This is a genomic window from Clostridium algifaecis, assembly GCF_017874415.1.
GTDB lineage: Bacteria > Bacillota > Clostridia > Clostridiales > Clostridiaceae > Clostridium_B > Clostridium_B algifaecis.
Map to the genome: position 1 here is coordinate 1 of NZ_JAGGLM010000014.1, position 57,671 is coordinate 57,671.

Sequence of the window (57,671 nt, forward strand, 5' to 3'; positions counted from 1 at the left end):
TTTAAAGTTAACTTGAAAAACTTTAAAAACTTATTTTAGAAGATTATCTCATAATTTTCTAACACTTTCTATCCACTTTCTTATTTGACGGTTACCTTCAATAATCTTTTTAAGATTTATACCATACTTATTAGATATTTCTAACAAACTTAAATTATTTTTTATGTGTTGATTTATTAAATCATCAATTTTAAATTTATCTACAGATACTAAGTCTATGTTATGTTTTTTATTATAATATTCCTCAATTAAATTAATTGCTTCGTTATCCATTTGAAATATTCTATATATAATATTGTTTAATTGATTTTCGGCTTTATATATCTCACAATTGTTTTCTTCAATTTCATCAACAATTTTAATATAATTATTTAGTACATCTTTATCCACAATAAATTTTTTATATAAACCTCTATTTAGCAAATTAAGATTCATTATCTTTACAACTAATTTATTTATAGTCTCAAGTTCAATTTCACCAATATTAGGTACTGGCAATTCTTTTAACACGACAGGTTTAACTTCTGCAAACAATTTATCATTTTCTTGTACAAGTAATTGATAATATACATTCATTAATTTTGAATTCAAAATTGCACACACATATTCTTCTGTAATTCCAGCATTTTTCTTTAATACAATGTCAATTATACTATTTAATGTGTAATAAGCATTATTATCTACAGTTGCTATTAATTCATCTCCTGTTTGTCTGCATATTACTTTTTTTGACTCAAACAGTTCTGAACTTCTTGGCCAGTGCAATTCATACCATCGCATTATACCTTTTCTTGCTTCGCGTCTAGAACTTAATTGTTCTTTAAAGTTTTCAAGATATTCTATTGTCTTATTACAAGTTACCATGTCTGTTTCACGATTTATATATAAAACATATTTATCTGAATACTCTATCGAATATCTATTTATATTTCCACCGACAAGCAATTTCTTTAATAAAATATTATCGACTTTATCTAATTCATTAGACTTAATAACAAATGCTTTATCGTTACCACTTGCTATTCCAACTGATACATTTTCACAAAAATCTATGAGTCTTTTATGCTTTGACTTAATTTGAAACATTAGATTAATAAACTTTTCATTTATAAGTAGTAACTTGTGGTTATCTACATTTTTGTAAACCTCCTGATTAATATTCATATATAAACTATAATCGTTAATTCTTTTTTCCCTTTCCTCATTGTTCAAACTACTACTTATATCCAATATTTTAACTTCTTCTTCATTCTTATCCTTATCTAAAGTTATAATCATAGTTGGATATGAGTTGTCATCAAATACATTTTCTCCTAAATTTATAAGTCTTTTAATTTGGAAGTTATTTATTAAATGTTTTCTGCATTCTGTATATTCATATTGAGTTAATAATGTACTCGGAATAATATATCCTAATTTAGTTGTAATTTTGTTTGTAGCCCTTGAAATAAAATAGTTATAAACATCAATTGTTCTCATATGCACATCATTATATGTTGACATATAATAATCTCTAAGATGTAAACTATTTACTTCAGATCCATATGGCGGATTTCCAACAATATAATCAAATTTTCCACTCCAAAACTTACATAAATTTAGAATTTCCTCTAACTTTTCTCTATTGATTATTTCTTCTTTCTCTATTCCTGATACATCTTTATAATTTAATTTATAAGTTTCTTTTCTAATAATCTTTTCAATTCTCTCTTCTTCTCCAAATAAGTTTATTTGAGTTGTAACTACAGTTTCAAATTCTTGCTTCAATTGCTCTTCTAAATACATCCAATCATAATCTTTTTCGAACTTTATTAGGCTATCACATTCAATAATATTTAACTCATCAGTAAAATTATCTAAATCCTTTAGAAGTAAGTTTATGGTAGTTAACTGTACAGCAAAACTATCTATATCTGCTCCAAAAATACAATGTTTTAATATGTGGTAGTGAATATGTTCTTTATTCCAATATTCCTTACCTGTTAATTGTATCTCTTTTCCATGTTTCTTTATTATATAGATATCCTCTGCATATTGCTCTTTTAATGTTTCAAGATTACTTAAAAACTTTTCTCTTAAAATATCATAAGCCATTATCAAAAAGTGCCCAGATCCACAAGAAATATCTGCAACAGTTACAAAAGGATTTTCTACTACATCTGCTTCTTCTACAGTATTTTTTAATATATACTTTATTACAAATTCTGGAGTATAAAATTGACCTATGGCCTTACGGGTTTCTCTGTCCATAAATTTTTCGTAAACATCACCTAAAATATTTCCATCTGTATGCTTAAAGTTAAAATTATTAGTATCTAGTTTCTCTATGATATTACTTAACACATTTTCAAAATTTAAAACTAAAGTCTTAGTTTCTTTATCTCCATCCATATATTTCAGATTAAAATCCTCATCTCTTGGATTGAGTACTTCATATTTATCTTCTTTATAAAGCACTATATTGCTATAGGACTGCTTCATATCATTAAAGGCAAATTTAATCAATTCACCTAGCGTATAATTTGTAATTAACCTTCCCCACTTTTGAAGTCCAACTTTAGATAATTTTTCACCAATATGGGGGTCTTTTACTTCCCCTGCTATATAGTCTTCAGCATTTCTCATAAAGCCCTTATCTTCACATATTCTTACAAATAATATCTTGTTTAATAAAGTATAAGAGGCTCTATGACAGAAGTTATCATTCCATGCTTTTTGCTCTTTCCTAGCAACACCATTTTCTTTATATTCATTATCTATAAATACCTTAAATGTTTCATCATGTTTATATTTAAAATCAAATAGTTTTTTATATACCTGAAATAATTCACTGTGAATCTCTTTTAATTCGGAGATTAATTTCACTTTATCAACTGTATTTTCAGTACTCATTTTTTCACTCCTTACATTAACCCTAAAGATTTCATAAGATAGGTTGTAATTTTTGAATCCTCTAAAAATCCTTGTAGATTTTCTCTATCTTCACTTGGATACAATTTATCAAATAAACTTACTGCCGTATTAGGATCTAATGTTCTAAAGTCATACTCTTTTAATATTTCAATATGATTATCTTCTTTTTTATTAAATACGCTACGCTGTAACTTCTCTATATAATTGTCATAAATAGAAGATGTAAATATTCCTCCTAATTCTTTTGTTCTTCTAATATCCTCTGAGGCTATATTAAAAAGCATAAGATAATCCTTACGGTAATTTTTGCTCATTTCATTCCAGTTTCTTATTCCTTCTATACTGAACTTAGGGTTTACAATTTTTTGTAAGTCCTCACTCATTCTTATAAGAATATATTTAAATACTATATGTAACGTAGTCTTTTTCACAAAGTAATCTTTGAATCTTTCTTTACTAAATTTACCTTGATACTCACTTCTTTGCTTTTCTAACGCCCCTATATTAATAGCCCCTTCTAATGCACTTTGAATGTCTTTTTTAAAGCTTAGCATTTCATCTATAAATTTTGATTTATTCTCGTTAATATCCACCTTTTTTCCCCCATTAAAAATTAAATTTTTTAGAATTGTTTATTTTTATAAAAAGCCTTCTTTTTATTGGTTTTTAACATTTTTAGAAATTATACGTATAGATGCGTACTTAGTAGCACCAAGAATCCTACCATCAGAACATAAAACTTATACCCTTCTTTTGGTCGAGTTCCACTTTTCCGCTGCTTCTTGAACTGTTATATATCCGGTCATTTCGCACCTCGTTAATTAAAAATTTTTATATTATTCCAATTATTAGTTTATTCTTTTTAACTAATAATTACAATATATGTTGACAAATTAATTGGTAAATTTTATATTTGCATTATTTTTTGACATTTATATACTTATCTTTCAATATCCTATAAACCTTATATTGTATATTTCATGGAGGGTACAAATTGTCGCTCTCCCCATGACATAGTGAACTTAATGCTGACATGATTGTAATCGTCTTTCTTTTTTTTCCTATTTCATAGAAAATACTAGGGTGACAATTATATTTATTTACAAAATTTGCTTTATTCAAAGGAATGCCCATCGAAACATCTACTATATACTTTTTTTCTTTCTTTGTTTCATTTTGTATAACATCTTTTTCTTTTTCATAATCCTCAAAACTAACTACTTTAATATTCTCTATTTTGCTTATTTCCTCTTTCACTTCAATATCTTTTAGCTTTTCTTCATCTAACTTATTTTCATTAGCATTAGGTTTAATATTATTATTTTCAGGCTTTATTTGAAGTCTATATAGATTAGAACTTTGTCCCCCATTATCCCTATATCTTTCTTCTTTAATAATGAATCCTTCTTCTACAAGAATATTCATGTTTCTTTGTATAGTTCTTTCTGATACTCCGCAGTCATTGGCTATAGTTTTTACAGAAGGAAAGCAGGTTCCTTCTACATTAGCTCTATTTATAAGATAAAACATTATTTGCTTTGCTCTGCTTGGTAGATTTGATTTATATACTTTATCAAGCATTTCTCCTTTTTTCACAATAGCTCCTCCTCTCTTCAAGTTTAGGTAATAAAGTCATTAATTATTTCTTTGTATATATCTTCATTAATCTTTCCATCAAATAGACTTGGTGAATATTTAAGAAAATGTATATTATCCTTACTGTTTTCAAAGCTTTTTTTTATTTTAAAATTCTCTTCATTAGATATTGAAGAAAACAAAATATTATAATTAAAATCTTTTACAGAATTAGTTGTTTCATATGTTTCTATAATTTCATAAGGCTTGCTTCCACTGCATAGAACTTTAATATCACAGCTTTTAAATATTGCTATATTTCCTTTGTACAAGCTGCCTAAATCAAAAATTTGATAGTTTACATCATTAGGAAATTGCTTATTAGGATAGTATTCAACGCCTTTGTATCTATAATAATTTTCTAACTTTAAAAATTGATAATAAGTAGCTATTTCTTTTAAATGACCACTTTCATTAGCTTCTGTATAACTTACCTTAGCTCCAATATTAAATAAAAATCTTGCCATATTAAAAGCAGTTGTAGTTGTACCAACTCTTGATGATACTCCCGCAACTGCTATTTTTATATTTTTATAATTAAATGTATACTGATTTCCATGAATTTCTTTTATATTCCAATCTTCCTCTGTCTTTCCTATATTGCTTAAACATTTTAATATTTCATCTTTAATCTCTTGTATTTCTTTAGAAATTATAACGTTGTAGATTTTTTCTTCTATAAGGTTTGATATTATTTTGTCTTCTCTTTTTAATCCTTCAGCAAAGATTATTATTCTTGAATCATACATGGCTTTAAAGGCTGTTATTGCTTCAATTATTTCATTTTCGGTATCTTTAAGAGCTTTTAAATCAATGGCAAAATAAGAGTAGTGACTTAAATTTCTCATATCATGAATTACAAATTTTTTTAAATAAAATTCTCCTGAAAGCTTTTTAATTACCATACCTTTTTCCTTAGATAAAAAATCAAATAATCCTATATTTTCATTGCTTGATAGATACAAAAGCACTGCTCTCACCCCTTGCCACTTTATAGTCTGCTGGTACGTCTATAGGTTTGTGATTAGGTTTATAAGTAAATAGTAAAATAAACCCTATAACCACAATTACAATATATATAAATAGCTCTATTAATAACTTCTTTTTCAAAGTACTCTACCCCTTTCTATTTATTGTTTACTGATTATCCAAAATGGACCTCCTGCATCTGCTCCTTTATTTGCTTCATTTAATACTATTGATAAATCCCACTTTTCTTCGCTTCTTGTCCTGCTTACTGGATCAGCAACTAAAATCTTTTTATCTGCTGTTACTCCCCTAAGCACAATAAAATGACCATTCCTTGTAAAATGTCCTTCTGCCATAATAGCAATTATAAGTTTACCCGCTGCAAGAGCATCTACTATCTTTTGTGGCTCACTTGAAGTGCAGCCTTCTACTTTAAGTCCAAAGTGTTTTGCTCCATCAGGTATTAAAGTATGGTAAGAACCCACACCTTCGCAGTAATAGCCATTTTCATAAGACCATTGACTCATTTGAACTGGATCAACCTTTTTATCTGTAAGGCTTGACACAACTATAGCAAGAGAAGTCGGACCACAACCACTTCTTCCTATAGCACCTGTTTTTCCATAAGGCTTGTCCTTCCATCTAGAATCAGCCTGATTATAATAAACAACTTCAGTAGAACCATCTTTAAAGGATGTTCCCGAAAAATCTAATCCACTACTTTCTAAATAACTATTGTCATTAGAATTTATTAATTGTTCATATCCATATTGACTTCTTACGTTTTTCACTTGGTTTAACTCATTTCCAAAGAAAATGCTACTCAGCATTTCCAGTGGGTTTGTAAGAATATATACAATAAAAGCCAAAATTAAAAGCACCGAAATAATCGGTGCTAGTGATATAAAAATTATTTTATTTCTGGTTTCATCATCTTTTACAACTTGAATTGCTATTTTAGCAATGGTGGCTGCTGACTTAGGATCTATTGCCATGGTATAATGCCTCCTTTTGAATTTTTCGAGTAAAGAAATAACACCTAATTTATATAGGTGCTATTATATACACTATTATTAATCTCAAATTATAAGGTTTTAACTTCATTATACAAATTAATTAATTCAAGTATATCCATATCCAAAATTGGTTCATACATAAAAGAATTCAAATGTATATTTTCTGGTGTTATAATATTTACTTCTTCTAATACTTTAACTTTATCGCTGTCTCCAAATTGCTTAAATCCACTAAATAATTCTCTAGTTTGGTTTCTAGATAAAGAAATATGATGCATAAATGCTTCAACTGTTCCTGTCTTTGTCGTTTTGCCTTCTCTCCAATTAATATTTCCAGTATAATTATTAATCTCATTAATCATATAAATTTCTGCTTTATGTCTAATCGCAACAGCTAAGATAATCTTATTTTCCAAATCAACTTCAGATTTGGATATTGAATCCGCAATAATATAAATTTCAGGACAAACACTAGATGTTAATTTTATTGTTTCATCAAATCCATCTACCCCTAAATATTCTTTATATACTTTTTTCAGAACATCAAAGGTTATTATATCTGTAAAATTTTTTTCATGAAGTAAATGGGTAAGAAGTATGTAATCTTTATCAATCCCACACAATCCTCCAATATTTCTATCTTCGCTATATTCTATTATATTTCTTGCAAACGGTATAAGTGCCAAAATATTTCTTTTGTTTAGATGCTTTTTCCAATGTTCAAAAGGTTGCTTTTGATATTTTTCCTGTTTTAATTCTATTTTATTATTTACCATTTCTGCACATAATCTATTTTCTCTCTTAATGTTTAAACGCCCTGAGACAGTTCTGAAAAAATCAAAATTATGTGATAAAATTATCAGATGAAATTTATCCTCTTTTGCCATATCATATAAATATTCAACAATAGCATATTTATTTTTATAATCAAAAGAATCAGCTATATCATCTACGATAATTAATTTTTCATTGCCCTCATCACGTATTCTTTCAATGTCAAAAATAATATTAAGCAAATATAATGCTCTCTTTTCTCCTTGACTAAGAACATCTATCTTTTCCAAATAATCTCTATCCATTTCAACAATTTTATCATTGCGTTTAAACGCAAATTCTACTCTTGGAACACTTTCCCCTATAATAGCACCTTTCATATTTGATATTTTCATTTTATATGGAACGGTAAATCTTTCTTCAAATATATTCAATGCTCTTTTCCATGGTGTATCATCCAAATCCACAGTATCAATTTCTTGTTCTAAACTTTTATACTCAGCTACTAGCTCATCAAATTTTGATTTCTCTGCACTGATATAGGACAACCATAAGCATTTTTTTAGTTCATCTAACTTATTTACTTTTAAAAACGTAACTATGTCAGGCGTACTTTCAATTATATCTTTTAAAATAATACCCTTAGAGTCACTCAACATTTTTTCAATCTCTTGAAATACTGGCGTTGCCTTTATTTTCTCCTCTATTTCACCGATTTTTATATTTAAGTCTTCACTATTTCTTATTTCCAAATTATCACCAAGAAACATATGATTATCTTTTACAAAAAATTTATCTTTATCTAATGCTTTCCCAATATCTTTAAGTTTTGGGAGAGTAAACTTACCCTTTTCTAAAAACTCATACTCAGAGTAAATCTCCTCACTTTTTAAAATAAAATCATCTATTTTATCTTGAAATTCTCGTGATGTAATTTTTTTAATAACAGTATCATCAAATATGCTAGAATACTTAATATTAGAACACTCATATTCCATAGTTTCATTTGCTAGTTTCTTAATATTTAATAAAAAACTATTTTCCGAAAAATTAAAATCCTTAATTATAATTGGTTCTAATTCGTATACTTTTTTTCCGCCTACTGTCTTTACCATTTTTAATCCAGAATATTTTTCAAGTGATTTAATAAGTTTTTCCTTTAATTTTAGAACTTTTGAGATTTTATTTTTTATTTCATCATTAACTAACAACGAAGTGATGCTATCAGATTCATATGAATTCTCAAAAGATTTTATTACAAAAATATCATCCTTTTGTATTTCTGCACCATCTTTTGTTACATTTGCTATACCATCCAAACCAAATATTTCATCTTTGATTAAGTTTCTTTGATCATCCTGAATTTTCTTTAAAGTTTTTGAAAATGATGTTTTCATTAATCCATTTCTCGCATATATTGCTATTACATTATCATCTGTAAAATTAAATAAATAATCCATTTTTTCAATTCCAAAGCAATATTCTAAGTTTACATTTATCTTATCCATAACTTCCCCCACTGTCCCTCTTATTTTATATTTGTATAAAGTAATTAATTTGCTTAAATAAGGCTACCTTTCTTTCTAATCCAAGCAATAAACTTCATATTGTGTACCTAATTTACTATAAATTATACCACCAATTTCCACAATTAAATATAAAAATCCATATATTCTCAATTTATCTTACCTTCCTCCAGCCTTACCCATATACTCAAATTTATATTCTGGTATCTCAAATACTATATGAAGCCTTTTAGAACCTATCATAAGTAGTGCATTTCCCCTTTTCTTACTAGCAAGCAGCTCCTCCTCTGCATCTGTTAAATTGTAAAGTTCCTTTGTTTCTTGTAGATTTCTACCATCTGTACCCATTATAATTTTAAAGCAAGGTATATCAAGAAGTGCCTGTCCATACATTTTTATTTGTGGATCAAGAAAATCTACAACTGAATGGCTTATTATAGCAACTCCTGCTTCGTATTTTCTTGCTCTCTTTTCAACATTTCTTAAAAATACTAGACTTTGAGGTACATTGGTATCAATCATAAGGTAAGCTTCATCGCAGATTAACAGTACTCTTTCATTTCTATCTTTGCTCATTTCCTGCCAGCACCAAGTAAGAATATTAAAATATTGAGTCCTTTTAATATTGTCATTAGTATTTTGTAAATCATGGGTATCAAGACATATACACCTTGTATTAGTCTTAATAGAGCTATATCCATTCCAAAGAAAAGAATCACTTCCCATGGCTATATCTTTTAAAAGTAATACGAGATCATCATAAATATTGGCTTCACTTTCTTTTCTTGTTTTTTCTTTTGCTTTTTTATCTATCAAATTATAAAGGTCTAAAAATATAGGAAAATCCTCATTATTTAATTTGTTTATATCTGTATCCCAAGATATGCCAAAGTTATTATATAGCTCAATTAGGCAATCTTTTAGTATAGCTCTCTCCCTATCTGTTAAGGATGGAATGTACAAGCTAAAGAATATTTCTAAATTCTTAATATAAAGAGCCATATCACCCATACCTTGACCTTCATCTTTATAAACTTCATCGTTATCATCTACTGGTGTTGGTCTTATTTGAAGTGGATTTATTCTTCCATTACTGCCTCCACCTGCATTAATCCAATCTCCCTTTAAAGCTTCGCATAGCTCTTTGTATTCTCTTTCTGGATCTACAAATATAATTTTAGTACCTTTCATATATTCAGATAAGGCTATATGTTTAACTGCTGTAGATTTTCCAACTCCTGCTACCCCCATTATAACCATGTTAGTGTTGGTTCTATCATTTCCTCTCTTCCAAGTATCTAGTATAATTAATCCACCACTGGAATCTCTTCCGAAATAATAACCTGTTCCATCATTATAACCGCTCGATGAAAAAGGAAATCCACCTACAAAGGTGGATAAAGGAACTATTCTGCTTACTATCTGCTCTATATTTTCATCTGAAGTATAAAAAGGTGAGCAGTTTTTAAATGCCTGCTCCTGCAAGTTTGACAGGTTTCTTGGTTTACATTTACTCATGGCACAGGTACTTTCAGTTTTTCTGCAAACCTTATTAAAGCTTTCATCTCCTCTTGATATTGGCATAATAGTAATTCCCATAAGTCCAACAGTTTCACCGTTTTGGTCTATTTGCACCATTATCTTTTCTCCATCTAAAGCTGAACGTTCTGCCCTTTTCTGAGCTAGTGGATCTTTAGCACTTTCAGCTGCTCCACGGCTTTGTATTACATTTCTTGAAAGACTTTCAATAAAAGAACTGTTATCAATAGGCTTAAAGGTTATACTGACAATAGTACTTGGTATATTGGTAATTTTAGAAAGCCATCCATAATCAACTTTTTGAGGATATTTAACTATTCCATATACTTTTCCTGTATTTTCACCTATAACTAAGCTATTTCTTTTTATTTCAAGTCCCATTGGAGTTATTATATTTAGCAAGGATTTATTTAATAAAATTTCTTGGTTCAAATTATTTTTATTTTTTATCATTTTCACATCTCCCTTTTCTCTTAAAAAATAGGGATAGTGGCTTCAAACTCACTATCCTCAATATTTGTATAAGCTGGATTATTAATAAGATTACATAGCCTTACTATATCCTGCTGCTTTAAAATTTCACATTGTATATTTCCACTTTCAAGCTTTGACTTAAATTCATAGCATCTTTTAGATATTTCTCTTTCAATATCTTCTTCATACTTTTCCCAAAGCATTATATAAAATTGCCTTTCAACAACTTCTCCAGATAAGGCATAATTACTCATTACAAGCATTTCATTTCTTAGCAAATCCTTTTGCTTTTGATCTGAGCTATTTGAAATAATGCCAGTATACTCATTTATAAGTGGTGAAATATCTACTGGTCTTGATACTGCTAAAAACTTATATGGCTTTTGCTCACTTGAAAGTTCTGCTGTGAGAGTTTTGCATAAAAGCTTTTTTTCTCTTTCTGATAACAAATCAATGCTTATAGGATTAATTTTTATATACATGATAATGTAGCCATCTCGTGTATATAAATATCGTTCTTTAATATCTTTTACATTTACAAACTCATTAGCAGTTTTCTGCTCTTTATTTTCTGTAGTATTTATTTTTTTACTTTTTTTCTTTAAAACTGTTAGTGTTAAACCTCCAAAAATTAAAGAAAGTAGTAGCATAATAATTGGTATAATAGGTTTCATGGTGTACCTCCTATAGCTCCATATCATCTTCATAATCTGGTATATATATTTCCATAAAAGCTGAGTCTTCTACTTGTTCTTGTGAATAATTCTCTAGTTCTCTAAACCTTTCATAGTATTTTGAAATCTGTTCATCTGTTAGAGAAATAGATTCTCCATCTTCATTAAAGCCACAAAGAAAAAACGTACCAGCAATTATATCCCTGCCGATACGTCTGTTTCCTTCAAGACCTCTTATTTTACCTTCTTCATTACAAACTAGGTTTGTATTTTCATCTAAATCTACCATTTCAATTGAACCTCCAACTATCTCCTGCATAGGTTTTAAACCTTCTTCTATTTCTGCAACATAAGGTCTTACTTGAGGTTGAACTATTAATACTCTCATAATTTTTTACATCTCCTTTACTTTTTTAATACTTTCTCTAATATCTAAGCCATCAATTTCATTACCAAGACAAACCCAGCCTTCATGAGTTTCTCGTGCAAAGAGTTCAACTCTTGGTAAATCTCCGCAAAGCTCAATTATTCTTTTCCTTACTTCCTCAGGTTTTTTACTATGCTTTTCAATAGGTAAATCTATAACTGAATGAACTGCTTTTGATATTCTTTTAGGGTGACCTTTAGTTCCAATTAGGCATATTTCCGGATTAGCTCTTGTCCAAAATCCAAGTCCCCAAAACCAATTTGGGCTTTTCTTATTTCTCTTTACCCAGCAAAACCCTAAGGTTTTATAAGTAAATCCCCATCTTTTCATAGTTTCAAGCCCTACAAGTAAGTTAGGAAAAGTAACCCATAAAAATAAAATACAATCTTCCATAGCTAAACTTGCTACGTCAAGATTGTATATATCTTCATGACTCATAGTATTATAATGATTTTCAGCAGATCTTCCTTTACCTTTTTTAGAATATACCTTATAACTCCAAGGTGGATCAGCATAAATTATATTAAACCTCATAGGTTTCACCCTAAAACTGTGGGCCTATATGCCAATCGTCATACAAGCTGCCTTTTATGTTTACATAATCATTCAAATTAATTGAAAGCATACCCTCTGGTGTCCATACATCTATTACTTCTGCATATACAGAATAGGTTCCATCTGGATACCATATTGGAGTAAAATGTACTCTTTGATTATAGGTAGAATATTTATTTTTTCTAAGCTGAAAACTTGAGGAATAACCTGCTGTTATCATTTCTAATACTCTATTATAAGTTTTATAATTAAATTCAGGATAATAAGAAATAACATTTTGAGCACCTGTTATGGATGAGCTTGGAGCATTAGAACTAAGATTAGAATTTACATTTAAGTTTATTCCATATCCTGATTTCATAGTTTTTGAATAGGCTGTAGGGACTTTAGCATCTGGCTGAAGGTTCATATTGGCTGAAAGATAAGCATAGTAACTTATCCATTTATATTTCCAATCTCCTCTATCAACCCAATGACCATTATCAACCCAGTATCCTGTGTTTTTACCTGTACTAACCCAGCTCCAGTTTGCCTGCCATTCCCATTTAGGTTCCCAATAGCAATCCCATTTTCCCCATGTAGCAGAAGTTTTTGGAGCTTTACTTGGAATACTAGAAGCTTTAAAACTTGGATTTTTATCATTAGCAGTAGGATTTGGTGGAGTGTTTTCTTTAAGGTCTACTATTTTGGCTATAATATTTGCTTTATTTGCAGATGCTCCACTTATACTTACATCTATATTTAATGTTTGTGGTGTTTTGGGAGTGTGCCATTTAAACCAAACCTTTTGAGATTCTCCTTCTGGAATATAAATATTACTTACAGTGTAGTTTTGTCCATTTACCCTAAAGGTTACAGATACAGGATTGTCAGGTGTTCTTCTTCTATCTGTATTTACAGTTATTGAAGTAATAACATCTGTGTCACATCTATATTCATAGGAATTACTATCAATATCTACTCCCTTATCCGCCTCACTAAACCTTATGACACCAAGTCCTAAATAGGCTTTTATTTGAGTATTTGATACCTTTTGATTACTCGATCCTGACCAAGCAGCAAAACCTAAATCAGAAGTTTGTAAAAACAAAGCAAGGGGCAAATTCTTATGAGATAAACTTACCATCTTTGCTCTTAAACCTCCTCCAAGTTTTTCATCATATAATGCTGCTTCATGTGCAGTCATTGCCATATACACTCCTTGAAAAGTCATGTAAGCTATAGGTTCAATAAGTATTTTATAATCTCCGCTTATAAGATTTTCATAATTCATACCAGTAAGACTTGCAATTAATTTTAGCGCATATTCAGAGCAAAAGTATTTTTTAGTAGCTTCAATATTTATAGTATAGCTACTTGAACCAATTATCCTTGGCATAGGCTGTGATGGCTTGGAATAGCTATAACCATTCATCTGAGGGGTTAAGCTTGCTCCATTTCTATATTGAATTTTAGATTTTTTACCAAAATGACCCATTGAAGATGGTTGGTTCTTGTTTGAAAAATCTATAGGTGTTGTTACTGGCATTTGATCTCTACACCTAATAACAGTAACTCTTACCCCATCATTCCCTGGATTCCAAAAGTTTTGAGATGATCCATTTCCCATGCCACCACCTCCACCGTCAAAGTTTCCATCGCCTTCAGCAAATACACTTATAGGTACAGAAAAAATTATTAACATTAAACAAAGTAAAAATGCTGTTACTCTTTTCATTCAACTTACACCTCCAAAAAATAGAGAGTATAGCTTCTAACCATACTCTCTAAAAATATTTTTTGTTTTTTAATCCATAGTCCCTACTTGTTTGTTAATATCCCCATCAGATGTTACTGTTTCTCCTTTATTAGCTCCACTATCATCAACCCATCCAAAGCCTGGGAAATAAACTTGCCCTTTGTTGTTTTTTTCTCCTCCCTTAGGACTTGATTCTTTCTGTGGTTTTACTGTTTTTTCGGGATAAGTAGGTACTTTATTTTTATTTGTTATATCCTCTTTAGTCTTAGGTTTTTCCTTTGGTGGTTCTGGTTTTTTAGGTACTGTTTCAGTATTACTACTTACAACATTATTTTGAGAGGATTTTTCTGTACTATCAGCAGCATTAATAACTGGTACTTTAGCTTTTTCTTCATTTTCTGTTTTTATTTCGTCTATCTTAACTTCATCTACCTTATTAATATTTGATAAAACTTTGTCCTCTTTAGGTTTAGGTGTTTTATTTACATAACTTATTAAGCCTGCTCCAAGAGCTATAGCTAAAACAACAAGAAGTGTTACAGTTAAATTTTTCTTTACATTAAATTTAAGTTTTTTCATCCACATTCACTCCCTTAATTTTTTTTCAACATAACGGCTTTTTCTGTCCTTGTTAAAAAATAAACATACTTTTTGTATTTTGTCCAGATGTTTTTTAATTTTTTATTTTCACTTATTCACACGTTGCCCACATCCTCTTCTGTGGATATGTGATTAACTTTAGAACTTAGAAGTATACCCTGCATTGACCTTTAAGTTTATTTGTAGTGGTGGCAGCTTATCCCATCCAAAAGATAAAGGCACTTCAATATGGATAGTAGCTTGAGCTTGAAATTTATTTGAAGTATTAGGATTTAACGGTGCTAATGGTGTATTTATAATATTTATTTTAAGATCTGAAAGCTTATATTCTGTCTCTTTTCCCGTAAATTTAATGTGATATACACCATTTTTCTCTAAACCTAAAAGATTATCAAGATAAGTAAATATATCTCCTGTATCTACTTTACTCTCCCATAAATTAGCTTGGTTTAGATTATAGCCTCCACTATATCCTTCACGTAGCCCATTATATACATCATCATAATTTTGAGCCGCCACAGCTATTACAGAAGTTTGAAGTGCATCCCTTACTCCCTTTGCTATAATTTGAAGCCTCATGTATTCTGATACTGCACTAAATATTATTATCAGTGATAAAACTATTGCACAAGCAAGAGAAAGAGCATTTCCTTTTTTCTCCTTCAATATCATTCTTATGTTTTTTACTTCCAATACACTTCACTCCTCCCCGTAGCTTTAGATTTAAGTTCAATAGGAAAAGAGCCAAAACTAAAGAACCCTATATCCACCGTTTTAGTAACTGTTACAGTAATTTCATCATTTAGCTGTACTCTATTTGTTCCAATAATGTAATTTGCCTGCCATGATATAGCAGGACTTATTCCTGTTTGATCTTTTAAACTTTCTACCTTCGCACTTACTTCTATACCTACTCCTCCTGAAATTTCTGCAGTTCTCATAATTTCATTGGCATAAGTATTTAATTGATTTTTTGCCACAAATACAGGAAATATTTTTACTGCAAAAGCAATAACCATCATAGCTGCAATTATAATAACTACAGTATCAATATATCCTTCACCTTTCTTTTCTTTTAAAAGTTTAATCACTGCAATACCTCCTAGAACAATTGTCCCATGGTTTTCATTATTTGAATTCCCATTACAGCAAGATACATTAGTACAAAGCACATAAGCATTGCAAAGGAATATTTTCTTATTTTTGATGGCTGTTTTGCTGCTAGTGTTTTAAGTCTTTGAAGTTCTAATTGCTTTAAATCATGGGATAACATCTGAAAATATACTACTCCATCATCACCACGAAGTACGCTTATAAGCCCTCTTACGACCTCTGAAAGTGTTGAACTTCCAAGTCTTGTTTCAAACCTTGTAAGTGCTCCCTCAAAGCTTCCTGATTTCATATCTGCAACAGTTATTTCAAGTTCTCTTTTCATGGCTTTTCCTGCATTTTGCTTATAAGTTTCAAGAATAGACAGTATATCTCTGCTTGCTTTAAGCTCTTGAGTTAGAGTAGCAGTAAATCTTGGAAGTTCATATTCTATTTCCTCTCTTTGATTTTTAACCTTATCCTCAGCCACCTTAATTTCTTTAAAATATATTGCTATAGCTAAAAATAAGATTACTGGAGTTATTATTGGTAAAATAAATAAAGCAGGAATAATACTAAATAGTACTAAACCTGCTTTAACATAAGCTTTTGCAATATAGGTTTCTGGAGTTAAATTTATTTCTGCGGATTTTAAAATTGCTGTAAGTTTTCTTTTTTTATACTCATTAAGCTTTATAATTTTTGAAAGCTTAGTTGATAGCTGTAATATATATATTTCCACATTGTGTGTCTTTTTCTTTTCTCTCCTGCTTATGCTTATTACTGCCTTTGAAGCTTTTAAACTAGGCAGCTTTAACAAATCTGCCATCAGCATGTATACTCCAAAGGAAAATAGACAGGAAAATATAAATAGTATTGTTAACATATATTAATTTCACCTCACACAAAAACACGCAAAGCTTTTGCCTTGCGTGTTCCAATTATTTTACATTACCTTAATTCAATATGAATTTCTTTTCCTAATCCTTTTGCAAGCTTGCTAAGAAAGTCTAAAGAGGGATTATAATTTCCACTTTCAAGCCTGCTAATATTTGATTTTTGAGTTCCTATACGGTAAGCTAATTCTTCTTGAGTTAAATTTAGTTCTCTTCTTGCTTTTATTACTTCTGAAATAAGCTCATAGCGTGGTTTTAGTTTTTCATACTCATCTTTGAACTCATTATCCTTCATAAGTTCTTTTTTAATTACTGAAAAATCAACACTTGCTTTACTCATCTTCACACCTCTTTTCAAAATCTTCTTTATATCTTTTTGCTTTTTCAAGCTCTAGCTTTGGCGTTTTATCTGTTTTTTTAAGAAATCCATTTAACAATACAAAAGTGTCTCTTTGATAAGTGAAATAAAATATTCTTGATGCATCTGATCCTAATTTTATTCTTAACTCATATATTCCTTTATATTGTTCCCCTTTAATGGGTTTTACATAAGGTTCTTTTAAATAAATGCCATGCTCCTTTAAAAGTTCTATTTCACTATATGCTTTTGCTCTCATTTTAGGTGAGAGTGATGATAAAAATTCCATTACAGGGATGTTACCATTTTCTCTTTGGTAGAATTCAACCTTCCAATCCACGTTTATATCTCCCTCTTTATAATATATGCATTTATTAATTATATGTTATCATATACGATAACTTTAGTCAATGTCTTATCTCTTATATTCCACTGGTTTAGTTAATTTTATTACTGCTGCCAATGATACAAATATGACAGTTATGCAAACTGCAAGTATTGCCTTTCCAAAGCTTGTGAACATCAAAGTTTCATACCATTCCTTGTTTAGAAAATACATAAGTGGTATATTTCCTATTAAAAGAATAGTCATTGTTATAAACTCTTTCATAGGTTCATAAAGGAGATAATCCAGCTCTGCTCCTACTATTCTCATATCTGAAAGCTTTGATACTATTGGTGTTAATGTGGTTTTTAAGTTTTTATCCTCTTGGCAAGCTATTACTGCATCCACCCATTCTCTGAATACATTATTATCTATTTTGCTTCTAAGGTTTTCTAATGCTATTTTCATATTAGAATTTATAAGCTTTGTTTGAGTTAAAAAGCCTTTAAAAACATCTGATACTGGTGGATTTAGATAGGTTATATTTTCATCTACTGCGGTTATTATACTTTCACTTCGCATATAGGATGTGGTAATTACTGAAAGAGCTGTTTCAAGTTCAGCATTTAACTGCTTTTTAAAAAAGTTTGCTGTAAATTTTATATACCAAAAGGGTACAAGCGAAAAGCCTATAGAGAGCACTGGAACTAAAAAGAAGTTATTCATAGATACAGCTACAATAACTCCCATTACAAATAAGAAAAATGAAGCTAAACAAAGGGTATAAAACTTTTCTGTTTTTCCTGTTATTCTAAGTATTTCTTTAGTTTCTTCAAGAAGAAGCTTTATTCCTCGTGGCTTTTTCTTATTTGTAGCTTCTTTAACCTTTGTTTTAATTGATTTTTTCTTTCCTTTAAATTTATTTGCTATAGCTTCAAAGAATTCAAAGGGTGACAAGGAAAGTAATACAAAACTCCCTGCAATTATTCCTAAGAAAGCTATTAATTTTAACAAGGTCATTTTTCTTCACCTTCTTCTACTACATTTTTAGAAAGCAAGCTTTCTAGTACACTTAATGGCATTCCATTTTCAAGAAGCCTTTTTTGAAGACTCTTTGATATATCCTTTGCTTTGTCATAGTTACCTATTATTTTAACCTTTCCATCTTTTACCGTATTTTCTTTAATATGATAATGAAAAAGAGTGTGAATTTGCCTTTTACCATTAGGCAGTATTTCACACTCTGTAATTTCCATTACCTTTCTTGAATTATCTTCAAGTTTTTTAGTAAATAAAACTATTGGAAAAGCTTCTGTAACTAAAGAATATAAGGTGTCATCATTTATATCATATTTCATTTTACAAAGGGTCATCATACGAAAATAGGTAGCTTCACAGGAATTTGCATGAGTTGTAGTTATTACTGCATGTCCTGTTCTTGCTGCCTCTTGAGCTGCAAAGGATTCTTCTCCTTTCATTTCCGCTACACATATATAATCAGGGTTAAAAGTTAAAGCACTTTCAAGGAGCTTTTCTTGATCTATATTCTGTTTTTTATCTTCACTATACCTTGTAACTGTATGGACTATATTGTTTATTACCTTTCCTTCTTCATCTGTTTTCACAAGGTCAAACTCTCTTGTTCCATTTTCTATGGTAAATATTCTTTTATCATCTGGAATTGTAGATAAAAGCCAGCTCATTAAGGTAGTTTTACCTGAAGACGTTGCTCCTGTTACACACATACTTATGCCATATCTTAAGCATATACTTAAAAAATCAAGCATTTCTTCTGTAGCTGTGCCATTTTTAATAAAGTTCTCTTTAGCTAATCTTTGAGGATTTACAATACGGATAGAAGCTGAAATTCCTTTATCATCATCTATAACACCAGTACCAAATACAGTTATTCTTATTTTATTTGATAAGTGTCCTCTTACTATGGGCTGAGAGTTATCTAAAATCATTCCCGACTTATGGAGCAGTCTTCTTATTACATCTATAGCATGTTCAGGAGAATTGAATTTCTCTTTTGTAGGCAGAATTTCTCCGTTAGTATAAGTTATTTTAATATCTCTCCACTGATTTATATTGATTTCTTCTACATCTTTTCTAAATAGATACTTTGTTAAGAATGAAAACTCTGCCATCTCTGTATAAAGTTTTTCTACAAGCTCATCAAAACTTAATCCCTCTACCCCTAAGGAATAGTCCATAATATATTTTGAAATATAGGATTTTATTTGCTCCTTCTGCTCATTTGGGTTATCTGAAATAAGATTTGAATATTTATTTGAAATATGTTCCTGTACATCCTGTAGTATGTCTGGGAATTCTTTTAAGTTTTTCCCTGTATTGAAAAACAAAGCTGCATTATTCATGAATTAGTTCCTCCCTTCCCAAAAGCTTTTTTAAATAAGGAAATCTCTTTTATTTTTGATTTAGTTTCTACAGTATTCTCTTTTTCATCTACTAGATAATTACTTAAAGCTCTTATAGTATTTTCATATTCTAAGCTATTCTTATCCTTTAGCTGGTTAAAAAGAGATGCTGATAAAAATTGATTTTCTATTTCTTCTGTATAGGGCAGCTCATATCTTACTCCTCTATACATTTCTATTATCTGATCCTTTGGTTCCTTCTCCTTTACCTTTGATAAAACCCTAATATGCTTATCTACATTAAATCTTCTATCTACAAGCAGTAGCAAATAAGAAGCGAAGTAGGATATTGCCTTTAAATCACTGCTGCAAAGCCTTACTACATTATCTGCCATTTCAAGTGCTACTGCTGATAAGGTATCATAGGCAAAAACACTTGAACAATCTATAATAACATAATCTGCAAGATGCCTTAGAAGTATTAAAAAATCTACTGCTCTTTCCTTTGAATAAGAAGCATAAGTAAATATATTCTCTCCTTGAGAATATCCCAGAAAACTTATATAAGGATTTTTTTCTAAGGTAATGCATTTTGATAAAATATCTTCCTGAGTTATTTCTGGAGCTGATAATATGCTACCTAAAGATTTATTTTCTTCTTTTGCATAGGGTAATATTGTCATAATGCTTGGTGAAAGCACATCACAAAACACCACTATAACATTTTTCTTTTTTGTAGAAAGTTCTTTAGCGAGTTTAATGCTTACAGTAGTTTTTCCTGCATCAGGATTTCCCCAAAGAGCAATTATTTTATTATTGTTCATTTGTACTTGCCCCCTGACTTACTGAGTTATCTGTATTACTCATATTTCCTGTACTACTATCTTTATTATCATTTATAAGCTTCTTTTGCTCATCTAAGAATTTTCGAGAATTTTCCTCTGAACCTCTATATATTAAGGACACATGGATTTTACTTTTTTGCTCAAGATCTGCAAGCAACTTTGCTTGAGTTCTATTTACTAAAAGAGTTATAGTAGATGGTAATTCCTGTTCCTTATCTTTTTCATTTGTTTGTTTTTGATTATAAACCCTATCTGCTCCTTCGCTGGTAGTTACTGCAAGGACTCTTACATATTGAAGCTCTTTCGGTATAACAGTTTCTCTAATCTCACCATAATCTGATGCAATTATAGAAATAATATCTCCTGTTTGAAGTTTTCCTGAAAGCCCTGCAGCAAAGCTTTTTATGCTTATTGATATCGCCTGATTATTACCATCAAGACTATATAGATATTTATTTTCTGCTAAAGGACTATTTGAAATCTTGCTACTTAAAATATAATCTCCTTTACTTAAATCTGCTGTAGCATATTTACCTACAACACTATCTTTATCTATTAATACATTCTTTGGCAGATTATATCCACCTATTTCAACGGTTTCAATCTTATCAGAGCTTATAATTTCTCCCTTAGGAATATCTTTACTTATCCTCACTATTTTGACCTTTGACTGTAATGCATTATTGTATAATGGTGTTATACCAAAGCATATAATAAGAGATAAAACTATAGCTGAAAGTCCTATTACCGTTCTGTTTTTTAATAAATTTTTCATTGAAAAATTCCTCCTCAAAATAATAAATATGTTAAAAAGCACCCTACCGAAAGATAAGGTGCTAATGGAAAGGATATGTTAATATCCTTATTTCTAATTTTGTAATAAATTTTATTTACTGTTATAGCAATGATAAGCCCTAAAAAGCTTCCAACAAGCCCTCCCTTCAATCCAAGAAAAAATCCATTAGCTCCCATAAACTTAACATCACCACCACCTATACCTCCATTTTTTATTAGAGCTGTAGTAAAAAATGGAATAGGTACAAGTAATAGTCCTATTATTGAATTTAAACTGTTTAAATTGATTAATGCTACAATAATTATTACGATATGAACCTTATCTGGAATAGTTTTAGTCTTTATATCCCAAAAACTTGCATAGGCTAAAATTAAGACATACAAGATACCCTTAAGAACAAATATATCCATCCCTAACTTTTCACCTTTCTTTCAGTCAAAATTAAAACACCCTTCATTCAATTAAGTAAATGTTAGGTGCTTATATTCCATTCATCTAAATATTTGTATCTATAAACCTTTTGAGATTTATGAAATCTAACCATGAATTTTATCTGATCCACTACTGAAACATTAGTTTTATCCTTTGTAAGCATCATAACTGAACCTGCAATTGAAGATAAAATAAACACCACACAAAATGCGGTTTTCCTTGTGATTAAATACACTACTATATCAATCAATGCTGCAACAAAGGTTGCTCCCATGGATTTTAAAAGCTCTTCTTTCCCAAAACCTTCAAAAATTTCTGTTCTTGTTTTTAAACCTAGTGGTATATATAAAGTTTCTTTTTCAAGTTGCTCCATTGTAATCCTCCATTTTTATTTCATTTTTACCATTTACCTTATTTGCTTCTATATAATCAATTATAAGTTTGTCCATTTGTCTGCTTAAATCTAATATTTCTTCTGTAAGACTTTCATCATCTATAGATACACATATTTCATTTAAAACAATTCTTAAATTTTCTATTTCATTATTTATATATTCTACACTATTTTTCATACCCTTCACCCCATATTTTCCATAATAATATCATATTGAGATATTATACCATATATTTTATCATTTGTAGACTATAGTCCGTGGACTTCTTGTCGCTTTTTTTTGACAATTATATAGAAAGGGATGATTGTAATGTTTTTAGAAGAAGCTTTAGCTATTGTTTTAAAGGAATATAGAACTGAAAAAAATCTTTCTCAAGAAGAATTAGCAGATAAATGTGATTTAGACAGAACCTATATTAGTCTTTTAGAAAGAGGAAAAAGAAAGCCTACTCTTAGTGTTGTTTTTAATATTTGTGATAGTTTAGAAGTTAATCCTAGTGCATTTATTTCTAAAATAGAAATACTCCTTAAAGATAAAATCTAGTTATAATAGTTCACTATTAATTCTTTAATTTGCCATATACACTCAGCTATTATATAAAAAATCGCTGTGTTTTTTGCTCTTTTCTTATACATAGAGCTTTCTTCCTCAGATGCTCCCATACGAATAAGACAGTAAATTACTCTAAGTACTGCCCCTGCTCTTATTAATACCATAAAAGCATCTGCTATTTCTTTTACTAAATCCATTACTTAAAAGCTCCTTTCGCTATCTGTACAAGTCTTACAGATTGATATATATTCCCCATTAATCCAGAGCCTTGACCACCAGATACGATAATAAATTCTTGAAGGAATCTTGGTGTTTTTATGGCAAGCATTAGGGCTGCTATTCCCCAAAACACATGAGTATTAAGCATTAATGCTACTCCTATCTTTGCAAGCACTATCTGGACCATAACAGCTAAAGTTGATTGAAAAAACTTTTGTATATAGGTCCTAAATACTCCTTTATCTGCATCTAAAATACCTACACAGGCTAAGGGAAGTCCTATCCTTAGTATTAATATTTCCATACCTCTCATTAAAAATTGTAAGTATAAAAGAAAGAAGCATATGAAAAATATCAGTGATATTATGGCTGTAAATAGTCCTGCGCTTGATATTCCTGTTATTACTGCTGAAAAATCTGTTGTCATTCCCTTACTTATTAAATTTATTACCTTATCTGTTAAATCTTCAACTATTTTTGCAAGCCAAAGATATAGTGTAGGAAAACTTACTGCTATTGCCAGGGCTTTAAAAAATCCAGTAAGAAATACTAATGGATCTGCATCTGCATCACCTTCAGTCCAAAGCACATACTGCTCAAAGCCTTTCTTTAGAAATTTAAGCACTATAAGGGATATACCAAAAGCCAAAAATATATTAAACACTTCTGTAAATCCATTTGTACCAATTAGAGTATCCATATATTTTTCTGAATGAAGAGCTATAGGGACAAGATCATTTAAAAGAGAATTTACATATGCAAGGCAGCCACTTAATATCCCTGCAATTAGCATTACAAGTAATGCCTCCAACATCATCACCTCCAAGTTTAAAGGGCTTTGAAGTTTAAACTTGCAAGCCCTTTAAACGGTTTTATTAGCCTTTAAAATTAAACATATCCTTTATTCTTTGAGTTAATGTTGGTAAAACTGTATCTTTAAATAATAGATACAATCCACCAAGTACGAGTGCTCCTATTACTACTGACATTAGGATCTTTACTGCGGTATCAACAAAACCCTCACCACTTTTGCTCTTTAAGGCTTCCTTTACTGAATTCACCTTATTCATCGCTTTTAATTGCATTATTAATACTAAATTTCTCATTAATAAATACCTCCACTTTTTATATTTTCTTTTTACTTTTTTTATAACTTTTTAGCCCTTGAAATTGAACATATCTTTTATTCTTTGAGTTAATGTAGGGAGAACTGTGTCCTTAAATAATAGATATAATCCACCAAGAACTAATGCTCCTATTACTACTGACATTAGAATCTTTACTGCGGTATCAACAAAGCCCTCACCGCTTTTACTCTTTAAAGCTTTTTTTACTGAATTCACCTTACTCATTGCTTTTAATTCCATCATTAATACTAAATTTCTCATTAATAAATACCTCCACTTTTTTAAAAATTATTTGTAATATCCAATTACTAAATTTAATGTAGCTGAAGCTATAACTGCGCCTATGCAAGAAACTATAGCAACTACAATTCTGTTGTTCCACTTCTTCTGATCCATATCATCGGCAGCACTACGTCTTATAAAAAAGTATATTATAAGCACTCCTGCCACTACTGGAGCAAATATCATAAGCCAAGTTGTTATGTCATTTATAAGTTTTTCTGTACCTTTTACAAGTTTGCTATTTTGTACTGTATCATCAGCATAGACTGTATAGCTGCTTATAAATAAAACATATAAAGTTAAAATTACTGCCCATGCCTTTTCTTTTACTTTCTTTAATAAATTTTTAATCTTCATCGCTGTATATTTCTCCTTTCTTTTCGCTTTCTTCATAAAAATATCCTGATTGAATTTTAGAAGCCTGAATACCTTTATCTCTTACTGATTGCTTTATTAATCCCACTTCCTCCTTTGCCGCATAGTAAATCCAAATTCCCCATAAGTCCATGTCTGACATAGTTATGTTTCTTGATTTTCTTCTGTTTTGCCTTAACTCCCTTACTTTTCTGTTATGTTCTTTATCTCCAAGTCCAAACATTTTATTAAACTCCCAAGCTGATAAATCTGGTGAATACATAATTGCAGGGTTATTTCTTGAAGTAATTAAGCTGTAAGGTCTTGATATTAGCCTTATTTCATCTGCTGCAAGTAGTGCTCTATGGGTTAAATTAATACTTTGAGAGCTAGATGGAGTAGAAAATTTTGCCTGGGATGCACTTAAAGAATAAGTAGATACTGTGTAGTTCCCAAGCTTTTTTGATATTTCCTCAAGAGTTTCAATATCGTCTGCCTGAAGATAAATCCAGTTTTCACAATTGCCTTTTATGGTCTTTGCCACCTCCTTTCCATACTTATCATCAAGCTGTGCAAAACTCTGTAGAAATAAATTAAACCTGATTCCCCTGCCACCACCAACGGTTAGCTTATTAGAGAAATCAGGTATTGTAGCAAAATTACCAAATTCATCAAGTAAGAAATTTACTCTGTTTTTTAGTCTTCCACCTCTTTCATCTGCACTTTTTACAAGTTCAATATAATGCTGTGATACAAATAAACTTGCCAAGGTATAGTAAGTTGTTTTTTCATCTGGAAGTATTATAAATATAGCTCTCTTTTTACTGCCTGTTTCCTTAGGATTATAGTCACTTACATTAGTCATGGAATTAATTAAAGGATTAGTAAATAATCTTAGAGTTGTAAGAGCTGCTGTATAAAAACTTCCTCTAGTTTTACTTGGTGCTACTTCTGAAATAGCAAGTAAAGCTTTAGCAGGATGGGAAGGATTTAGCTTTTTAACATATTCTATTATTGGCATAGTATTACCAGTAGCCTTGCACATCTCACTAATAAAGTAGTAAACATTAGTCATATTCTGATATTTTCTGTTATTGCCATCTTTGTTGTCATAAACCACACTCATAATAGCACTTGCAATTATAGAAGCTTCACCATCTGTCCATATTCTCTCACCCTTTGGTTCTCCTACAAGCTGTGAGGTTAAATCCCAGGTTGCATCAATAGCTTTAGCAACATCATTATTATCTACTGCATCAATTATAGGCTGCAAGAAATTATACCTACTGCTCTTTTCAGGATTTTTGAAATCTATGGCTATAACTTCATAACCTAACCTTTCTAAAAAAGGATAGGTATAAGCATACAATTCTCCCTTAGGATCACTTAATATCATACTTTCCCCTGCAAGTGCTATTGTACCTATACTTTCAAGTACTACAGTTCTTGTTTTACCTGAACGAGTAGCTCCAATACAAAGGCTATGAACATCTTCTCCTATAAAATAAACCTTTTCACTTCCCTTATGTTTTTTACAACCTAAAACTATCCCACCCTGCGATAAAAGAGTTTTGGTAAATTCACCTGAACATTTTGAGGTTTCATCTTTGGATTTTCCTTGAATATTTCCTTTTTCTCCTTCCATGGTAAACTGTTCTTTCCTCTCTGAGCATTTTTCTTGCTTCTTTTCCCCTTCATCTTCTCTTTCATTTCTTTCATTCCATCCTTTCTTCATTTCTTTTAAATCATCATATCCTTGTTCTATTAATACCTTTATCCCGTTGTCATTTGTATTTAGAATAAAGCTATTAAAAGCTGAATCCTTCTCTTTTTCTGTAAGCCACTCAGCAGAACCAAACTGCTTTTGCCCTGCTGGTACTGGTGTTGAAATTTTAGGTGTTATTACCCTTAAATCACTCTGATAAGGCTTATTGTTTGCTAGATAGTAGAATACCGAAAATAAAGCTATAAACCCATCAAGACATAAAAAAAGCAGTAAGTGTTTTTTACTTACCGCCATGCTATGGATACAGATTATTAAGTTTGGGATTTTTAGTATTGTCATTTGCTTTGAAAGCAGCTGATGAATAATGCTAGAAAAATAAAGGTTAAATAAAATGCCACTCACTAATATGAGTAAGCTTATTAAAAGTTTTTTCTTTTTGGATTTCATGGAGTGCTCCTTTCTGGATTTAATTTTTGGGATAAAAATAAGACCTACTTTTTGTAGATCTGTATTTTAAAGTGCTTTATTTATCTAATATCTTTATTATTCATTCAATTTTCTATTTATCTTATTCCAATGCCTCTTAACCTGATTGTGTATCTCATTTTTCAAATTATTACTTTGATTAAATATTTCCTCTGATTTTCGAGCATATGTTATAAAGTTGCCATATCCTTTGCCATATTTATAATCTCCTAAATGAGTATACAATTGATATAGTTTTTTCTTTACTGCATTCTCACTTACTTTTCCTTTGTATCTTTTAACTGTTTCAACTTTCTTATATGCTCTACAATAATATTTAAACAAACTTTTTTCTCTAATTTTAACAACCTGTCCATCAAAGCTAAAGCCCAAATAATTAAGTATATTTTTATCTCCCTTTAAATTTATAAGTTTCTTATCTTTATTCGAATTATATATAAATTGCTCTGTTTTATCTAAATTCAAATCTAATCTAGGTACATCTTTAGTAATTTTATCTATTTTATTAATATACTCTATATATTGTTTATTACTAGCTTCATCATTTTTTATAGGAATAACTATAATTAAATCATCGCAATACCTTCTATATAATCCTTTTTTACTTGTTACATAATCATTTATTTGCTTATCAAAATCAATCATATAAACATTTGAATATACAGAACTAATTGAAGATCCTTGTGGTATTCCATAATTTTCCTTATTTTTTATTAAGTGCTCTTTTTTAAATTTTCTAAACTCCTCAGTATTAAAATACTTAAGTTCACTCCTCATTTCTTTACTTGTTTTATCTTTTACTTTTTCAATATCACATAATTCCACATAAGTATATTTTGTTATATTTTTATAAACTGAATAATGGTCTGCTGACAATTTAGAAACTTTTAATACCTGCTTCAATTTTTCTTTAAGATATTCATGATCTAAATTATCAAAAAACCCAGTAAAATCACCAACAAAAACAAATGCATTATTGCACTTATATATAAATTCAAGTGCTTCCTTTGCAAAATGTATATTACATTTTCCTTGAAGATTATCTCTATATGCTGTAGCTACTTTATTAATACCTTTCTCAATAGATATTTTATTATATTCTCTATTCACTAGTTGACCATAATATTGATAAATATACCTATCAATATGCGAAGAATAAAATATGCCTCTTTCCTTTACCTTTTCTTCCCTCTGATTAATATTTTCATTATAAATATATTTATTAAATACAATTTTATAATGTATAAAAGGGTAAAATCCGTGATTTTTTATCCATTCTGGTTTTTTTATCAAATTCTCATATTTCAAATAATCTTTCTTTATATCCAAATGAGTATATCGTTTATTTTTAAAAATAACTTTTTTATTCACATTTTTACCTCCAAAAGAACTTGTTAGCTATATGACCGGTAGATATCTAAAGCTAACAAGTATTTTAGAAAACTGAACCAAACTATATATTAGTTTATTAATACATACTTTGTCCTCTACCATACCTCCATAATACGAATTGGTATATAATGAAATTATTAATAGATTTATAGGTCTATTAACGGGAGGTAGTGATATGCACAAGTTAACACTTATACAGTTCTCACTTATTGTCTTATTCAAATTCTTACTTGACTTTGAATACCAAAATCCCCTATAACAATAATAAAATTACTTTATAGGGCATTTTTATTATATAATATTATGTAATTTTTTTCAACATTTCTACATTTTACAACACATATTTTAATATTCTTTATCCCAATCCAATCCTCTCCCCTTAGCCCCTTCAATAGCTCTTTCCTTCTTTGCTTGTCCTTCTAGTGATGTCAAAGGTAAATGATAATTGTGATTATTACTTTTATCTTTAGAAATCATTTCAATTGCTGTCAATAGCAATTCTATTCTTGCTTCAAGCTGCTTTTTATCAGCCTTTTGTCTATTTAATTCAAAAGCCTTAAGAAGTGCTTCTTTTGTAAATTGTTCTGGAGGATATAGCTTTCTATTTCTGCACTTCTTACCATCAGGAGTTGTAAAAGTTATATATTTTCTTTCATCTATCCAATCAACTTTATATCCAAGCTTATTCATATTTTCTATGAACTCATCCTTGCTTCTGCTACACCATTTACAATGCTTGACTGCCAGATATAGCTCATATTTAAAGCTTTGTTTTTTATCAGTTGCTCTATATTCTCCTCTGTTTTTATGCTTTCCTTTTTCTCCATCAACAACAATAATACTATATTCTCTGCATAACTCATCTGAATATTCCTTAAGACTTTCTAATTGTTCCTTTGATAGCTGCCACTTACATCCTTCTGAAAAACTAACTGAATTTATTATAAAATGAGTATGAAGATGTTCTTTATCTGTATGAGTTGCATATAAAACCTGAAAATCATTAAAAACTTCATGTTCTAAAAGCTTTTTTCCTATTTCATTTATAATTTCCGGTGTAGCTTTATCATTAGGAGAAAAGGATTGAACAAAATGTATAAACTGCCTTCCCTTTTCTTTATTAAAATTCTGTTTAGTTATAACAAACTCTTCATAAACTGTATCTGGTGAGCAATCTTTTCCTCCTGTTAAATGTTCTGCTGTCTTTAACGGATTTTTTATATAATTTATAGCTCTTTTCATACCTTTATAGGTATTATTTGAGCCATTAATAAATTCAATTACAGCCATAGCTTCACCTTACTTTTTCATTCAATTATAATAAACTAGAAAACACCTGCTATTTTAAAATAACAAGTGTTAATCATTAGAGTTTTAATACATATAATATAAAGATTGTTCATCAAGATTACCACACTTCATCCAGCTTATTAGAATAGAATTCTATTGCATTTTTATAAATTTTTATGTTTTCATCTGAAGATGTTTGAGCTAAATTAATTAATAGAATTTCCATTGCTTTAGAATATTCATTTAGATTGTATAAGGTCATTGCATAGAATATTTTCATAGCTTTATCATCTGTAAACTTAGCTAAACCTTTCTCGAAAACTTCTCTTGATTTTTCATACTGTCCTAATGTTCTATACGTACTGCCCAAGCCTAAAAAAGCACCTTGCAAATCATCATCTGATAAACCAATTGCAATAGCTTTTTCATAATAGGGCACTGCCTCTTTTTCTGAACCCATTACATCAAAACTCCAAGCGCACTGATAATTAATTATTGAATTGTCTGGGTATTTATTTGCTAGATTTATTAAAATTTTATTTGACTCTTTTAACTTTCCTTCTTTTCTTAAATCAATTGCCATTTCTAATTCTTTCAAAGCTAACATCCCCTTAATATTGCGTAATATTTTACAACTACGAGTTAACCTCTTTAAATTTCTATACAATTTAATTGTATAGCATGGAAATGTAATTTTCAATATTTTCCTAATTTCTTTGTTTCCTAATTCCTATAAGTTTCTCCCATATCTCCTTCAACATCCTATTCACTGAATTTATATCAGGACAATTTATCTTTCCTTGATGGCAAAGCATAGTTAACTGATTAAGATTTGTACCTACTTTAGAAAGTTGATGAGTAAAATCTTTTATTCCATCAATAACCACAATCTCTTTATTAAGTGCTGAAGCTATAACATAATTACTAAAGGTCATATTAGCTTTCTTTGCTTTCTTTTTTATTTGCTCTACTTCATCTTCTGTCATTCTAATATTAGTTTGAACATTTCTTTTCCTCATTCCTTCCCTTCTTTCTAATTTTTTTAAAAGGGGCTTGGGGATTTCCCCAACTTTTCACAAGCTATTGGCTATACCAATAGGAAGCTTGCCTTCACCTCAAACCAATGGTTTTCGCTCAGTCCTCTGGATATTGAAAAAAGGACTCCTTTACCTTGCTAAATGCTCATATCATTAAACTCATTTGAGTAATCATTACTTACATACATAGCTTCATTTTCACTTATTTTTGTTGCCTTTGACTCCTTAATTAAAGCTATTAAATCTTCATTAAAATCCTTTCCTTTAGGTTTATGCCTTACAATTTCATAGCTATATTTATATTTATTAAAAATTTGATTACATGCAAAATGCCCTGCCTCATCATTATCAAGGCAGAGCATTATTTTATTTATATCAGGATTTTCTTTTAAGTAGTATTCAAGAGCTTTATCCGCAACTCCTCCAAGAGAAATACAGTGATTATCAAAGCTTTGTATATTATGTTTTTTTATCAATGTAAGGTAGCTCATTAAATCTATAGGGGCTTCAAATATACATACTGTATTATTAATTCCTTCCTTACAAAATGGATAGGTTTTATCTGAGTTTTTTACATCACATCTAAAAGAATTACCTATAGTATTAGTACTTCTTATACTTGCATATTTAGGATTGTTTTCTTCATCAAATCCTACAAATACGCAGCTTCCATGTGTATTTTCATATAACTTATGTTCTTTAACAAAATCTCTTACAATTTCACTATCAATGCCCCTTGAATTAATAAGATATGCAAAGATATGTTTAAATGTAGTATTTTTTTCTGGAAGAATAAATTCTCCTTTTATTTCTTCTTCAATAACTTCTGGAGGTTTATATGGTAGAATTTCATCTGTTTTTCCTATTAGAGTTTTTACTGCATCTACCCAAGACTTATTCTCCATTTCCATTACAAACTGAATAGCTCCACCACCTTTATTCTGAGAAAACCAATTCCATTTATGACCATCACTATGAATATATAACCCTCCATAGCCATCTATTTTAAAGGAACGAGAAGTAACTTGCTTTACTGGATATCCTGCACTTAAGGCATAGCTTATTATATTTACACTATCAGCTTTAGATATTTCTTCATCAGTAAATCTTAGTTTTTCCATTGCCATGGACTATTCCCTCCTATAAATAAAATTAAAGCTCCAATTCCTCACCTATTTCAGAATTGAAGCTTTGATTTTCTTCTAATATATTTTTATTTTCTATTTTTATTGGTTCATAGTTAGCTAATTCATCTATAACTTGTGGCATATAGCCTTTCTCAGCCATTGAACAAAAATTCACTCCTGCAACTATTATATGATCATGGATTTTAATATCTAAGGGATGAAATATATTTACAAGCTTTTGTGTTAATGCTTTATCCTCATTGGATGGGGAATTAGAACCTCCTGGATGATTATGTGCTAATATCATTGCCTTGCAGTCACAAGCTAGAGCTTCTTTTAACAGGTCTCTTGGATAAATTACTGCTTGAGCTATATTACCTTCTGACATTATTTTTGTCTGAATTATATTGTTTCCATTATCTAAAAATGCCACCATAAATTTTTCTTTATCCTTTATACCACTTAATAATGGAATAAAGTAATCTGCTGCTTCTTTGGGAGATGAAAACTTAATTTTATTTTCACTTTCATGTACTTTAAGTAAGTTGTAAGAAGCTATAAACTCATTAAGCAGTCCTATTTTTTGAAGCTGCTTTTCATTGGGTTCTATAATATTCGGATGCTCTAATATATTAAAAGGATTATTTTCTTTTGCATATTCTTGAATTTTCTTTATAGGAATACCTGTCAAGCTGGTTAAGCCTTTTAGAAAGTTATTAGTATAGGGCATGTTCTTATCCATTTACACCGCACCTCCCATATTTTCAATAATCATCCCTAAGCTTTCTAATTTTTCATAAGTATCATAGGGAAGTTCCATTTTATCATAGTCTCTTAGAAAATTATCTACTCCATAGTTTTCAATATAGCTTGTTATTTTTTCTTCGGTGTCTATATCAAGTTCTAAAAGTTGTGCTATTAAAGAACTTATATATTTATAGTTATCTCTGTTTATTCCTTTATTTCTATTCACTTACCTCACCCCATCTTTTTAAAATTTTTTACATTGCCATTTCATCATATTCTTGTTCTTTAAACTCTTTATTTTCCTCACATTCCTTATTTAATGCATCTTCATCTACTATAACTTCATTGTCTTTTTTATTAAGATCTAGTAATGAGTTTAACTCAAATTGTCTTGATAGCTTTTCTTTTAAAGCTTCTTCATAAGGAAATGTTTTTTCATATTCTATCTTTGACTGTTCTAAGTTTCTTTTATATTCCTCAATCTTTGTTTCTATATTCTCCATTTTGCTTTCAAGGTTATTTAGCAAATTTTCAATTCTTAACATATTTCCATGAATACTATCTCCAAGGTCTAGGGTGTATTTTAAATTACCATGAATTAAGAGTTCATACTTTTCATAGAATAGATTTTTTCTAAGTTTTAATTCAAAACCTTTATAACTTCCTACATGAAGCTCCTCACCTTTTGGTATTTTCTCATAAAGGCTTTGAAGCATTGTTCCTGCTTTTTCTCTTTCATCGAATAATTTACCATTTATAATTATTGAAAAATCCTTACCATCCTCCATATTTCTTTTATCAATATCCTTAATAACACATTCAAGCTGGCTGTTAGCTTCACTAATGAGTTTTGGAAATTTGAAAGTGAAATTATCCTGCATGGTATACTTTTGACTATCATAGGCAGCTTTTAAAACTCTTAGTCTTGCTACTTCATTATCAACATCCATCTTTTCTTTTATTAATGGATTCCCTGTAGCTAAAGCTTTAACTTCTGCATAGGACAGTACTGTTTCATCTACATCTTCACAGTTTCTTGCAACAGATTTAGAGGTCATTATCTGAGATATAAACTTTTGTTTTTGCTCTACAATCTGCCAAAGGTATGAATCAAAGGTATCTTTAGTAACATACCTATAAATATTTACTTCAGGATTAATATTCCCTTGCCTTAAAATTCTTCCTTCACGCTGCTCTATATCACTTGGTCTATAAGGGCAATCTAAATGATGAAGTGCAATTAGTCTGTCTTGAATATTAGTTCCTGTTCCCATTTTAGGAGTACTTCCTATAATTATTCTTTTATTTCCGGACCTCATATCAGAAAATATTTCTTCACGTTGTATTTCATTTTTAGCATCGTGTATAAAGCATATTTCATTTTCAGGAATTCCTTTATTTATTAGTTCTGCTTTAATTGAATCATAAACAGAAAAACGCCCATCTGAGTTAGGCGTTCCAACATCACAAAATACTATTTGAGTTCCTTTTATACTATCTGATTTTTTATATTCCTCATAAATATTTTCAATACACCTATTAACCTTTGAGTCTGGCTCATTTATTGCTTCCTTATTTATAAGCCTTGGATCAGTTCCTAAAAGTCTTGCTTCATTAGTTATCTTAAGCATATTATCTACAGAAGGATCAACCATGCCATTTCTAATTTTTTCAGCTCTTTCAACATAGTTTTCCATTTCATGTTTTATAAACTCACTTGGCTCTGTAGATACTAAAATATATTTATCGTTTTTAAGTTTTGGCACTGGAAGCTTTAACATATCTGAGGTTTGAACATCTGCTATATTTTTAAATAAGGTCATTAGTTCTGGAAGGTTTGTAAACTTTGAAAACCTGCTTCTAAACCTATAGCCTGTACCTTCTGGAGCAAGTTCTAATGAAGAAACCACTTCACCAAAGCTAGCTGCCCAAGCATCAAAATGCTGGATACCTCGCCTTTCAAGTTCATGATTTTGAAGATACCTTTGCATTACATACATTTCTGTCATAGAATTTGAAATAGGAGTTCCTGTAGCAAATATTACTCCTCTGCCTTCATTTATCTCATGAATATATTGGCATTTCATAAGCATGTCACTAGCTTTTTTAGCTCTTGTATTTGATATTCCTGCCACATTTCTCATTTTAGAAAATACTGCACAGTTTTTATAATAATGAGCTTCATCTACAAACATAGTGTCAATACCAAGCTCTTCAAAGTTTATAACATCATCCTTTCTTGATTCATCAAGAAGCCTTTTAAGTTCACTCTCTAAACTCTTTTTAAATTTCTCCATCTGTTTAATAGACCAGTTTTCTCCTCGCTCTCTTTTGGTAGTTTCTATGGCATAGGTCATTTGCTCAATCTGGTAATTTAACATTCTTTCTTGTCTTTCCTTTGAAATTGGTATTTTTTCAAATTGCGTATGCCCTATAATTATTGCATCATAAGCCCCAGTAGCAATTCTGCTTACAAATCTTCTTCTATTTTGCTTTTGAAAGTCTTTCTTTGTAGTAACTAAAATATTAGCTGATGGATATAATCTTAAAAACTCTGCTCCCATCTGCTCTGTTAAATGATTAGGAACTACAAAAATGCTTTTCTTAGAAAGTCCTAATCTTTTCAGTTCCATACCGCTTGCTATCATTTCAAAGCTCTTCCCCGCACCAACACAATGAGCAAGAAGTGTACTGCCACCATATAAAATTCTAGCTATAGCATTTACTTGATGCTGTCTAAGTTTAATATCTGGATTCATTCCTGGGAAAGTTAAATGGCTCCCAACATATTCTCTAAGCCTTATGTTATTAAAGTTTTCATTATAAAAATCAACATACTTCTTTCTTCTGTCAGGATCTCTAAATATCCAGTTCTTAAATTCCTCTTTAAGCTGATTTTGCTTTTCTCTAGCCAGCATAGTTTCCTTTTGATTAAGTACATATCTTACACTATCTCCTTCTTCTATTCTGTCTTTTACTGTAACTGTTCTAAGGTTTAAAGTTTCTTCAATAATGTAGTAGGCATTAAGCCTTTTAGTTCCAAAGGTTTCTGTTGCTGCCACGGAATAGCCATCTATACCTTTGTTTTCAATAACCCAAGATGCATTGAAATTATTATAATGAACTTTTATTTCATTGCTGCTATAACGAGAAGCTGAGTTTTGAGCATACTTTGGAGTTCCTAAGGTTTCATAAATAAATTTTTCTATATCTCCTTCTTCAATCCATGTTGTTCCAAGCCTTATGTCAATTTCACTAGCCTCTAAATTTACTGGCTGAACTTTTTCTAAGGCTTCTACATTTTGTGTGAAAAGCTCTGGATTAGTTTCAGCATAAAGCTTTGCTAATTTTAATTTCTGCCTTACATTACCGCTTAAATATTCATCTTGCGTTTCCCAGCCTTGAAGTAAATCATCTTTATTATATTTTTCAGGATTTAAGAATACTAAACCTTTAAGTTCATTTATAATATTCTCTCTTGTGCTATCATAAATTTCTAGCATTAGAGGCAAATCTACTGTTCCTTTTTCATTTAAACTTACTGTAAGGGCTTCAATGGCAGTATCAACTTCTGTTATCTTCTCAAGAGGGCGTATAGTTTGTTTAGTGAACATATCCGCTTTAGTAACATTTTTGTTTTCATCTACTACCTCAAGAGAACATAATAGGGGATAATCATTGTCATCTCTAAAAGCCGTATTATTGGTTCTTGCTGTTATATATCCATGATTTTTAACAAAGGTATCATACCTTTTATTCAATATTTCCTGCTTTTCTTTTAATTCTTCTTGGGTGCAGCCGTTTGTTTGAATATCTATTATTTCTCTAGTGATTTCTCTTATAGCATGGAGACCTTTTATCCTTTCTAAAGTCTTTCCTGTAGCTTCAATCTTTCTCATTACAGCATTTTCTCTATAATAAAGCTGGTTATCTATAAAGGTGTAAGTGTAGTTTCTAACATTAGGATCAGCAGGAATAAAATCTTCCGCAGCAGCTTCTTCTCTTTCAAAACTTACTATATTAGCATTTAGATTTTGAACTGCTCTATCTAAAGCTTCACTTAAATCAAAATTCTCATCATCATTAACTAAGGCTGTATATTTACTACCTTCACCAAACATTCTCTGATCAAAAACCATTTTTCCAAGAAGCATTTCTGGATTATCAAGGAAGTATTCATTTATAGGCACTCCATCTTCTGTTTTTGATACATGAAGCCAATTTTCTTCTGTAACTTGTACCCTTTCTCTCTTTTGAAGAAATATAATATCCGCAGTAACATCTGTATTGGCATTTGATTTAAAGGCAGTATTAGGAAGTCTTATTGCTCCAATTAATTCTGCTCTTTCAGCAATGTACTTTCTTACACTGTTGTTTTCTTTATCCATAGTTCCTTTAGAAGTTATAAAAGCTATAATTCCACCTGGTCTTACTTTATCTAAAGTCTTAGCAAAAAAGTAATCGTGTATTAAAAAATTATATTTATCATATTTAGGATCATGAAGTTTATAATCTCCAAAGGGAACATTACCTATAGCAACATCAAAGAAATTATCTGGATAGTTATTTTCTTCAAAGCCTTGTATTTTAATATTCGCCTTTTGATAGAGCTGCTTTGCTATTCTTCCTGAAATATCATCAAGTTCTACTCCATATAACTTAGAATCTTTCATGCTGTCTGGAAGCATAGAAAAGAAATTTCCAACTCCCATGGAAGGTTCTAATATATTACCTGTTTTGAATCCAAAGTTCTCAAGTGCTTTATATATTCCTTCAATCACTGTAGGTGAAGTATAATGAGCATTAGGTGTAGAAGCTCTTGCAGATGCATATTCTTCAGGAGAAAGTAGTGCTTTTAATTCTGTATATTCACTATTCCATCCTGTACTATTAATATCAAAAGCTTGAGCCATACCTCCCCATCCTACATATTTAGCAAGTATTTTCTGTTCCTCTGGTGTTGCCAATCCATTTTCTTCTTCAATAACCTTTAAAGTTTTAATAGCTTCTATATTGTTTCTAAATTTAGTTTTAAGTCCTCCAACTCCAATTTCATCATCTGGACTATAGCTGTAGTTTATTTTCTCAGCTTTTTCTTTAGTTTCAGATTTTCTATGTACTTCATTGTTATTTAACCACCCTAAAATATTAGTTTCATAATTTTCTATGGTTTTATTTTTATAATCTTCCCATGTTGAATTTTTATTTGTAGTTATATCTTCTTTATTTACCTCAGTTGATGCTTCTGAATTGATTAAAGAGTTTATTCTATTTACAGCATTATTAATCTCAAATTCATTATAAGTAATATCTTTTATTATTTTATCAATTACATTTTGAATTTTTTCTAACTTGCTTTCTATATTTACTTCTTCTAATGCTACTTGACTTGTAATAAAGTTTGATATATTTTGTAAAGTCTTTGAGTAAAGGTTCTTTTCTAATGGTTCTTCAAACTCTACACTTCTATAATAATCAGCATTTAGTGCATTTAGCTTATAAATAACCTGCTCATAGATTTTATCTTGAATATCGCCTTTATTACTAATATCTTCATTTTTATCATTTTTAGTATCTTCTATATTATTAGCTTCCTTATGCTTATTTTCAGACATTAAAAAAGAGCCACTTTTTTGTGACTCAAAAATATCTATTTGCTTTATCTCATTTTGTATACTATTTCGTGAAGAACTATCTCCTCTGCTGTTTCCTTTATTCTCTTCCTGTGCTTGAAGCTTTCCATTGTATTCTCTGCATTCATTATTGGCTCTGTCTTCAACATTTGCTCCATTAATACTTCCAGCCTCTGATATGCTTCCTCGTTCACCTGATGCATTTTCTCCATTAGCTCCCCTTGTGCTAGAAGTAAGCTGTATCTGCTCTGATGATTGTTCTTTAGATAATTTAATGCCATCTGACCGTACTTCCCTAAAGGTTTCTGATCTACTTCCTTGTTCCTGGATATTTTTATCTCTGGATAAAATATTCCGTCTATCTCCTTGTAACTTAAGTTTAAGTTCTCTTTCATAATTTTTTTCGCTCCTTTGCTCTTTTATTATTTTTACTATTTCACTTTCAAATTCTCTAAGAATTTGCTGAGATATATTGCATACAGAATTTCCAAGTCTAAAAGTTAATGGCAGCGTATTAAAATGATTTATTACTCTAAAGCTATTTTCATTGTAAAAGTTTGAAGCTGCTATTCCACATCTTTTTGCCACCATATAATTTATACTTTCAAGAACAGTTTGAGTAAAACAACTTATAAAACCTTCTTCTGGTAAACCTTCAAGCCACGTTTCTTTAATATCCTGTTCATAACCTTCTAAAATATTATCAAAGCTTTCATTAACCTTGATATCTGTAAGCTGTAATATCAATTCTTCAATAGAACTACAATTTAACTCATATTTTTCATTTATATTTTCTAAAAGTTTTTCACTAATAGCATCACTTAACTTCCATAGCTTAGGAATGGTATGATGTTCTCCATTAGTGTCTTTAATATCAAATAAATATGTTAATTTAAGAGTTGGCATTGAAGTATCAAAAACTGCTATGCTTCTTGTTCCTCTGTTTACATATCTTCCTATTTTTTTATTCCAAATTTCCATAGTAGCAACCATGGTAGCATCAGGTCTTTGAGCATAAATCAAAACTGCATTATCAAAGTTATACTTATAAATTTTTGCTGCAAAATCTAAGAACTCTTTCCATTCCTTTTTATTGCTTGTAACTATTCCTGTTATTTTTTCGTAGATTTCTCTTACCTCTGTTAATCTACTCATCAAGTACCTCCTTCCCCTGTGTTTCAAAATATAGTTTTAAAGCCTTATCAATAATATCTTCAATCTCTGGCTGTTTAACTTCTGGTGCAAAATATTTGCTTATCAATTTTGGCTTCAATTTTATAGCAGTAGGTTTATTTGATTTTGTTTTCTTGTTAAGTTCTCCTGAAAGAATTGAATAAGCTGTTTCTTCATTTAATTTACCTTTCTCTGAGTAATCCCTAAGTACTTCGGCTTTTTTCATGTCTAATTTAAAATTGTTGGAGTTTAGAATTTCGTTTATAATTTGCTGCTCTTCTTTTTTTATAAATGATATTGTTACTGCTGTCATAAATGCAATTTCATCAGCATCAAGTCTATTCATTAAATCACTATCTAATTCTCCAAGCCTAACATATCTGGCTATCATATTTCTTGAAAGATTATAACTTTGAGCTAATTTTTCATCTGTTCTTAACTTTGTCTCAACTTGGCACAAAGTTGCTTCATCTTTGATATTATAAGGGTTTGCAAGCTTTTCAATTTCATCTAAAAGGTCATTTCTTTTTCCTTGCTGCTTCATGGCTTTATATCTTTGTGATATTGCAGCTGTTCTCTCTGAATACCTTAAATCTGCAAAAGAACGTTGAATTAAATTAGTTTCAGTAACAATTAAAGTAGCTTCATCTTCAGTAAGTCCTTCCTTAATAACCGCTGGTACTTTAAGTATTCCTGCAAGTTTTGCAGCATTTACTCTATTGTGACCAGATAGGATCTGATAGCTTGTACCTATAGGTCTTATAACTATAGGTACAATAACTCCAAACTCCTTAATACTTTCTACCATATCATTTAATCTTTCACCTTCATACAGCTTAAAGGGGTGATTACTAAAAGGCACAAGTTTTTCTATTTCAATCTCTGCTATTCCTGAATTAGTTTCTTTTTCAGATGAGATATCTCCAAACATATCATCTAAGCTCATTAACTTTCTCTCACTCATATTGCAGCCACCTCCTTAGCAAATTCTCTATATGCAATGGATACTTTATTTTTAGAATCATATTCTATGGTACTCTTACTTTTCATATTGGCTTCTCCAACCTTAACAGAAGTTGGAATTTTATTTTCAAATATGTTGATTTTACTACCATAAGCATCCTGAATAATTGCTAATACCTCTTTTGAAAGCTTCATTCTTTCTGCATACATTGTTAAAAGTATTCCATCAACCTCAATCTTAGGATTTATTCTCTTTTTAACTCTTATAATATTCCTAAGAAGTAGCTCCAAGCCTTTAGCTGAAAGATATTGAGGAGTAACAGGAATAATAACACTATCACAAGCTGCAAGAGCATTAATTGTTAGCATTCCAAGTGATGGAGAACAATCAATAATAACGTAGTCATAATCAGTTTTTACTTCGTCAACTATAGATTTTAAAACCAATTCTCTGCTCATAACATTAACAAGGGCTATTTCGATTGCTGATAGCTCTAAGCTACATGGAATAATATCAATATTTCCTGCCGAAATAATATATTCTTCCTTTTTAGGTAAGCTTTTTTCTTCAATAGCTAGAGACATCAAGTTATATATTGTCGTTTTTATACTGTCCGTATTATCATAACCAAAGCATACTGTTAAACTGCTCTGCGGATCGAAGTCTATAAGCAATACCTTCTTTCCCATTTCTGCTAATGCATATCCTAAGTTTAAAGTTGTTACGGTTTTGGCTACACCTCCTTTTTGATTCACTATTGAAATCACCTTATTACTAATCATAAGATTTGCCTCCTCATTATTTTTGTACACTTTTAAGTTTCTTTATAAACTTAATTATATCTTATGTCTATATTTTTGTAAACTGAATAGTTTCTATAAATCCAACAAAGTTGCTATTGTAAATTTTTTAGTGTATATTGATATATATAATATCTAAAGGTGTGAATATTTATGGCATTAACTATGGGTGAGAAAATTAGAATTCTATTAAGGCGAAAAAAAATAACCATATCAGACTTAGCCGATATGGTTGGTACTTCTCGTCAAAATTTAACTAATAAATTGAATCGTGATAACTTTTCTGAACAGGAATTAATTGAAATTGCTACAGCTCTTGGCTGCAAGTTTGAAGGATTTTTTATTTTTGAGGACGGGGAGGAAATATAATATTTTCTCCCTAAATTTTAACTAACTTAATTCATCTATTACATTTTGAATACTATGTAATGTTCCATTATTTAAACCATTATAATACTTTACATGTTCTTTTGTTGCTTCAAGAGCCTTTTTAAATTGCTCTTCTCCAAATTCCAATTTGATCTTTTCTAATAAATAGCGAGTAGCATATGTATTCATTGTTCTTGTATAACGTTGACCTTCCATCATTGCAAGAAAATTAGTAACATAATCACCTGCTGATCCAGCATTCATACCTGTTTCATCTGCAATTTTGTATTTTGCTTCATTACGAGTCAAGTTCCCGTGATAAACCATTTTAACTATCTCATATGCTCTATGTGTCATTTCATTTGTTATTTTCATAGTTTCACGCCCCTCACTATTGCTATTTAGAAAAGAATCTCTATATTTCCTCAATGTATCAAGAACCTCACTCCATATTTCTACCTTATCTCCTTCCACTATAAATACCTTCCCATGAGAATTACTAGCATCTGTTTTCATCTGTGCAAAATTACCTCTAAAATCACTTACATAAGTGTCAGGATATTTTGTAGAATTCGAACATCTTTCCATTAATTCCTCATAACTTACTACCCCTTGTTCCTCTTCAATTTTTAAAAATGCCTTAATTAATTTATGGTTATTTTGTTTTTCTCGATTTGCCCATACTGGAATCTTTCTGTTTGCTTTAGCATAATTGTTATCTTCAACTGTTGTAATTACAGGAGTTGTTGTTTTTACAGTGTTAGAAGATAAATCTTTAGCGGCTTTTAAGAAACTATCACTAATGTAATTAGAAAGTAGTTTTTCTATAACTTCTTCTTTATTTTCTTTGTTTAATGTTACTGCCAAATTAAATTTTTCTAAAATTTCAACGTTAATTAAGCAACTGAATGTACTTTTATCCATATATACATACTCCCTTTTTCTCTTTGATTCAATTATACATATCAAACACTAATTTGTAAATATGTAATTACAAATTGTCATATTTACAAATCAAAAAATGCAATATATATTTTTTATATAAAATAAAAAATCACCCCTTAAAGCGGTGAAATCAAGAAGAGTATTAGCATTTATCAAAAATGTATCTTATGGTATAATATTGATATTAATTCTAATTGAGGGAGGATATTATGTCTTATACACTAATTGAAGAAGGAATAGCTAAAGCAAAAGAGATTCCAACTTGGAGTTCTGTTTTAGTTGAATATAATCATTCTAAACACCCTAATGAATACATTTGCTACGATATGAATTTTTCATCTGTTGATTTATTGTCTACAACAATTACAGGTATGTGCGATGCTTTCTTATCTATTGTAAAAAAATATGATAAAAAAGTTATGGATTATACTGGAGAAAATCCTAAAAATGTAGTAGACAAGCTATCAACTAACAATACTGTAATTTCAACCTGCTGGAATTTTTTAATTGAACATATAAATAATAGCGATGATACAACTAACTTCAAACATATAAAAGCCAATGCATATGTTTTTATTGGTTCATATACCTTAAGTGATGGTACTTCTGAAAATATATATCTAATAACAAGAAAAAATCCACTCCTTACATATAAAAAAGGACGTACTCCGATTTTTACATCTCAAAACAACACCATTGCTAAAGCAGATGAACCACTAGTTCAATTTAGTAAATCATTTGATGCCATTGTTTACAAAAACACTATATATATGATTAATAACAATTGTGAAAGCATATTTAACATGGAATACACTCATAAAATCGTATGTAAAAAGCACTTATCAGAACTAGAAGCCGCTAACATTATTGCTAATTTTGAGAATTATGATTCTTTTGCCTCTTCAGGACAAAATCCAAAAAAATTTATAACCTATGATGCTTCCATTGTTGAAAAACTAGCGCAAACAAAATGGAAAAACAAATTAGCTAAGGACTTAAAAATCCCACTTGATTCTACAACAAAAAAATTTGATTTGCACGAAGAAGCAAATGCACGCAAATTTACTTTAGCAATTTGCGGTAAAACAAAATTAAATATGTTTGATGATGGTATTTGTGAAGTACCTAGCTCAACACCATTAATTATTTAACTAAATAAAAAGGCTTATTTAATGGGGCTATTTCAATGGTATTACCTTTATTTGCACATAGATTTTTACAACTTATAGCTAATACTTGTATAGACTTTGTTCCTGGTTCTGGTACCCATACAAGTTCACATGTATAAAATTTATAATTTTTTAATTCAAATAACAAATTGGCATATACATTATTATTTCGAATGCACAGGAATGCAAGTATTCCAAAGTATATTATAAATTGTATAACACTATCCCACTTAGTAAAATCAAAAACAAATAAAGGTAGTATGTATGAAAGTAAAAATTCTGAAGTAATTCCTTTTTCTTGAGTTGCCTCAACTACTTTATACTTTCTATAATCAGAATTTTTTATATTTTTCATAGAACACCAAATTATAATTATTGAACATAATATTCCTATTAAAATGCAGCATACCACAATATATTCAGTATAGATATATACTTTATTACTGATTAAACTCTTTATATCTATAAACAGTACTGTTATCCAAAGTGGTAAAAAAGATGTAAAAAACATTGCACTTTTAAAAAGTTTATTCATCTTGCTTCTCCTCTTTTTTCCTCATTATATCATAATCTATGCTTCTATTAACACTAAAATTTCCACTTAAACATATACAACACTTTTCTTAAAATCATCTCTCCTCCCATTAGTCATTCATAATTAGTATATTTTTTGCACTTAATAAATAATTCGTATTCTAAAACAAAAAGTTCAAATTTTTCAATTTGAACTTTTTAATAATAATTTTATTAAAGATTATTTTATTGTTTTACATATCCACTTAATCCATATCAAATCCCAACTCTTACCTTAACACCCTGAATAACCTCTTTATTTCTAAAATCATCACCATTTGTGTTAAAGTTATAAAAGCTTGCAAAGTGAGTAAATTCAATGATTATAACAAATCCTTGCGACGTATTCCTACTACACACTCGACGTGAGCGGTGTTCGGGAACATATCCATGAGTTTAACTTTATCTATTTTGTATCCGTAATACATAAATACATTTAAATCCTTTACAAGTGTCTTGGGGTTACATGAAACATAAATTATAGTTTCAGCACCAAAATTTATAACTTGCTTTAAAGCCTTCGGGTGCACTCCAGGTCTTGGAGGATCTAAAATTATCACATCCGGATTGTAGTTTAAATTTTCTATTACCTTAACAACATCTCCTGCAATAAACTCACAATTATCAATTCCATTAAGTCTTGCATTTTCTCTGGCAGCTTTTACTGCATCTTCAACAAGCTCTACTCCTATAACACGACTTGCATTGCCTGCAACTATCTGGGCAATAGTTCCTGTACCGCAGTAAAGATCGAATACAGTTTTTGAAGATACATCACCTAAAAACTCTCTTACTATACTATAAAGTTTTTCAGCACCTTTAGAATTAGTCTGAAAAAATGCCCCTGGAAATATTTTAAACTTGAGTCCTAAAATTTTCTCCATTATATAATCGTTTCCATATAGTACACTTAATTTTTCTATTTTTACAGCATCAGAAAAACTATCATTTACAGTATGAAGTATACCCTTTATTTTCGAACTTAAATTCAAATTCAATAACATTTCTGTCATTTTAGAAAAATCAAAATCAGCCTGCGAAGTTGTAACTATATTTATAAGAATTTCTCCTGTATTCTTTCCTTTTCTTATAACTAAATTTCTAAGATATCCCTTTCTAGTTTTAACCTTATAATAAGGAAAGTCTTTTTCTCTGAAATATTTAACTACTGAATTCAATACAATTCTAAAATCATTATCTACAATTTTACACTCATCTACATTTAGAATTCCAAAATTTTTTCCTTTTATATGCATTCCCAAATTAAGAATTCCGCCTTTTTCAGAATCTCCAAAAGTAAATTCCATTTTATTTCTATATTCAAACTCTTCAGGTGCCTTCTCAATGCCCAAAAAATTAAAATCAATTATGCCTTCTCTATCAAATAAATCCATAACCTGCTTAACTTTCAACTTTAGCTGTAAATCATACGGTATAAATTGAGAATTACACCCTCCACATGAATTAAAATGTGGACATATAGGCTCTACAGCATAATCTACGTTTTCTAATACCTCTATAAGCTTTGCTTCTAAATAATTTTTCTTTTTCTTATTAACCCTCGCAAGCACCTTTTGTCCAGGAAAAGTATTTTTTATAAAAATTTCTTTTCCGTCCAGGTATGCTATCCCTATAGACGGAAAAGAAGTTTTCTCTATGTAAAATTCATAAACACTTCCAATCTTCAATTTTTAATCTTTCCTTTCATAATATAAAATAAACTACTGTTTTCCAAATTTGTCTCCAAGTGTAGTTTTATACTTAGTTTTATCCATTATAAACGGATATAATACCAAAACAATAAAGAATATTATTATAAACATTCCCTTCATGTCTGCAACATAGTAACCAAATAAAAGTCTCAATAAAATATCAAACAAATATAATGCTGCTGCTGATACTACACCAGTTACTATTGTATCTATAAAAGATGACTTTAATTTTTGATTTATATTTAAGGATTTACCGGGTTTTTTAGCTTCCTCTTTAGAAAAATCATCCTTGCCCTTACCTAATTCTTTTAATTCTTCTGAAGTAACTTTTTTGCTTTCAGACTTTTCCTGCTGCTTATTTTCTTTCAGTTCCTTTTTTCTAAGCTCTTCCTGCTTTTTTTTCTCCTCTGCTTCCTTCTTCTTAAGCTCTGCTTTCTTCTTCTTCTCTTCTAACTTTTTCTTTTTTAATTCTTCAAGCTTCTTTTTCTCCTCTAAATTTTTACTTTTTAGTTCTTCAAAGAATTGCTTTTTTGCTTCTTTTTCATTTATCGAAACTTTATCATTATCGTTGTTATTATTGTTATTGTTATTATTGTTATTATTGTTTTCCATATTAAATTACCTCCTAATCAATGGTATCAATAAGCAAACTTTTTCTATTAATTAACTATATACAAAGTATATTATGCTACACTAAGTCATTTATGTAAATAGATATAAGCAGATACTTAGCTTTATTCATGGAATGTTTATATTTTTCAAATTAAAATTCTAACATTCATTTTACAATTGTATATATAAATTCTATAATTTTATTATATAAATTACAAATGATAAATTCTGTTAAAATCTATAGACTTTTCATTATGTAATAAATAAGGCGGTGTTTTAATGACAATAATAACAACAAAACTGATTTTCTTATGTATAGCCGGATTTTTTGCAGCTTTTGTGGATTCAATCGCAGGCGGTGGAGGTATAATAAGTCTTCCAGCATTTTTAATATCCGGTGTACCACCACATCTTGCCCTTGGGACAAACAAGTTTTCATCATCCTGTGCTTCTCTCGCAAGTTCATTAAAATTTGCTAAGTCAGGAAAAGTAGATACCAAAATTTTAAAGTTTTTGGTACCGTTTACCTTTATAGGGGCTATAATAGGCACTAATGTAGTACTAATAGTAAATACAAAATACTTAAATTCCATAGTTTTAACATTACTTATTTTAGTTAGTATATACAGTTTATTTTCAAAATCTGTAGGTATGGAAGATAATTTTAAATGTTTAACCAAAAAATCATTATTTTTAGGAATGTTATTTGCTGCATGTTTGGGATTTTATGACGGATTTTTTGGTCCAGGTACCGGTTCCTTCTTAATTTTTGGACTAATATATATATATAATTTTGATTTTGTAAGATCTGCTGGAAATGGAAAAGTTCTTAACTTTGTAAGTAACATAACTTCTTTAATTGTATTTATAATAAATGGACAAATTAACTACTCACTAGGTATACCTGTAGCAATTTGTATGATTTTAGGTGCTAGAATTGGAACAAGATTAGCCCTTTCACGTGGAGCTAATCTCATTAAACCAATATTTATAACTATATCTCTATGTCTTGCTGTAAAAATGATTTACGGAATTGTACATTAAAGTTCATTCAGTAAATTTGCCATTTCTATGGCAGCCATAGCTCCATCATAGCCTTTGTTTCCTGATTTAGTTCCGGCTCTCTCTATAGCCTGTTCTATATTGTCTGTAGTAAGCACGCTGAATATTACAGGCATTCCACTTTCAAGTGAAACACTGGCTACACCTTTTGATACTTCATTTGATACATAATCAAAATGAGGAGTTTGTCCTCTTATTACTGCTCCAAGACAAATAACTGCATCATATTTTTTGGAAAGGGCCATTTTTTTTGAAACAAGTGGTATTTCAAATGCTCCTGGAACCCAAGCTACTTCTATATTTTCTTCCTGTGCGCCATGTCTTTTTAAACAATCCAGTGCACCATCTAGAAGTCTTGAACCTATAAATTCATTAAATCTTGCCACTACTATTCCAATTTTCAAACCATCTGCAACTAATTTTCCTTCATATTTTTTCATAATAATCCTCTTTTCTATTTGTATATATTTTTATAATTTTAATAAATGTCCCATCTTTTCCTGTTTGGTTTTCATATATTTTTCACTCTCTTTGGAACATTCAACCTGAATAGGTACCCTTTCCACTATCTCCAGTCCATAATCTGAAAGTCCTGTAATTTTCTTAGGATTGTTTGTGAGAAGTCTCATTTTTTTAATTCCCAAATTCTCAAGTATCTGTGCTCCTATTCCATACTCTCTCATGTCTGCTGGAAATCCAAGAGCCAAATTTGCCTCTACAGTGTCCATTCCATTTTCCTGAAGGCTGTAAGCTTTTATCTTGTTCAAAATTCCTATTCCTCTGCCTTCCTGACTCATATATAAAAGTACGCCTTTTCCCTCTTTTTCAATCTGTTTAAGTGCAGATTGAAGCTGTGAACCACAATCACATCTCAGTGAATGAAATACATCTCCTGTAAGACACTGTGAATGTACCCTTACAAGCACAGGTTCTTTTTCAAAATTATCTCCCTTTACAAGACAAACATGCTGGTCTCCATTTAGTATGTTTTCGTAACCTATAATTTTAAATTCACCAAATTTGGTTGGAAGATTGGCAGAAGCCACCCTTTTAACCAATTTCTCCGTCTTTTTTCTATAAGCTATTAAGTCCACTATAGTTACAATCTTAAGCTCATGTTCTTTGGCAAAACTAATCAAATCATCCCTTCTAGCCATAGTTCCGTCATCTTTTATTATTTCACATATTGCAGCTGCACCTTTAAATCCTGCAATTTTAGCCAGATCAACTGAAGCTTCCGTATGTCCTGTTCTGTCGAACACTCCATTTTTTCTAGCTATTAGTGGAAATACATGCCCCGGTCTCCTAAAGTCACTTCCACATTCTGATTTTGCAATCATATTTATAGTATGTGCTCTTTCAAATGCTGATATTCCTGTTGTGGTATCCTTATAATCTACAGATACTGTAAATGCCGTTTCATGATTGTCTGTGTTATTCTGAACCATTGGATTTAACCCAAGTTTTATTGCTATTTCTTCTTCAATAGGTGCACATAAAAGTCCTTTTGCATATTTAATCATAAAATTAATATTTTCGCCAGTTGCTTTTTCAGCCGGTATAACTAGATCACCTTCATTTTCTCTTCCTTCATCATCTACAATTATAATCATCTTTCCCTGTTTAAGATCCTTTACTGCATCCTCTATTTTATTAAATTTGTAAGCCATTATTTTTATCTCCCTTCAATAAAATAATTATTCACTAAATTTTTTATTTTCCTTTTATTACAAAAATTCTGAAATATATTTACTACATAAATCCATATTCTTTTAGTTTTTCAACATTCACATTTCCAGATTTTCTTTGTTCTTTCTTTTCAGAATTAGAAATCATTTTTTCTACATATTTTCCTATTAAATCACATTCTATATTTACTATATCTCCTATTTTTTTATAATTTAAAATAGTTTCTGACTTTGTATGCGGTATCAATGATACACTAAAATATTTTTCATTCAATTCTGCTACAGTAAGGCTTACTCCGTCTATAGTTATAGAACCTTTTAATACTATATATTTAAGTAGGTTTTTAGATACCTCAACATCTATCCATGTGGATATATCCTCATTTCTTATATTGATAATTTTGCCTGTTCCATCTATATGCCCACTTACTATATGTCCTCCAAGCCTATCTCCAAGCCTTAGTGCTCTCTCAAGATTTACCTTGCTCCCAATTTTTACATTTCTTAAATTACTCATTCTCAGCGTTTCCGCCATAACATCTACAGTAAAGAGGTTATTTCTAAAATCCACCACAGTAACACAGGTTCCATTTACAGCAATACTATCTCCTAATTTAACTCCATCCAATATACTTTCAGCTTTTATAGATATCTTTGAAGAATTTATGCCCTTTTCTAATTTTAAAACTTCACCAATTTCTTCTACCAAGCCAGTAAACAAATGCTATCACCTCTTTTTAGTCTTCAGAATTTACTACATAAGCCTGAATCATAATGTCTTCTCCTATACTCTCTGAATGTATGTCCTTTAATTTTATTTCATCCTTTATATCTTCAATTCCATCGCCTTCAACTGAAGTTTTTGCAGTTTTGCCTCCAAATATCTTAGGTGCAACAAAATAAATAACTTTGTTCACAATTCCAGACTTCAATGCAGAAAAGTTAAGTTCTGAACCTCCTTCAATAAGTATGCTGTCTATACCATCTTCTCCTAGCTTATTAGTTAAATATTTTAAATCTACCCTTTTATTTTTATCTTCAGGACAAATAATTATACTTACTCCCATAGCTTTTAGTTTTTCCGCTTTATCTCTATCAAAATTTTCAGTACATGCTATTATTATCTTTCTTTTATTAGAAGTTTCAAAAATTTTTGATTTTAATGGCACTCTGAGCTTGGAATCTACAATTACAGCCGTCGGACTTTTACACTTTTCTTCAAGCCTTGTAGTTAAAAGAGGATCATCTAAAATTACAGTACCAACTCCAACCATAATTGCCATAACTCTATTTCTTATCTCATGAACCCTTAATCTTGATTTTTCTCCTGTTATCCATTTAGATTGTCCACTAATTGTAGCTATTTTGCCATCCATGGTAACTGCTGATTTTAAAATTACAAACGGTGTTTTTGATTTTATATAATTCATAAATATTTCATTTACTTTTAAAGCTTCTTTTTCCATAACTCCTGTAATTACTTCTATGCCATTATCTTTTAGAATCTTTACACCCCTTCCTGATACAATAGGGTTTGGGTCTACACTTCCAATTACTGCTCTTTTTATTCCAGCCTTTACTATAGCTTCAGCACAAGGTGGAGTTTTTCCATAGTGAGAACATGGCTCAAGAGTCACATATATATCTGCATTTTTTGCATCATTCCCCGCTTCCCTAAGAGCATATACCTCTGCATGGGGACCTCCAAAAAATTTATGATAACCTTTTCCTATAACCTTTCCATCTTTAACTATTACTGCTCCTACCTGAGGATTTGGATTTACAAATCCCTTACCCCCCAAAGCTAATTCAAGTGCTATTTTCATATAATTTTCATCTAACTTTTCTTTTTCCATAGAATTCACTTCCAGATATTTTGTTATTTCTTGATTTTTTATAAACTTAAAATCCCCTGAAGGAAACCTTCAGGGGATAAATTAACAAAGCAAATAAATCATAGTCAGACTATGCTGTTTGTCCATACCTTCTTTTATCCAGACTTTACTGTCGGTACTGGAATTAAACCAGTTCTGCTTATGCAAGCTTGCGGACTATACCGCCGATCGGGAATTTCACCCTGCCCCGAAAGTTTATTTTATGAAGTTTTTGATTATGTTTTCAATATATACTTATTTTTTTATTTTGTCAATAGCAATTTAAATTTATTCATTATAGTGTATAATAATATCTGTTGAGCTACTGAGCTTGGAGGTGTTATTTATAGAAATATTTACTGATTTTAAATTTAAATTAGATAAAGAGCAAGTTACAAACACACTAAAAAATTATAGTTATATTTTAAATATAAAAAAAATAATGCCCATTTATAATTCGCTTTTACCTATTTTATATGAATATGTAAAACCACTTGGAGTATTCAATATTGAAAAAAATATTGACTTGCATAATATGTATAAATATGAATACATAATTCCATGTATAGTTAGCATAGGCAGTGATATTGACAAAAAAACAAATTATTATTTTTCTCAGAAAAAAATTGAGGAGGGTCTTGTATTAAATGCTATGGCTACTTCATATTTATTCAATGTAGCTTCACAGCTTTTCAGATGCATATATGTAAAAACTTCAAATGCCAATTTGGGATTAAGTTGCAGGATATCTCCAGGAGATAATTATTTGCCCATTAAATATCAGAAATATATATTATATAAGTTAAACAAAAACAATACTTTTAAAATTAATATAAATAAAAATTATGTTATATCTCCAGCGCACTCCATGGCTTATATATACATGGCAGATAAAAAAATACCGATTAACAAAAAAGACCACAATTGCAGTGAATGCCAGGGAAGAAATACTTGCAGCATGAGAAAGGATTTGGTTTAACATGAATTTAAACAAAATTAAAGGCAGCACTTACTATATAGATGCACCAACCAATGCGGGAATATTTGCATTTAAAAATAAAAATTGTCTCATTATAGATACAGGACTTAATAACAGCGATGCTAAAAAGCTTGACGACATAATCATTCAAAATAATCTTCATCCAAAATATATAATAAATACGCATAGCCATACAGACCACTGCGGCGGAAATATATACTTTCAAAAAAATTATCCGGGCGTTCTTGTATATGCTTCAAAAGGTGAAAAATTATTTATGGAAAATTACAATCTGCACCCTTCCATACTTAGTTCAGCTTACCCTCTAAGGTCTTTAAACAAAAGCAATAAACCAATAAGCGTAGATTATATACTTGATTATGGTATAAATAAAATAGGTGACGAAAAATTTGATATAATTCCCCTTCCAGGGCACTCTATAGAACATATAGGCATAATTACACAAGAAAAAGTGTGTTTTTTAGGTGATTCTATATTTAGTTCTGAAATATTAGACAAGTATTCTTTTCCATATTTATATAATATAGATGATACTTTGAAATCTTTAAAAAGTATAAAAGAAATTGATGCCGATTATTTTGTTATAAGTCATTCTAAAAATTTAGTTACCAGAGACAAGATATCTGATTTAGTAGGTAAAAACATAAAAAATATAGAGAACTATATAAAAGAAATACTTGAACTTTTAGACCAGCCTTTAACAAGAGAAGATATTCTGGAAAATATAACTATATTAAATAATTTAACACTTGATTTTAATGAATACTATTTAAACTTTGCTGGATTATCTGCATTTATCTCCCACCTATATAATAATAGACTTATAGATTGTTCTATTGAAGATGGGAAACTATATTATTTCAAATCAAGTAAATAAAAAAGGATTCTCCGTTTAAAGAGAATCCTTTTTTATCAATTACTAAACAAACTTCCTAATACTTTATTTCCACTGATGCTTATCACTCCATAATTGTATACACCAGCTAATTTTCCTTCATATTGTACTGACTTTCCAGTTGCAACCTCAGTCACAGTATTCTGAGATGGATTATTCACATATATCCTGCCGTCCCTCAACACATAAATATTCTTTTTATCAGTATATCCTGATAATTTATAAGTCTTCCAGCTGCTTCTCTGTTTAGTTAAATTAGCAACGAATATCTTATTTATCTTGTCATTTTCTCCATTGCCTATGTATATATAATCATTGCTGTCTGCCCCAAGCAAATAGTGCATTGCATTTTCACCTGTAGCTATCGGTTCGGCTGATTTTCCCCTTATCCTATTAGAACTTCTATCCTCATATATAAGCTGGTCTCCATCTTCCGTATTTATAGCTGCTATATTTCCAAGCTGTGTTGCCCTAAATTTAGCTAAATTCATTCTTGTCATACGATCTATTCTATATATTCTGCTTCTCTCTCCTGCTGACTCTGAAACAACATAAGTTACATTACTTGCTCCAGAAAAGGCAACATTTTCAACTTCATAATTACTATTTGGCAATAGTATTTCAAGCACCTGGTTTTGATCATTTTTACGCTCTGTTTTTGAATCCCTTTTAGCATCATATGCTTCAAATTCCAAATAACTTGAGCCATTTTTAGAAATTTTTTCTGCCATAAGTATTACATCACTGTCCGTATCCCAGGTATAATAAGAAAGTTCTGCACCATCTGCAACATCTACTTCTTTTTTCTTATTTTTATCTGTATCAACTACGTATATACTTTCATTTTCATAATAGGATACATAATTTCCATTATGAGAAATCTTCACATCTTTAGCATCGTCAGGAATTTTAACTTTAATTTTAGTATGAGATTTTTTTGAAGATATATCAACTTTTTTTATATTAAAAGTAGACTCATCACCAAGGTAAAATTTATCAATAAAAAATAAACCAGCTAACTCTAAAATTATGGGAATTAAGGCCCATGCAATTAATTTCTTAAGTACTTTCATTAGGATTACACTCTCCTCTAAGGTTTTACATATATTGCAGTAGCTACTGTTCTTTCTCCATTCCAGTCACATGGATTATTTATTATATCTCCATCAAAATACATGGTTGAAGATGAGCCTCCATCAAGACAGGTGGCATTCAGTACACCCTGCTGCAATAATATATTCTGAACATCTTTTAATGTAGCTCCCGGCTTAAGTGCCCTTCTTCCATCTATTACTAGCATAACCACAGTTCCATCGGCTTTTTGACCTATGGCAGTTCTTGGATTTAAGCCTACCGTATCTACTGATACTGTTTTTCCATTCATTATAAGTACAGGATCAAAAGAAAGTGCCTCTGTTACATTTTCAGCCAATAACTCATTCAAACTATGTTTTCCCACTATCAATTTTCCTGTAGAAGTAAATGCTGCTACATCCATTCTATCATCTGCACTTATATTACTATTAATGCTCTTTCCTCCTGATATAACAATACCTTCAGGGTACGCCCCTGTTCCAGTCCAAAGTTTTCCATTTGATGCCTTGTCTGTAAATCCACCTCCGTTTATAGCAGCAATAGCTCCATTATCCTGGGCTATTTCACTGGTTTTTTCTCCAACCTGTCCTAGCCTTTTAGTATAGCCTATCTTTATTCTAGTTGGATCCTTTATTTCAAGTATGTATCCATCAAATTTGCTGCCAGGTATATCATATCTTTCTATTCCTTTATCATTACGGTGATCTATGCTTACACCATCCTGATTTTCCGAATCATTTTCAGATAACTGTCCACTTTTATTTTGATTCAATATTTCATTTATTTTGTCTTTAGACAAAAAAGTAGTAGCTATATATTGATGACTAAGAGTCTTCATTGCTGTACTAACTACCATATTCCTTACACCTGTAAACGGTCCATGAAATACAAGTATAGGTGCCGTTACTGCAACAACTATAAGTTCATAAATTACAAAAAAAAGAAATACCTTAAAAGATTTCTTCTTTTTTCTTCTTCTCTTTGCAGTCCTTTTTGGATTGTCCATCTTATTTACCTCCACAAAATAGGTATAAATTGCTATATAAAACATTACAAATCATATTTTACTATTGTTTCAGAATTATTTCTACTAAAAAAATAATCTATAATTAATTATAACCTTATAATAGTCGAATTTTCATAATTATTTTAAATAAATTGTTAATTTTATTCATTCAAAAAGGGCCTGTCAAAGACAGCCCCTTTTCTAACTTAACTATTCTCCAATATCAGTTCTAAAATACTTACCATCAAACTTTATCTTTTCAAGATTGTCATAGGCAATTTTAACTGCGGATTTAAGATTTTCTCCAACTCCATATGTGCAGAGTACCCTTCCTCCATTTGTCTTAAATATACCGTTTTCTTTTTTAACTCCAGATGCAAAAATATTTTTTACATTATTTAAGCCGTCTATCTTAAAGCCCTTTTCATATTTTATTGGATATCCTTTTGATGCTGCAACTACACAGCAGGAAGCACCTTTATTCCATTTCAAGTCAAAATCAGCTAGCTTTCCATCAAGTGAGGACTGTATAAGATCTACAAAATCACTTTCCATAAGTGGAAGTACTGCCTGTGTCTCAGGATCTCCCATTCTAACATTGTACTCAAGAAGATATGTACCCTTTTTAGTTATCATGATTCCAAAGAATATTATTCCCTTGTAGTCAAGCTTTTCACTTTTTATCCCATTTAAAGTAGGTTTCATTATGTTTTCATTAAATTCTTCTATAACACTTTTAGTACAGTATGGATTTGGAGAAATAGCTCCCATTCCACCTGTATTAGGGCCTTTTCCACCATCATATATCTGTTTGTGATCCTTTGCAGATATAAATGGAATTATACATTTTCCATCAGTTATGGATAATATAGATGCTTCTACACCCTCTAAAAACTCTTCAACAATTATCATTTTGCCGGAGCCTTTGAATATATCATCTATCATAAAGCTCTTTATGGCAGCTTCTGCTTCACTTTGAGTGTTACATATAACTACACCTTTTCCTGCAGCTAAGCCGTCTGCCTTCACAACAGCAGGATATTGACAATGTTTTATGTATTCAAGTGCACTGTCTGCATCTTCAAAGCTTTCATATTCAGCAGTTTTTACACCGTATTTTTTCATAAAATTTTTAGCATAAGTTTTACTTCCTTCAAGTTTAGCAGCCTCAGCAGCTGGTCCAAATATTGAAAGTCCACTTTCTCTGAACTTATCTACTATTCCATCCACAAGTGGTACTTCAGGTCCTACTATAGTAAGATCTATTTTTTCTTTTGCCGCAAATTCAGTTAGTTTTTCTACATCACCATCTGATATATTGACATTTTCACATTTATTTTCAGAAGCTGTGCCTCCATTTCCCGGTGCACAAAAGATTTTATCTACATTGATATTTTGCGAAACCTTCCATGCTATGGCATGTTCTCTTCCACCTGAACCAATTACAAGTATTTTCATGAAACAACCTCCCTTAATTCTTTTTTATTTACAGATAAATATTTTCCACCCATAATATCTATATTACAAGTGGAAAACACGATAATTTAATGTTTAAAATGTCTTATTCCTGTGAATATCATTGATATTCCATTTTTGTTGCATTCTTCTATAGAATCCTTGTCTCTTATGGAACCACCTGGCTGAATTATAGATTTTATACCATATTTTGCAGCTTCTTTAACTACATCATTAAATGGGAAAAATGCATCAGATGCAAGTACTACTCCATCTTTTGCTCTCTCAAGTGCCTGGCATGTTGGCCATATTCTGTTTACCTGTCCGCCGCCAATTCCTATAGCTTTAAAATCTTTAACTACTACAATTGCATTTGATTTTACATATTTGCAGACTTTCATTGCAAATATTAAATTCTTGAGTTCATCATCTGTTGGTTTTTTATCTGTTACAACATCCATCTTATCAGTCAATTTGTTATCTGTAGACTGAAGAAGTATTCCTCCGTCAACCTTTGCCATCTCAAAGCTGGTATTTGGTTTAACGTCACATTTGATTATCCTTATATTCTTCTTTTGCTTCAATATTTCAAGTGCATCATCATCAAAGTCAGGAGCAATTACTATCTCAAGGAAAATCTTGTGTATTTCCTCAGCTGTCTTTTTATCTACTTTTCTATTTAATGCTACAATTCCTCCAAATATTGATGTTTCATCACACTCATATGCCTTGATATAAGCATCAAACACAGAATCACCTATAGCAGCTCCACATGGGCTGTTATGTTTAACTCCGACACAAGCTATGTCTTCAAATTCATTTACTGCTCTCCATGCTATATCCATATCTTTTATATTATTATATGAAAGTTCTTTTCCATTGAGCTGTTTGAAATCTTTCATTGGAGCCTTGCCTGTTGTAGAAACATAGTAGGCAGCACTCTGATGAGG

Annotated in this window: 59 protein-coding genes and 1 riboswitch (1 of these 60 running past the window's edge); of the genes, 6 read left to right on the plus strand and 53 right to left on the minus strand. The window is 30.2% G+C overall.

The genetic code is table 11. The features are described from left to right. Positions 1-48: 48 nt before the first annotated feature. From J2Z42_RS10100 to J2Z42_RS10220, 25 genes are all read right to left on the minus strand, one after another. Complete coding sequence (locus J2Z42_RS10100; RefSeq protein ID WP_209702517.1) at positions 49-2,892, minus strand: Eco57I restriction-modification methylase domain-containing protein; 2,844 nt, start codon at positions 2,890-2,892, stop codon at positions 49-51. An 11-nt stretch (positions 2,893-2,903) separates the two neighbouring features. Then, a complete protein-coding gene (locus J2Z42_RS10105; RefSeq protein WP_209702518.1) occupies positions 2,904-3,506 on the minus strand; it encodes a hypothetical protein in 603 nt (200 codons plus the stop codon). Positions 3,507-3,891: 385 nt separating this feature from the next. Further along, on the minus strand, positions 3,892-4,509 hold the full coding sequence (locus tag J2Z42_RS10110) for a helix-turn-helix domain-containing protein (RefSeq protein WP_209702519.1): 618 nt from the start codon (positions 4,507-4,509) through the stop codon (positions 3,892-3,894). A gap of 23 nt (positions 4,510-4,532) precedes the next feature. Then, positions 4,533-5,519 carry a hypothetical protein gene (locus tag J2Z42_RS10115; protein ID WP_342590017.1) on the minus strand — a complete coding sequence of 329 codons (987 nt, stop codon included), beginning with the start codon at positions 5,517-5,519 and terminating at the stop codon, positions 4,533-4,535. Beyond that, positions 5,494-5,658 (minus strand): hypothetical protein, encoded by a 165-nt coding sequence (locus J2Z42_RS10120; RefSeq protein WP_195892709.1) that lies wholly within the window; start codon positions 5,656-5,658, stop codon positions 5,494-5,496. The genes J2Z42_RS10115 and J2Z42_RS10120 overlap by 26 nt, the downstream gene beginning before the upstream one ends. A 20-nt stretch (positions 5,659-5,678) precedes the next feature. After that, entirely contained in the window at positions 5,679-6,512 is an 834-nt protein-coding gene (locus J2Z42_RS10125; protein WP_209702521.1) for a C39 family peptidase, read from the minus strand. Between the two features lie 89 nt (positions 6,513-6,601). Next, positions 6,602-8,815 (minus strand): ATP-binding protein, encoded by a 2,214-nt coding sequence (locus J2Z42_RS10130; protein ID WP_209702522.1) that lies wholly within the window; start codon positions 8,813-8,815, stop codon positions 6,602-6,604. A gap of 177 nt (positions 8,816-8,992) precedes the next feature. Then, entirely contained in the window at positions 8,993-10,825 is a 1,833-nt protein-coding gene (locus J2Z42_RS10135) for a VirB4 family type IV secretion system protein (protein ID WP_209702523.1), read from the minus strand. A gap of 20 nt (positions 10,826-10,845) precedes the next feature. Next, complete coding sequence (locus J2Z42_RS10140) at positions 10,846-11,520, minus strand: TraC-like domain-containing protein (protein WP_209702524.1); 675 nt, start codon at positions 11,518-11,520, stop codon at positions 10,846-10,848. 10 nt (positions 11,521-11,530) lie between these two features. Next, complete coding sequence (locus J2Z42_RS10145) at positions 11,531-11,908, minus strand: DUF3846 domain-containing protein (protein ID WP_209702525.1); 378 nt, start codon at positions 11,906-11,908, stop codon at positions 11,531-11,533. 6 nt (positions 11,909-11,914) lie between these two features. After that, complete coding sequence (locus J2Z42_RS10150) at positions 11,915-12,481, minus strand: MT-A70 family methyltransferase (RefSeq protein WP_209702526.1); 567 nt, start codon at positions 12,479-12,481, stop codon at positions 11,915-11,917. A 10-nt stretch (positions 12,482-12,491) separates the two neighbouring features. Beyond that, entirely contained in the window at positions 12,492-14,219 is a 1,728-nt protein-coding gene (locus J2Z42_RS10155; protein ID WP_209702527.1) for a DUF8193 domain-containing protein, read from the minus strand. A 69-nt stretch (positions 14,220-14,288) separates the two neighbouring features. After that, positions 14,289-14,819: a DUF6550 family protein gene (locus tag J2Z42_RS10160; protein WP_209702528.1), complete on the minus strand. Its 531-nt coding sequence runs from the start codon at positions 14,817-14,819 to the stop codon at positions 14,289-14,291. A gap of 159 nt (positions 14,820-14,978) precedes the next feature. Beyond that, positions 14,979-15,533 (minus strand): hypothetical protein, encoded by a 555-nt coding sequence (locus J2Z42_RS10165; RefSeq protein ID WP_209702529.1) that lies wholly within the window; start codon positions 15,531-15,533, stop codon positions 14,979-14,981. Further along, the gene (locus J2Z42_RS10170; protein ID WP_209702530.1) at positions 15,524-15,931 is read right to left on the minus strand and encodes a DUF4320 family protein; all 408 of its coding nucleotides are present in this window, start codon (positions 15,929-15,931) and stop codon (positions 15,524-15,526) included. Before J2Z42_RS10170 ends, J2Z42_RS10165 begins: the two co-directional genes overlap by 10 nt. Before the next feature lie 11 nt (positions 15,932-15,942). After that, positions 15,943-16,815 (minus strand): secretion protein F, encoded by an 873-nt coding sequence (locus tag J2Z42_RS10175; RefSeq protein WP_209702531.1) that lies wholly within the window; start codon positions 16,813-16,815, stop codon positions 15,943-15,945. A gap of 65 nt (positions 16,816-16,880) precedes the next feature. Further along, complete coding sequence (locus tag J2Z42_RS10180) at positions 16,881-17,165, minus strand: helix-turn-helix transcriptional regulator (RefSeq protein ID WP_008423823.1); 285 nt, start codon at positions 17,163-17,165, stop codon at positions 16,881-16,883. Next, complete coding sequence (locus J2Z42_RS10185; protein WP_055668261.1) at positions 17,158-17,523, minus strand: type II toxin-antitoxin system RelE/ParE family toxin; 366 nt, start codon at positions 17,521-17,523, stop codon at positions 17,158-17,160. Before J2Z42_RS10185 ends, J2Z42_RS10180 begins: the two co-directional genes overlap by 8 nt. 75 nt (positions 17,524-17,598) lie before the next feature. Beyond that, complete coding sequence (locus tag J2Z42_RS10190) at positions 17,599-18,528, minus strand: hypothetical protein (RefSeq protein ID WP_209702532.1); 930 nt, start codon at positions 18,526-18,528, stop codon at positions 17,599-17,601. Further along, the gene (locus J2Z42_RS10195; protein WP_209702533.1) at positions 18,525-19,889 is read right to left on the minus strand and encodes a CpaF/VirB11 family protein; all 1,365 of its coding nucleotides are present in this window, start codon (positions 19,887-19,889) and stop codon (positions 18,525-18,527) included. Before J2Z42_RS10195 ends, J2Z42_RS10190 begins: the two co-directional genes overlap by 4 nt. Next, positions 19,886-20,713 carry an AAA family ATPase gene (locus J2Z42_RS10200; protein WP_209702534.1) on the minus strand — a complete coding sequence of 276 codons (828 nt, stop codon included), beginning with the start codon at positions 20,711-20,713 and terminating at the stop codon, positions 19,886-19,888. Before J2Z42_RS10200 ends, J2Z42_RS10195 begins: the two co-directional genes overlap by 4 nt. After that, complete coding sequence (gene cpaB / locus J2Z42_RS10205; RefSeq protein WP_209702535.1) at positions 20,703-21,509, minus strand: Flp pilus assembly protein CpaB; 807 nt, start codon at positions 21,507-21,509, stop codon at positions 20,703-20,705. The genes J2Z42_RS10200 and cpaB overlap by 11 nt, the downstream gene beginning before the upstream one ends. A gap of 14 nt (positions 21,510-21,523) precedes the next feature. Then, positions 21,524-21,940 (minus strand): prepilin peptidase, encoded by a 417-nt coding sequence (locus tag J2Z42_RS10210; protein ID WP_209702536.1) that lies wholly within the window; start codon positions 21,938-21,940, stop codon positions 21,524-21,526. A 62-nt stretch (positions 21,941-22,002) separates the two neighbouring features. Next, the gene (locus J2Z42_RS10215) at positions 22,003-22,335 is read right to left on the minus strand and encodes a hypothetical protein (RefSeq protein WP_209702537.1); all 333 of its coding nucleotides are present in this window, start codon (positions 22,333-22,335) and stop codon (positions 22,003-22,005) included. Continuing rightward, positions 22,322-22,534, minus strand: coding sequence for an aspartyl-phosphate phosphatase Spo0E family protein (locus J2Z42_RS10220; RefSeq protein WP_055668268.1), 213 nt, complete (start codon positions 22,532-22,534; stop codon positions 22,322-22,324). The genes J2Z42_RS10215 and J2Z42_RS10220 overlap by 14 nt, the downstream gene beginning before the upstream one ends. A 132-nt stretch (positions 22,535-22,666) precedes the next feature. Between J2Z42_RS10220 and J2Z42_RS10225 the strand changes: the two genes are divergently transcribed. Further along, positions 22,667-22,900 (plus strand): helix-turn-helix domain-containing protein, encoded by a 234-nt coding sequence (locus tag J2Z42_RS10225; protein ID WP_055668269.1) that lies wholly within the window; start codon positions 22,667-22,669, stop codon positions 22,898-22,900. On the opposite strand, the gene J2Z42_RS10230 is transcribed toward J2Z42_RS10225, so the two are convergent. The 16 genes from J2Z42_RS10230 to J2Z42_RS10305 all read right to left on the minus strand — a co-directional run bounded on the left by J2Z42_RS10230 (position 22,897) and on the right by J2Z42_RS10305 (position 41,248). Further along, positions 22,897-23,106 carry a mercury transporter gene (locus tag J2Z42_RS10230; RefSeq protein ID WP_209702538.1) on the minus strand — a complete coding sequence of 70 codons (210 nt, stop codon included), beginning with the start codon at positions 23,104-23,106 and terminating at the stop codon, positions 22,897-22,899. The genes J2Z42_RS10225 and J2Z42_RS10230 overlap by 4 nt on opposite strands. Beyond that, on the minus strand, positions 23,106-23,939 hold the full coding sequence (locus J2Z42_RS10235; protein ID WP_209702539.1) for a conjugal transfer protein TrbL family protein: 834 nt from the start codon (positions 23,937-23,939) through the stop codon (positions 23,106-23,108). The genes J2Z42_RS10230 and J2Z42_RS10235 overlap by 1 nt, the downstream gene beginning before the upstream one ends. A 64-nt stretch (positions 23,940-24,003) precedes the next feature. Continuing rightward, positions 24,004-24,234: a DUF6133 family protein gene (locus J2Z42_RS10240; RefSeq protein WP_099716631.1), complete on the minus strand. Its 231-nt coding sequence runs from the start codon at positions 24,232-24,234 to the stop codon at positions 24,004-24,006. Between the two features lie 51 nt (positions 24,235-24,285). Further along, positions 24,286-24,516: a DUF6133 family protein gene (locus J2Z42_RS10245; protein ID WP_209702540.1), complete on the minus strand. Its 231-nt coding sequence runs from the start codon at positions 24,514-24,516 to the stop codon at positions 24,286-24,288. A 27-nt stretch (positions 24,517-24,543) separates the two neighbouring features. Continuing rightward, entirely contained in the window at positions 24,544-24,894 is a 351-nt protein-coding gene (locus tag J2Z42_RS10250) for an Mbov_0395 family pilin-like conjugal transfer protein (RefSeq protein WP_209702541.1), read from the minus strand. Further along, positions 24,884-27,064: a VirD4-like conjugal transfer protein, CD1115 family gene (locus J2Z42_RS10255; protein ID WP_209702542.1), complete on the minus strand. Its 2,181-nt coding sequence runs from the start codon at positions 27,062-27,064 to the stop codon at positions 24,884-24,886. Before J2Z42_RS10255 ends, J2Z42_RS10250 begins: the two co-directional genes overlap by 11 nt. Before the next feature lie 96 nt (positions 27,065-27,160). After that, positions 27,161-28,474 carry a reverse transcriptase/maturase family protein gene (locus tag J2Z42_RS10260; protein ID WP_209702543.1) on the minus strand — a complete coding sequence of 438 codons (1,314 nt, stop codon included), beginning with the start codon at positions 28,472-28,474 and terminating at the stop codon, positions 27,161-27,163. Positions 28,475-28,840: 366 nt separating this feature from the next. Beyond that, positions 28,841-29,785, minus strand: a complete 945-nt coding sequence (locus tag J2Z42_RS10265; protein WP_209702544.1) for a relaxase/mobilization nuclease domain-containing protein — start codon at positions 29,783-29,785, stop codon at positions 28,841-28,843. Between the two features lie 118 nt (positions 29,786-29,903). After that, positions 29,904-30,383, minus strand: a complete 480-nt coding sequence (locus J2Z42_RS10270; protein ID WP_209702545.1) for a tetratricopeptide repeat protein — start codon at positions 30,381-30,383, stop codon at positions 29,904-29,906. A gap of 109 nt (positions 30,384-30,492) precedes the next feature. Further along, a complete protein-coding gene (locus J2Z42_RS10275) occupies positions 30,493-30,804 on the minus strand; it encodes a plasmid mobilization protein (RefSeq protein ID WP_209702546.1) in 312 nt (103 codons plus the stop codon). Positions 30,805-30,959: 155 nt separating this feature from the next. After that, complete coding sequence (locus J2Z42_RS10280) at positions 30,960-31,949, minus strand: DUF3991 and toprim domain-containing protein (RefSeq protein ID WP_209702547.1); 990 nt, start codon at positions 31,947-31,949, stop codon at positions 30,960-30,962. A gap of 25 nt (positions 31,950-31,974) precedes the next feature. Then, on the minus strand, positions 31,975-32,691 hold the full coding sequence (locus J2Z42_RS10285) for a JAB domain-containing protein (RefSeq protein WP_209702548.1): 717 nt from the start codon (positions 32,689-32,691) through the stop codon (positions 31,975-31,977). Further along, the gene (locus tag J2Z42_RS10290) at positions 32,692-32,922 is read right to left on the minus strand and encodes a hypothetical protein (RefSeq protein WP_209702549.1); all 231 of its coding nucleotides are present in this window, start codon (positions 32,920-32,922) and stop codon (positions 32,692-32,694) included. Positions 32,923-32,950: 28 nt separating this feature from the next. Further along, the gene (locus tag J2Z42_RS10295; protein ID WP_209702550.1) at positions 32,951-39,484 is read right to left on the minus strand and encodes a helicase-like domain-containing protein; all 6,534 of its coding nucleotides are present in this window, start codon (positions 39,482-39,484) and stop codon (positions 32,951-32,953) included. Next, entirely contained in the window at positions 39,477-40,466 is a 990-nt protein-coding gene (locus J2Z42_RS10300) for a ParB/RepB/Spo0J family partition protein (protein ID WP_209702551.1), read from the minus strand. Before J2Z42_RS10300 ends, J2Z42_RS10295 begins: the two co-directional genes overlap by 8 nt. Beyond that, positions 40,463-41,248 (minus strand): ParA family protein, encoded by a 786-nt coding sequence (locus J2Z42_RS10305; protein ID WP_209702552.1) that lies wholly within the window; start codon positions 41,246-41,248, stop codon positions 40,463-40,465. Before J2Z42_RS10305 ends, J2Z42_RS10300 begins: the two co-directional genes overlap by 4 nt. Before the next feature lie 171 nt (positions 41,249-41,419). Between J2Z42_RS10305 and J2Z42_RS10310 the strand changes: the two genes are divergently transcribed. Then, the gene (locus J2Z42_RS10310; RefSeq protein ID WP_209702553.1) at positions 41,420-41,635 is read left to right on the plus strand and encodes a helix-turn-helix transcriptional regulator; all 216 of its coding nucleotides are present in this window, start codon (positions 41,420-41,422) and stop codon (positions 41,633-41,635) included. A 21-nt stretch (positions 41,636-41,656) separates the two neighbouring features. On the opposite strand, the gene J2Z42_RS10315 is transcribed toward J2Z42_RS10310, so the two are convergent. Beyond that, positions 41,657-42,559 carry a hypothetical protein gene (locus J2Z42_RS10315; RefSeq protein ID WP_209702554.1) on the minus strand — a complete coding sequence of 301 codons (903 nt, stop codon included), beginning with the start codon at positions 42,557-42,559 and terminating at the stop codon, positions 41,657-41,659. Between the two features lie 230 nt (positions 42,560-42,789). Between J2Z42_RS10315 and J2Z42_RS10320 the strand changes: the two genes are divergently transcribed. Next, the gene (locus J2Z42_RS10320) at positions 42,790-43,731 is read left to right on the plus strand and encodes a Kiwa anti-phage protein KwaB-like domain-containing protein (RefSeq protein ID WP_209702555.1); all 942 of its coding nucleotides are present in this window, start codon (positions 42,790-42,792) and stop codon (positions 43,729-43,731) included. Here J2Z42_RS10320 and J2Z42_RS10325 read toward each other — a convergent pair. The 3 genes from J2Z42_RS10325 to J2Z42_RS10335 all read right to left on the minus strand — a co-directional run bounded on the left by J2Z42_RS10325 (position 43,724) and on the right by J2Z42_RS10335 (position 46,646). Continuing rightward, a complete protein-coding gene (locus tag J2Z42_RS10325; protein ID WP_209702556.1) occupies positions 43,724-44,284 on the minus strand; it encodes a KwaA family protein in 561 nt (186 codons plus the stop codon). The two genes, J2Z42_RS10320 and J2Z42_RS10325, sit on opposite strands and share 8 nt — an antisense overlap. Before the next feature lie 361 nt (positions 44,285-44,645). Continuing rightward, entirely contained in the window at positions 44,646-46,010 is a 1,365-nt protein-coding gene (rlmD, locus tag J2Z42_RS10330; RefSeq protein ID WP_209702557.1) for a 23S rRNA (uracil(1939)-C(5))-methyltransferase RlmD, read from the minus strand. 33 nt (positions 46,011-46,043) lie between these two features. Next, positions 46,044-46,646, minus strand: coding sequence for an RDD family protein (locus tag J2Z42_RS10335; protein WP_209702558.1), 603 nt, complete (start codon positions 46,644-46,646; stop codon positions 46,044-46,046). A 279-nt stretch (positions 46,647-46,925) separates the two neighbouring features. On the opposite strand from J2Z42_RS10335, the gene J2Z42_RS10340 reads away from it, so the two are divergent. Then, a complete protein-coding gene (locus J2Z42_RS10340) occupies positions 46,926-47,690 on the plus strand; it encodes a TSUP family transporter (protein WP_209702559.1) in 765 nt (254 codons plus the stop codon). Here the strand turns inward: J2Z42_RS10340 and ribH are convergent. The 4 genes from ribH to ribD form a co-directional block, all read right to left on the minus strand. Further along, on the minus strand, positions 47,687-48,148 hold the full coding sequence (gene ribH, locus J2Z42_RS10345; protein ID WP_209702560.1) for a 6,7-dimethyl-8-ribityllumazine synthase: 462 nt from the start codon (positions 48,146-48,148) through the stop codon (positions 47,687-47,689). The genes J2Z42_RS10340 and ribH overlap by 4 nt on opposite strands. Positions 48,149-48,178: 30 nt before the next feature. Beyond that, complete coding sequence (locus J2Z42_RS10350) at positions 48,179-49,378, minus strand: bifunctional 3,4-dihydroxy-2-butanone-4-phosphate synthase/GTP cyclohydrolase II (RefSeq protein ID WP_209702561.1); 1,200 nt, start codon at positions 49,376-49,378, stop codon at positions 48,179-48,181. A gap of 82 nt (positions 49,379-49,460) precedes the next feature. Continuing rightward, complete coding sequence (ribE, locus tag J2Z42_RS10355) at positions 49,461-50,117, minus strand: riboflavin synthase (protein ID WP_209702562.1); 657 nt, start codon at positions 50,115-50,117, stop codon at positions 49,461-49,463. A 16-nt stretch (positions 50,118-50,133) separates the two neighbouring features. Further along, entirely contained in the window at positions 50,134-51,252 is a 1,119-nt protein-coding gene (ribD, locus tag J2Z42_RS10360) for a bifunctional diaminohydroxyphosphoribosylaminopyrimidine deaminase/5-amino-6-(5-phosphoribosylamino)uracil reductase RibD (RefSeq protein WP_209702563.1), read from the minus strand. A 122-nt stretch (positions 51,253-51,374) separates the two neighbouring features. After that, positions 51,375-51,490, minus strand: a riboswitch (FMN riboswitch). A gap of 117 nt (positions 51,491-51,607) precedes the next feature. On the opposite strand from ribD, the gene J2Z42_RS10365 reads away from it, so the two are divergent. Then, positions 51,608-52,249: a 5-methyltetrahydrofolate--homocysteine methyltransferase gene (locus J2Z42_RS10365; RefSeq protein WP_342590019.1), complete on the plus strand. Its 642-nt coding sequence runs from the start codon at positions 51,608-51,610 to the stop codon at positions 52,247-52,249. Between the two features lies 1 nt (position 52,250). Further along, positions 52,251-53,147 carry an MBL fold metallo-hydrolase gene (locus J2Z42_RS10370; protein ID WP_209702564.1) on the plus strand — a complete coding sequence of 299 codons (897 nt, stop codon included), beginning with the start codon at positions 52,251-52,253 and terminating at the stop codon, positions 53,145-53,147. Between the two features lie 35 nt (positions 53,148-53,182). On the opposite strand, the gene J2Z42_RS10375 is transcribed toward J2Z42_RS10370, so the two are convergent. From J2Z42_RS10375 to purH, 4 genes are all read right to left on the minus strand, one after another. Beyond that, a complete protein-coding gene (locus tag J2Z42_RS10375; protein ID WP_209702566.1) occupies positions 53,183-54,238 on the minus strand; it encodes a hypothetical protein in 1,056 nt (351 codons plus the stop codon). 17 nt (positions 54,239-54,255) lie between these two features. Further along, positions 54,256-55,266, minus strand: a complete 1,011-nt coding sequence (locus J2Z42_RS10380; RefSeq protein ID WP_209702568.1) for a phosphodiester glycosidase family protein — start codon at positions 55,264-55,266, stop codon at positions 54,256-54,258. A gap of 210 nt (positions 55,267-55,476) precedes the next feature. Further along, the gene (purD, locus tag J2Z42_RS10385) at positions 55,477-56,724 is read right to left on the minus strand and encodes a phosphoribosylamine--glycine ligase (RefSeq protein WP_209702570.1); all 1,248 of its coding nucleotides are present in this window, start codon (positions 56,722-56,724) and stop codon (positions 55,477-55,479) included. 86 nt (positions 56,725-56,810) lie between these two features. Continuing rightward, a protein-coding gene (purH, locus tag J2Z42_RS10390; RefSeq protein WP_209702572.1) for a bifunctional phosphoribosylaminoimidazolecarboxamide formyltransferase/IMP cyclohydrolase crosses the window boundary here: on the minus strand, positions 56,811-57,671 show its 3' portion. 639 nt of this gene lie beyond the right edge of the window; only the last 861 of its 1,500 coding nucleotides appear in the window; the start codon falls outside the window, past its right edge; the stop codon is at positions 56,811-56,813.

Excerpts from the sequence above, each read along its gene's own strand:
- J2Z42_RS10100 (WP_209702517.1), bottom strand. The coding sequence starts at position 2,892 with ATGAGTACTGAAAATACAGTTGATAAAGTGAAATTAATCTCCGAATTA.
- J2Z42_RS10125 (WP_209702521.1), bottom strand. The coding sequence starts at position 6,512 with ATGGCAATAGATCCTAAGTCAGCAGCCACCATTGCTAAAATAGCAATT.
- J2Z42_RS10130 (WP_209702522.1), bottom strand. The coding sequence starts at position 8,815 with ATGGATAAGATAAATGTAAACTTAGAATATTGCTTTGGAATTGAAAAA.
- J2Z42_RS10135 (WP_209702523.1), bottom strand. The coding sequence starts at position 10,825 with ATGATAAAAAATAAAAATAATTTGAACCAAGAAATTTTATTAAATAAA.
- J2Z42_RS10140 (WP_209702524.1), bottom strand. The coding sequence starts at position 11,520 with ATGAAACCTATTATACCAATTATTATGCTACTACTTTCTTTAATTTTT.
- J2Z42_RS10145 (WP_209702525.1), bottom strand. The coding sequence starts at position 11,908 with ATGAGAGTATTAATAGTTCAACCTCAAGTAAGACCTTATGTTGCAGAA.
- J2Z42_RS10150 (WP_209702526.1), bottom strand. The coding sequence starts at position 12,481 with ATGAGGTTTAATATAATTTATGCTGATCCACCTTGGAGTTATAAGGTA.
- J2Z42_RS10155 (WP_209702527.1), bottom strand. The coding sequence starts at position 14,219 with ATGAAAAGAGTAACAGCATTTTTACTTTGTTTAATGTTAATAATTTTT.
- J2Z42_RS10160 (WP_209702528.1), bottom strand. The coding sequence starts at position 14,819 with ATGAAAAAACTTAAATTTAATGTAAAGAAAAATTTAACTGTAACACTT.
- J2Z42_RS10175 (WP_209702531.1), bottom strand. The coding sequence starts at position 16,815 with ATGTTAACAATACTATTTATATTTTCCTGTCTATTTTCCTTTGGAGTA.
- J2Z42_RS10180 (WP_008423823.1), bottom strand. The coding sequence starts at position 17,165 with ATGAGTAAAGCAAGTGTTGATTTTTCAGTAATTAAAAAAGAACTTATG.
- J2Z42_RS10190 (WP_209702532.1), bottom strand. The coding sequence starts at position 18,528 with ATGACCTTGTTAAAATTAATAGCTTTCTTAGGAATAATTGCAGGGAGT.
- J2Z42_RS10195 (WP_209702533.1), bottom strand. The coding sequence starts at position 19,889 with ATGAATAATGCAGCTTTGTTTTTCAATACAGGGAAAAACTTAAAAGAA.
- J2Z42_RS10200 (WP_209702534.1), bottom strand. The coding sequence starts at position 20,713 with ATGAACAATAATAAAATAATTGCTCTTTGGGGAAATCCTGATGCAGGA.
- cpaB (WP_209702535.1), bottom strand. The coding sequence starts at position 21,509 with ATGAAAAATTTATTAAAAAACAGAACGGTAATAGGACTTTCAGCTATA.
- J2Z42_RS10210 (WP_209702536.1), bottom strand. The coding sequence starts at position 21,940 with ATGGATATATTTGTTCTTAAGGGTATCTTGTATGTCTTAATTTTAGCC.
- J2Z42_RS10215 (WP_209702537.1), bottom strand. The coding sequence starts at position 22,335 with ATGGAGCAACTTGAAAAAGAAACTTTATATATACCACTAGGTTTAAAA.
- J2Z42_RS10220 (WP_055668268.1), bottom strand. The coding sequence starts at position 22,534 with ATGAAAAATAGTGTAGAATATATAAATAATGAAATAGAAAATTTAAGA.
- J2Z42_RS10225 (WP_055668269.1), top strand. The coding sequence starts at position 22,667 with ATGTTTTTAGAAGAAGCTTTAGCTATTGTTTTAAAGGAATATAGAACT.
- J2Z42_RS10230 (WP_209702538.1), bottom strand. The coding sequence starts at position 23,106 with ATGGATTTAGTAAAAGAAATAGCAGATGCTTTTATGGTATTAATAAGA.
- J2Z42_RS10240 (WP_099716631.1), bottom strand. The coding sequence starts at position 24,234 with ATGAGAAATTTAGTATTAATAATGCAATTAAAAGCGATGAATAAGGTG.
- J2Z42_RS10245 (WP_209702540.1), bottom strand. The coding sequence starts at position 24,516 with ATGAGAAATTTAGTATTAATGATGGAATTAAAAGCAATGAGTAAGGTG.
- J2Z42_RS10250 (WP_209702541.1), bottom strand. The coding sequence starts at position 24,894 with ATGAAGATTAAAAATTTATTAAAGAAAGTAAAAGAAAAGGCATGGGCA.
- J2Z42_RS10255 (WP_209702542.1), bottom strand. The coding sequence starts at position 27,064 with ATGAAATCCAAAAAGAAAAAACTTTTAATAAGCTTACTCATATTAGTG.
- J2Z42_RS10265 (WP_209702544.1), bottom strand. The coding sequence starts at position 29,785 with ATGGCTGTAATTGAATTTATTAATGGCTCAAATAATACCTATAAAGGT.
- J2Z42_RS10275 (WP_209702546.1), bottom strand. The coding sequence starts at position 30,804 with ATGAGGAAAAGAAATGTTCAAACTAATATTAGAATGACAGAAGATGAA.
- J2Z42_RS10280 (WP_209702547.1), bottom strand. The coding sequence starts at position 31,949 with ATGGCAATGGAAAAACTAAGATTTACTGATGAAGAAATATCTAAAGCT.
- J2Z42_RS10285 (WP_209702548.1), bottom strand. The coding sequence starts at position 32,691 with ATGGATAAGAACATGCCCTATACTAATAACTTTCTAAAAGGCTTAACC.
- J2Z42_RS10295 (WP_209702550.1), bottom strand. The coding sequence starts at position 39,484 with ATGAGTAGATTAACAGAGGTAAGAGAAATCTACGAAAAAATAACAGGA.
- J2Z42_RS10300 (WP_209702551.1), bottom strand. The coding sequence starts at position 40,466 with ATGAGTGAGAGAAAGTTAATGAGCTTAGATGATATGTTTGGAGATATC.
- J2Z42_RS10305 (WP_209702552.1), bottom strand. The coding sequence starts at position 41,248 with ATGATTAGTAATAAGGTGATTTCAATAGTGAATCAAAAAGGAGGTGTA.
- J2Z42_RS10310 (WP_209702553.1), top strand. The coding sequence starts at position 41,420 with ATGGCATTAACTATGGGTGAGAAAATTAGAATTCTATTAAGGCGAAAA.
- J2Z42_RS10315 (WP_209702554.1), bottom strand. The coding sequence starts at position 42,559 with ATGGATAAAAGTACATTCAGTTGCTTAATTAACGTTGAAATTTTAGAA.
- J2Z42_RS10320 (WP_209702555.1), top strand. The coding sequence starts at position 42,790 with ATGTCTTATACACTAATTGAAGAAGGAATAGCTAAAGCAAAAGAGATT.
- J2Z42_RS10325 (WP_209702556.1), bottom strand. The coding sequence starts at position 44,284 with ATGAATAAACTTTTTAAAAGTGCAATGTTTTTTACATCTTTTTTACCA.
- J2Z42_RS10335 (WP_209702558.1), bottom strand. The coding sequence starts at position 46,646 with ATGGAAAACAATAATAACAATAATAACAATAACAATAATAACAACGAT.
- J2Z42_RS10340 (WP_209702559.1), top strand. The coding sequence starts at position 46,926 with ATGACAATAATAACAACAAAACTGATTTTCTTATGTATAGCCGGATTT.
- ribH (WP_209702560.1), bottom strand. The coding sequence starts at position 48,148 with ATGAAAAAATATGAAGGAAAATTAGTTGCAGATGGTTTGAAAATTGGA.
- J2Z42_RS10350 (WP_209702561.1), bottom strand. The coding sequence starts at position 49,378 with ATGGCTTACAAATTTAATAAAATAGAGGATGCAGTAAAGGATCTTAAA.
- ribD (WP_209702563.1), bottom strand. The coding sequence starts at position 51,252 with ATGGAAAAAGAAAAGTTAGATGAAAATTATATGAAAATAGCACTTGAA.
- J2Z42_RS10370 (WP_209702564.1), top strand. The coding sequence starts at position 52,251 with ATGAATTTAAACAAAATTAAAGGCAGCACTTACTATATAGATGCACCA.
- J2Z42_RS10375 (WP_209702566.1), bottom strand. The coding sequence starts at position 54,238 with ATGAAAGTACTTAAGAAATTAATTGCATGGGCCTTAATTCCCATAATT.
- J2Z42_RS10380 (WP_209702568.1), bottom strand. The coding sequence starts at position 55,266 with ATGGACAATCCAAAAAGGACTGCAAAGAGAAGAAGAAAAAAGAAGAAA.
- purD (WP_209702570.1), bottom strand. The coding sequence starts at position 56,724 with ATGAAAATACTTGTAATTGGTTCAGGTGGAAGAGAACATGCCATAGCA.